The following is a 57,671-nucleotide window of genomic DNA, read 5'->3' as shown; positions in this document are numbered from 1 at the left end:
ATCCTCAAAAACTGACGCTAGAAGGTGCTGAAAAATACGAAATGTCTAATTTGCACTATACTGTCCAGTCATATAAGCGCTTTGTCGATAAGGACATTATTATTTCTGGTGGCGGTAATGCTGCAATTGACTGGGCAGTGGAGCTTAGCCCTATCGCTAAAAACGTAACTGTTGTATATCGTAAGGACACGCTCTCTGCCCATGAAGCGACGATACAGGAAGCGCTAGATGCTGGCGTTCAAATTGAATGTAACACGACAATTACAAAGTTAACGGCAAATACAGATAAAACAGCTATTGAATTTGTCACATGCGAAAATTCTCAAACAAAGCAAAGCTACACACGCCAAGTGGATGAAGTCATTGTAAGTCATGGCTATAACCGTGAAGCATCTCTTGCATTTGACGAGGCAATATCAATCCCTAAAAAAGACGACTATTATTTTGAAGGAAAAGCAACGGGTGAAACAGCCCAACCTGGTATTTTCGCAGCAGGTGATATTTTATCATTCGAAGGGAAAATTCATCTTCTATTAGGAACTTTCCAAGATGCCGCTAATGCTGTCAACTCAATCAAAACGTATCTAGAACCGACTGCTCATCGTAATGCGGTCGTATCTTCTCATAATGAAATCTTTAAAGAAAAAAATCGCTCTATAATTGAAAATAGCTTGTCGAGATAAAACAATGGTTTGGTAAAATATTGAAATCATCAAAAAGAAGCTAAAAAAAGAAAAAGTGTTAGATTGACTGCAAACAATCTAACACTTTTTTTGCCGCGAACATTAATGGGCTATTTCCGAATGTTTCAGACGATTCACAGTCTTTTACCGGCGATTGCCCCTATCTTAGCGGCGATTTGCGGGCTTCCACCGGCGATTTCCATGTTATATCCCAGCCTTTTAATTTGAGCTAAAGTTAATTCATGTTAATCATTCAAACCTTTACCATCGAGAATTTGCTGTGTATATTTTTCAATCCTAGACACACGAGTTTTGGCTTGCTTAGCCTGAGAAAAATAATAAATGTAAGCTCTTTGTCGTCCAGGCGTTAATGCTTCAAATGCTAGTTTTAAAGCAGGGAGCTCGTTGAATTTAGCTTGTAGTTCTTCTGGCATATCGAAATCGGTATTCTTTTTAAACTCTACTTCCAAACCTGCTTTTTCAACTTCTATAGCTTGTTTAATATAAGCTTTTAGGTCGCTTTCCATGTCAATGATTTGCTGGACACTCGTAAAGCGAATTTGGCGTGCCGCTTGTACATTTTCTGTTTGTTGAATAAGAATTCCTTTCGTATCCTTTAACAATGCACCTTTATGGAACAGCAGTGCACAATATTCTTTAAATCCATGTATTAATACGATGTTCTTGTTCTCTAAAGTATAACAAGGGTGCATCCACTTAAATTCTTCTGCCAGCCCACTATCTAAAACTATATTTCTCAATGCTTCATATTCTGCTTTCCACGTTTTAGCTTTACTTAAAAACTCATCAACTTTAGGATTTGTTTTCATTTTTGTCATCAACGACACCCCTCTTTAATTTTTGACCTATTACAATCAATCATTTTGTTCAATTACCAATTGATTAATAATAAGACATTCGTAGAGAACCTGTCCAGTTGAAGCGCAAAATCTTATGAAAAAAAGAGAATATACGCTGCTAAACTAAACGTCATATCCTCTTAATTTGTGTAATACATTGCAATCTGCCCTTTACTGAATCCCCATCTACATCTAACTATCTAAATAGACTTAATAATGACCCCATTTGCCTAAGCATATTAACCCCACTCGAAATAGTGTCTGCGTGGCCCTTCATTGCGCTGAAATTTTCTGATAAGTTTCCAAACCGAGAATTTCGAGGTTGTTGATTATTGAACGAGCTGGGTTGTGGACGCATACTTTGAATCATAGGATTATAACTTTGTCTATATCTTCGTGGTACTGGCCTCCTTCTAGGATTCGGCGAATAATATGGCATCAATTCACCTCCTATACAAAAACGTTTATATATTATACGTCTGGATTTTTTTTTCGTTTAGACTTTTGAAGATGTTTATAAAAATTAATAGTATAAATGAGTGCTACGTAAACATATTGAAATAACTTATTGCCACGTTATATTTTGCTTTTTATCATATATAGTCCGTCCTATGTCCTTCTAGGAACCATACTATTTTTATTTTCATATTATACAAATAAGAACAATAAAGAAGGTGTTAGAAATTCATAAATCCAAATATCTAGACTTTTTGTCCAAATTTGGTGTTGGGGGGGCACATCCTGGTGGTATGGCACTAACAAAGGAACTATTAAGGGCTGAACATATTAGAAGTACTTCTCAAATATTAGATGTTGGCTGTGGTACAGGCCAAACAGCTGCCTTTTTAGCTTCCCAATATAAAGCTGCTGTTACTGGTATTGATCGTAATTCAATCATGGTAGCTAAAGCCAAAAATCGTATGAAGAAACGTCGCCTACCAGTCACAATCATAGAAGCGTCAATTGAAGATATTCCTTTACGCAATGAGCAATTTGATTTGATTATTGCTGAATCTGTTCTTTCCTTTGTCAACAAGTCCAAAGCTCTCGATGAAATTTATCGTTTATTGAAAAACGGTGGTCGATTCATTGCAATAGAATTTACTATTAATCAATTGTTAGACGAAAAGAGTAAGAAGGAAATTGAACAATTTTATGGCTTCGATACATTATTGATGAAAAAAGATTGGGTTGCTCTATTGAACAATGCTGGATTTCAAACAATTCGTATACGCAAAAATCAATCGCTTTCTTCACCACCTGAATTTCAGCATTCACAAAAAATCGAACCTGAACTTTATGAGGTCATGGAACAACACATTGACATGAATTTAAAATATGATGGAATTTTAGATTATAGAATTTATAGTTGTACGAAATAAAGAATAGCGTATGATTTTCATAGTTAGTTGCCAGCTGTGAAAATCATACGCTTCTTTTTAATTATTGTGTAAGCAGCTATTTTGCAGTATTGCTTTTTTCATAATGTTTTGTGAGGATAACTCGAAGGTGGTTTAAACGATTATTTAATCATTGCTATAAAATGTTTTAAAATTCTAGCAGTTAAACCCCAAATGGTATATTGTTCATAATCATAAAACCATTCTTCCATTGATCGAGTTCTCCAGTTATACTGTGCTCCGTTAACAATTTTGTCAAAAGGAAAGTCTAAAGAAGGCACTGGTTCAATAGACACTAAATGCATATATGGTTCATGATGTAATAACCAATTGATTGGTACTGTAAACACTTCTTCAACTTCATCTTTGTTATAAGCATGAATAATTTGATTGAAATCAACAATTGCCACGAATGGATAAGTAACAAATGAGGAGGATGCGATATACGGACTCAATTGCCCTATAACTTGAACCGTTTTCGGATCGATTCCTAATTCCTCGTACGTTTCTCGTAAAGCGGCTGCCAATGGTGATGCATCGGTTGCGTCAATTTTGCCACCTGGAAAACTAATATCGCCGGGCTGTTTTCTCATCGTAAATGAACGCACTTCAAAAAGAATATGCCATTCGCCATTCACTTGAACTAATGGTATTAAAACGGCTGAACGAAAAGCTGTCTCCTCTCCTATAAATAAATGCTGATTTTGCTGTAATTGATGCTTCAATTTATCTAGAAACATGAGATTATCTCACCTCAATTGTTTATATTCTGTTTTATCGTATCATTATTAAGTAGTTGGATAAAGACTATTAGACTAAATCATCTGATTCAAACTAGCAATTAAAATGTTGGCACAATAAAAATGCAGAGGAGGTGCGCCATCCTCCATCTGCATTGCTTATGGTTGTAATAAAATTTTCCCGACACTTTTACGACTTTCCAACAAATCATGTGCCTTTGCTCCATCTTTCAGGGCAAAAATAGTCGGCTCGTGTATTTTTATCTTTCCATCTGTAATCCATTCAAATAGTTGTTGTGAACGTATTTTTCTTTCCTCAAAAGATGTTAAGACATTCCAAAGGTCTCCTCCGGTTAATGTTTTCGAAGTATCCATTAACATACGTGGATCCACCGCCACAGGATCTCCTCCTGACATACCAAAAAACACGACAGTTCCACCGACTTTTGTTGCTTCTAAACTATCTTGCAGTGTAGAACCTACTGATTCGTATACGACATGAACCCCTTGACCCCCAGTATTCTCCTTCACTTTTTGCACCCACTGCTCTTCATATAAAAAGACATGGTCCGCACCGATGGCCATTGCTACTTCTGCTTTTTCTTTAGAAGATGTGAGTCCGATTACGTTAGCCCCTTTTAACTTAGCCATCTGGATTAAGTTTTGACCTACACCACCTGCTGCTGCGTGAATGAGAACCGTATCACCTGGTTGAATAGCATAGCTATCTGTCACTAAATATTGCGCAGTTAAACCTTGTAATAAAATCGCAGCCGCCATCTCAAAAGAAATTTCATCTGGTAATAAAATTACCTTATCTAGTGGAACTGCCACGAACTCTGCATTCGCAAATGGAACATCCGCAAATGCGATACGGTCACCTTCTTGAATATTGTAAATATTTGAACCGACCTTTTCTACGATACCTGCACCCTCATAGCCTAAAATAAAAGGAGGCTGACCTGCTAAATGGTAATTACCTTTTCGTCGGTAAATATCAGCAAAATTTAATCCAACCGCCTTCGTTCGTACTAATATTTCGTTAGCTGTAATGACAGGATCTGCTATCTCTTTATATTGTAATACCTCTGGACCGCCAAATGTTTCAAATACTAATGCTTTCATTATCTAACCCCTTGCTAAATGTATGTAGAACTATCTTACGTTAAAGAAAAAGGTTAATACAACTCTTTAAGCTTAAAATAAACCATAAAAAATGCCAGTAGCGAAACGATTCACTACTGGCTTCTCAACTTTTACTTCGCTGTTAAAGTTACATTCTCGGCAGTTGCCCAATTGTTGATTGGTAATACTTTATAAGTACCACCTGACTTTAATGTTGCGTCTTTTACATCAAAAATACCGACAGCCCCTTTACGAGATGAATATCGATATTGAGCTTGTAATTTTGAGCCATCTTCAGCCTGTAATTCTACACTGCGACCTGCAAATAATTCCATTCCTGGGTCTTTGTCGAGCGTAACTTCGAATGAAGTTGCATCGATTGGTTCGAGCGACTGAATCGTTAAAGGTGCTATTTCAGTTGCCGAAAACGTTGGATTTTTAAGTACTGCCCAGTCAGCTGTTACCGAATATTCCATTCCCGACTTTAATGCTTTTCCTTCCGGCAAGCGAAATTTTGGTGCCTGTCTTCCATCTGCCGCTTGTGTAAATAGCACATAATTCGCCTGTAATTTCTCTCCATTCCCTGCTGTCAGTGTAACGACACGGTCACGTAAGGAGGAAATAACCTGATATTGCTTGCCTTTTTCGTCCTTATTGTCATCATTCACTTGGAATGAAAGATCACCTCTAGCCTCTTTATATGCCTCTATAATATTGGAATAATCTGTTACACCTTCATCTTTAAATGATTCAATTTCAAACGTATCACTTGTAACTTGTTTCGCTTGGCTAATATTTATTAATTCATCGCTGGCATCAAAGGCAGTCGTTTCTCCACCTTTGTATCTTAGTGTGTAGTTAGTTCCTGCCTTTTGCATAGTGACTGGCACTATATACGTACTTTTAGCCCCTATTTTTAATCGAGGAACATTGACGATACTTAATTCATGATTGAATGAAAAGTCTTTTTTTATTGCTTCTAAATTTTCTACTTTCACATCTTCTTCGGATAATGGTTCAGAAAAAGTTACTTGTAATGTCATTATGTTTAATGGCTTTATTTCTGTAATTTGAATTGCTTCTTTCGTATCTTTTTTCGTTTCTTGTTGTGTTTGCCCTTCCTTTTGTTCCGTTTGTTTATTTAAGAAATTACACCCTGATAGCGTTAATGTTACTGATAAAAGAATGGGCGCGATAATACTTAATCTTTTCGTCATTTTTTTGACTCCCCTTCAAGTGATTTTTCTCGCTCTTTGTTCTTTTGCGAAATTTGCAAACTTTATCCTTCCTCAATTACCATTCTTGCCCACGCTGCACTATTGTTATACGTGCAAACCCCTTTTCAAATATTTCATGTCATTGTGCAACCATTTCATCTTCATTTTTATTTAAAAGATAAAATGCTTAACAAATAAAAAAATAGTATGCTAGGACTAATCCAAGCATACTATCTATCATTTGATTTTTTAGTTCATATCATTTACTACTGGTTTATTTTTACGCTTTATTTTCATCACGAGTTCAAGCAATGCGACAATGATTAAAGATATGCCAAATAGCGGCATGATGATACCTAAAATAATTATAACAATGATTAATGGAATTGATATTTTCTGAGATAATTGAGGTGGTGCTGATAGTAAGCCTTTTTTCTTGCGCAGCAACCATGTTCGGAATCCCCAGAAAATAACACCTAAAAATGCTATACAAACAACTAAGTTTAATAACTTATTTGGCCAACCAAATAAGTGTCCTTCATGCAACGGAATGCCCCAAGTAAACCATTTTGCTAAAATACCATAGTCGTCATAGCTAACCTTAGAAATAAATTCCCCACTGTATTGGTCAAAGTAGATTGTCGTTTCCTCATAAGGACTAACATCGAGTCCTGTTACACCTGTATTACTTGATTTTGCTACTGTAAATACACCATCATCACTTGTCGGATAGATAATAGAATATGGCTTTGTAATACCATTTGCCTCTATTTGTTGTTGTAAACTAGCGACATTAATTTGATTTGGATTTCGACTTACATTTACTGCTCCCATCCCATGATGCGCATGTTTAGAAGAAGTTGGTGCCTCTTCCTTACGTGTCGCCCACGGAATTTCACTCACATCTGAAGTAGGCGGTTGTTGTTGTAATAATGGCGTTCCAATTGACGGATTTGCTTGTGATGCTGAATAAATAAAATTCCCCATAAATGCCGACCATGGTAAGCCTGTAAAAATAAGAACAATCATCGGAATCGTAATAATCGTTCCAATAAGAGCATGCCATCTTCTATTGTTTTGTCGTTTATTCGCCTGTTTCGCTTTCTTTAACACTTTTCCTTTAAAAGTCATATATAGACCAGATAGCAGTAAAAAGATTGCCCAACATGCAGCCAATTCTACTAAATAATTGACTATAGTTCCACCTAAAAATAAAGAGCTGTGTAAGCTTCTTAACACATTCGAAAATGTGTATGTCGGATCTTGATGACCAACGATTTGATTATTTTCATCTAAAAATAAATATCTTTGATCACCCTTGTCATTTGTCATCGTTAAACGTGTATTGTAAGGTTCTTCTAATTCAATAATTTTAGTCGTCGTATAGCTTGAAAATGCCGCTTCTGCCTGTTGAACACCTTCGTCAATTGTTAATGTTTCTGTTTTTTTACTACTGCCAAAGAAGTAATCATCATATAGGTGATTTTCTACATCGGTATAAAACAAATATCCAATGCCACTAAGTGTCAGTGTGATGAGAAGTGGTGTAATAAATAATGCAGCATAAAAATGCATTCGCCAAAAACTTGAATAAGTTGCATTTTTCATCTCTTGTTCCCCAATCTATTATAATAAAAGCAAATTTATTATATAAGATAAAAGTGAAATAAGAATGAAGTCCTAGAGAAATATTGAAAAAGTCGATACATTGCTAGCTTTAAATAGAAAAAAGGCTACTTAACATCCCTAAAATCAGGTTGCGTTAAGTAGCCATTCGTATTTTATCCGATTAATTCTTTTCTTACATTGCAATAAGCTGTATAAATGTCTGAATGGTGCGCTTCATCTTGCCCAAAAAAATATTCGACAAGCTCTACTAACGTTTTTCTAGCCCCATCAAACTGTTTTTGCATAATTTCATATTTAAAAAGATTTTCATAATACTCGATAACTTGTGGATTCATGTGGTACACTCCTTCATTTTTAGCATAAAAAAACATCTTTCCTTCTTTAGAAAGATGCCTACTATGACAAATACACGACATAATACGTCGATTGCCATGACGGAAAAAGCTTGCTATTACGCATAGAAGCTACCCTCTTGACGATCGTCGTACTATGAGCATGCAGAAGAAATTCTCTAGTCACACTCAACACCCCCTATCCTCGTAGGTTTTTTGGTTGTACTAGATAAAGGCAGGTCTCCTGGCTTATGTTCATCACACGTTTCACCTTCCCATTACAATACGTAACAGTGGTTTTTCTGAAATGTGCTCCCATTTACAGTTGCGGGACAGCGCCGGAATTTCACCGGTCTTCCCTTTTAAACAAATCGGTATTCCGATTTGTACCTCTATCTTATTATTCCGTTTTTATTATTATACCATAAAGATTTGTGTACATTGACACTATCCTAATAGATTACTAATATTTAATGTAACGGAGTTAATTTTCCAATAAATACATTTTAATCCTTTTCTACATAAAAGAGAGTGATGTCATCCTATTATTGATGGTGGGAAGACGCTAGTTTTACATTTACTGAATAAATTTGTAACAAAGCCTATTTTTTTTGCAACAAAACGAAAAATTATCGTAAGAGCTAAAAAGTGTTGCTACGATAAATACAGGAAGGAGAACACATGAAATTCAACTACATATGGAAAAACAAACAATTCATTTCTGAAATTGACATTATTAGTAATCCATCGAATAAGGAATTGCTTTTGACATTTGAACAGCATTTTTCACAACCTATTACATTAAGCGCAACAGATTTCAAATCAAATCGCCAAGTTATGATTGAACTCCATGATATCGAAGCAATGGAAGCATCCGGTCATTTTTAAAGAAAACCCTTTAATTAATGGACTATTGATTGCAACAAACAATCAAATTTTATATTTAATTATTTGTATTCTACTATTAATGAAAGCACCGATGTGGGTGTTACCTGTTTATGCAATTATATACGGTGCCCATTTGTTACCATATTCATTCTTTTATCAATCAAAAAATTATCGATATAGTTCAATTTTTATTTGTCTAGCTATTTTAATAAGTATACTTTTCTTCCATTTGAATATGATTTTTGTACCGCTCATTGTAGAAATCGGAGTGCTCTTCTTATTTTTCATGCTGCAAAAGGAAATTAAAAGCTAGTCTGAAAAAATGGACTAGCTTTTAATTCGAAGTAAACCTACAATAAATAATTAGGCAAAAAACTTATGTGCTTTGTTTAGGTTCACAAATAATTGTAATGTAACCAAGTATAGAAAACATCTTTTCTTCGTGGTTTTTTAGAAGTTGTGCTATATTCAATGTGTCAGGAGTGAGTTAATGAAAAAATTTTTAACAATTACGGCAATAATTCTTGTTTTAATCGGAGCAGCTAGCTATGCTGTATGGCATTTTGGGACAAATATCGCTTCCGAAAAAATAATTGAAAAAGTAGAATCTAATTTAGATGACAAAAATCTAGAAGAAGTTAAATCTTATATCGAGAACGATTCGAAGGTTCAAGAAATTGTGAGCGAGGCAGCAACTACAAATCCGGATACTCTTCCGTTCCAAACTAAGGAAGAAGCGACACGTGTGTTAATTAAAAAAGTGGGCGTTAATCGTTTACTTGAAATTCAGGAACAAGCGCAAAACGGTTCAATTAATAAGGATGAAGTATTATCCGAAATTGAAGGTAAACTGTCTGAAGATGAAATTTCTGCTTTAAAATACGTTTTATATAAGGAATTAAATAAATAAAACTAGTTATTTAAAAGTTTAAATTAAAATAGCAGAGAGGCTAAGATTAAGAATTTTTAACCACGCAACAGCTTCTCAATGTGTCGAGTGTATGTGGCAACACATTGGTGCTGATGGGTTTTTATTAGTATCGGCTCGATTCCTATTTAGTAGAATCGAGTCCTTTTTTCTTATCATCCTTCTACTGTGCCTTTCCTTCACTATATGAGCTACTTTTTGGGGAATAATGAATATAAAATTGAATTTTCCAATCTTTTTCCCTACTTCTTTTTTAAATTGATAAATGCTCATTTAATTCCCTCTATAGTCTAGTTGACTATCATTATAAATAATCCTTTTTCTTGTTGTTCAATAACTCTATAAATTTATACCAATTAGTTCAATTTAATCCGTAATAGGGCCCATTAATGAAATCGAGCGCTAATCCTTGTAATCGCGCTCGAATATTGAATATTAAGTTTGTGATTTCTACCTATTGCTTGCTAACCTGTCTCTATTTAAATATAAAACAACTGTTCCATGACTTAAAAGAAAACACTTAGTTACTAATTATATTAATAATTTTCTGTTGAGCATCTTTGGCTTCAGGGGTTGGCATAACAACAAACACATGAATCATTTGAGGATAAACAAAGGTATTGATTTCAATTCCTTGTTCTGTTAGTTTTTCATCAAGTTTCATGGCATCTGGATATAAAGCCTCGTGTGTTCCAATAAAATGAGTGATCTTCCCAAGTCCATTAAAGTTACCGTAAATTGGACTAATTAATGGGTCAGTTACACTTTTATCAGCTGCCCATATCTTTGTAATTACTTCCATTCCTTCACGAGCTAACAGAGGATCCTTTTCATCATATTCAGGTATAAGAGGATTGCTCAAACTCATATCAACACATGCAGATAATAAAATAATATCTTTCGGTTGAGGCAAATCTTCCATCTTTAAAAGATGGCCCAGACCAAGTGAGATATTTCCGCCAGCCGAATCTCCCATGATAGTCAATTGATTGATACTTTCCACAGTTCCAAGAATTTCTTTATATAGGTTTAGGATTTTCGAGTAGGCATCCTTATAGTTAAAATGAGGTACTTTAGGATAAATAGGAGCAATAATTTTTGCATCTAAAGATTGTGCCATATTATCCATGAACAACCAGTGTAAATTTAAAGGTTGACTCGTCCAAGCACCACCGTGTATATAAAGAATAACTTTTTGTTTCGAGGACTTTTGGTCATTTAATGTGAAGACTTGCATGCCCTCGAATGTCAGCTCCTGAATATCACTTAAAAATGTAACATCATCCCCAATAACATAGGGATTAGTATTTTCAGTCCCTCTTTGCTTAAGGAAATTTTTGGTGTTTTCAATAGTAGAAAAAGCCTTTTTATTACCTTGGGAAGTTATCCATTTTTCAAATTGAATACTTTCTTCAGAACGTGCTCCATTATAAATTTCTACACTCATTTTCATTTCTCTCCTTTAAACTTTTTTATTGTTTTCATCCTGTTTCATAACACGAAATGATTTGAGCTAACCATGTATTTCTTTATGTGCAGTCTTTGTTGGATAGAAGGTCTTGTGTAGACTGGTATTCAATTAGATGGGCCAACTAGTCATTGCAATTGTATCACACCTTTTTTACTAATTATTGGACTTTATTACAAATTATCTTACTCCATTACATATGATTAATCTTTAGTTAAAATGTACAGAAATACCTATACAAAAAAACTCCCCAATAAAAGTTTGGACGCACATGAAAAAGCCACGAATGCTGTACCATCAACGTTTCGTGGCTTTCCTTGGGAACATTATTTATACAAGTTTTTATGCACATTCTCCAAAAGTCAGTCATAGCAATGCTTTAATTGTATTTGGAAGTTGCACTATCGACGGTTATATAACCTATAATAGATTAAGTCTCTCTATGTTTTCATTTCTATTATTTTTCTGATTGTTCTTGCTTCTTTTTCAAATACTCTGCACGTATTTTTTCAATTTGCTGCTTTTTATCAAATTTGGCAGGCTTGTTTTTTTCATGAAACTTTGCCACAGCTACCTTACCTTTAGTATCCAATTGATATTTCCCCACTTTGTTCACCTACTTTTCTTATCCTTAAAGAAGAATCTATTCACCAACTATAATATACCTTATTTTACTGAAGTAAACCTTATTAGTGTACTACAAACCATTGCCGAATGGTCATTTATAATTCTTATCTTTACAACCTTGAATTTGCTGATTCATTTTAAAATTTTCAGTTAAATCTATTAAGTTTGTTTTTAATTAATTTTCTATACAAGACCGTCCTGTCCTATATACAGACAAAACCCCCTGAGAATTTTCATCTCTCAGGGGATTTATCATTTTTGAAGAGAAATCAACGTTTTCTATTCCTTTATTTTTTATATTTACAATCAATATGTGGATTGCTGAACTTGTTGACGTAATGTTTTAGCAGCAGCAACCATATGAGCGAGCGCTGCAACTGTTTCCGGTTCTTTTCTCGTTTTTAGACCACAATCTGGGTTGATCCAAAATTGATTTGTTGATAATACTTGTAGGCTATCTTGCATGATACTTAACATTTCTTGTTCGCTCGGCACACGAGGGCTATGAATATCATAAACACCTAATCCAATCCCTTTTTTATATGGGTTTATTTGCAGTGATGCAATTAGCTCTCCATGACTGCGTGACGTCTCTATAGATATAACGTCGGCATCCAATGCACTAATTGGTTCAATAAAATCATTGAACTCACAGTAACACATATGTGTATGAATTTGTGTTTCATCCTTTACAATAGCCGTAGCAAGCTTAAAAGCATTCACTGTCCAATCCAAATATGCGCCCCACTGTTCTTTACGTAAAGGCAATCCTTCACGCAATGCAGGTTCATCGACTTGAATAATAGAAATGCCAGCCGCTTCTAGTGCCTCAACCTCTTTCCTTAGTGCAAGTGCAATTTGATAGGTCACATCTTTTCGCGCAATATCATCACGTACAAATGACCAGTTTAATATCGTAACAGGACCTGTTAACATCCCTTTCACATATCGATTTGTTAAACTTTGTGCATAGGCAGTTTCTTTCACAGTCATCGGCGCTTCCCATGCAACATCACCATAAATAATCGGTGGTTTTACACAACGAGAGCCGTACGAAACGACCCAAGCTTTTTCTGTAAAAGCGAAGCCTGTTAACTTTTCACCAAAGTATTCCACCATATCTGTACGCTCGAATTCACCATGCACGAGTACATCAATATCTAAATCTTCTTGAATGGCAATCCATCGTTTCGTTTCTTGTGCGACAAAGTCAGCATATGCTTCATCTGAAAGCTGTTTTTTTCGCCATGCATTACGTGTGCGCTTTACTTCATCAGATTGAGGGAAGCTACCAATCGTAGTCGTTGGGAATAGTGGTAGCTGCAGTGACTGTTGTTGAATAATCTGACGCGCATTAAAATCATTTTGACGTTCAAAATCCTCTGTCGACACCGTTTGTACTTCTTGTTGAACAGCCTGATTATTTCGTACAGGATGTTTTTTTAATGCTTCAATTGCTTTCATGCTCTCAGAGATAGTATGATTTGACGTGTGATTTTTTTCTTTTAAATACTTAGCCACCTCTGATATTTCTACTAATTTTTCATCAGCAAATGCAAGCGCATTTTTTAAGACAGGCTCTAATTTTGTTTCAAGTGCGGTCGAAATCGGCACATGCTGTAAGCTACATGACGATTGAACCCACAGCTCTTGGGCACTAGTCAGCTGTTCAATTGCCCTAACTGTAGTACTTATCTCTGCTAAATTTGCCCTCCAAATATCTCGTCCATTAACAATTCCTACTGCCAATACTTTATCATGTGGAAAGCCAAATTGACGTAGCGCCTCCATATTTTTCGTATAGCCATGAACAAAATCTAAGCCAAATCCTTGTACAGGGAGTTCAATTAGTGTGTTATAAGCTGATAACGATTCAAAATAGGTTTGTAACATAATATTAGCCTCTGGTACAGCGGCTGCTAATTGTGTATATATTTCTTGCACAAGTTTGACCTCCGCCTCATCTAATGATGTGACTAATGCAGGCTCCTCTAATTGAATCCAATCAGCACCGGCTGTTACTAGTTCTTGAATAACCTGCGCATACAGTGGTAGTAGTGCTAAAATAAACGCAACTTGTGTTACTTTATCGTAACCTTTTGTTAGCTTGCAAAATGTATATGGCCCGATTAGCGTTGGCTTTGCAGTAATGCCATATACTTCTTTAACCTCAAGGAAATCTGCAAGTATTTTATTGTCTGTTAGTTGCAGAGCTTGACCTTCATATTCAGGGACAATGTAATGATAATTTGTATTGAACCATTTTGTCATTTCACTCGCAACAGCTTCTTTATTTCCACGTGCTACCGCGTAATACGTTTGTAAGTTAACCTTTCCACCCTGCCAGCCGAAGCGCTTTGGCACTAAGCCAAACATAACCGCTGTATCAAGCATTCTGTCATACAGTGTGAAATCCCCAACTGTGACAATATCTATACCGCTACGAAGCTGCTTGTCGATGCGTGCAAGACGGATTTCTTTAATTTTTTGTAAGAAATCTTCTTCTGTAAGTTCATTTCTCCAAAATGCCTCTAATGCCTTTTTCCATTCACGGTCTTCCCCTATGTATGGGTAGCCTATTACAGTCGTTGTATACGTCATATTCCTTCTCTCCTCTGGTTTAAAATAAAAAAACCATCTTCCTTTTTAGGAAAATGGTAGTTATTGTATATCTAAATTAGCTATGACGAGGCGATACGATAATATATTAATTATCGTATATATTCGTTAGTCGCACAGTGCCGATTCGGTCACATCTCACCACCTATTTCCACGTAGGTTATTTGGTGTGTACTAGACATTGGCAGGTCTCCTGGCTTCTCATCAACACGCCTCACAGCCTTCCCAGTTCCCCAGTGGCATATGTGATTTGCTCCGATTTACAGTTGCGGGACAGCGTCGGATTTACACCGACTTCCCTTTTAAGCCAAACTTTCATTTGGCACCAACTCTTACACAATATTCAATTATGTTTCCTACTATAACATATATTTTTCTGAAAAGTATAACTTTTATGAAGATATATGTATTATTTCTGTACAGAGTTACACTTTGAGTAATTTTTAAATGGACTAATTGACGACATAATAATAAAACAATCTACTAATCCGAAAAGGTATTTTAAGTAATTTGTAGAAATATATAGTTATAGAAAGAACGTGCGAGGAGGATTACTATGATTGTCGGATTACATCACATACAATTAACGATTCCAAAAGGTACCGAGGAGCAAGGGAAAGCTTTTTATTGCCGTTTGTTAGGCCTCAAAGAAATAGAGAAACCAGAATCTCTTAAAGGGCGTGGTGGATTTTGGCTACGAGTTGGTCAGCACGAAGTACATGTTGGCACAGAAGAAGGCTTTGATCGACTAACAACGAAAGCCCATATTGCCTATCAAGTAGAGGATGTAGCATATTGGAAAAAAGTATTAACAGCGCATCATATCGAAATCCTTGATTCTGTTCCAATTCCTAATTATGAGCGCTTTGAATTTAGAGACCCTTTTGGTAATCGAGTAGAAATTATTCAGCCTATTTAAATTTTTAAAAAGCAGCCATCAATGGCTGCTTCAGACTATAGACAAACGCGAAGATTTTCGAGTTTGTCTATAGTTCTTTATTATTTAAAATTAATATAAAAGTGATGACTACTACCGTTGATTTCCTGTATGGGCTGTCGATTTCCGCGGATACACACGTAAGCCGCAACCCCCACTATCGCGCTGTCTGGTGCGTCTCACGTTCTGTGCGTTCCCACAGGAGTTGTCCGTCCTCTACTCCAATCACCCATGACTCAAACTATGTATTTCATACTTAATGATAAACAAAAAAATTCCTATACTACGTGCTTTTATAAATACTATTTGACTCATATAGTTATTTTTATATCATTCCTTACCCTTATTTTGATTTCCCTATTAGCACATTACCTAGCATTGTTTCTATGTGTGATAATCCATAGTTGCTAGCGTTTTTTGTATGCACTATTTATCAAACTGAAACATTTGTAATGAAACTGTAAATTCAAGCGATAAAGCCTTATATATCAAGGTTTTTACATAAAGCGATGCTCCCTGTGGAAACATTTACCTCGCAGAACCCCTACTTTTTCATGCTACGATTATTGCAACAGCAAGCAAACAGATATGAATTTACTGCTCGCTTACAGGAGGTAAAAACAGCATGAAAAAACAATTTTTAAAAACTACACTAGCATTATCGATTGGATTTAGCTCATTCGGAATCGTTCAAGCATCCGTTGAACCAATCAAAGTAGAAGCTGCAACAACAAATGCACAACAAAATGACCAAGCTGTCGCAGCGAAGGCTGAGCAACTTATTCAAACAGGAAAAAGTTTAATTGGGAAGGCTACATATAGTAATTCAGTTTACAAGTCTACATATCCTTACAAGTTTTCTTGTGCTTCATTCATTATGTATATTTTTGAACAGAATGGAGTAGACATTGGTACTTATAATGAAAATTATATGATCCAGCAAGGGACATTTGTTCCTAAAAGCCAATTGCAAAAAGGCGACTTAGTATTCTTTAAAAGTAAAAAAACGGGCACAGATCCCGATCATGTAGGCATGTACATTGGAAATAACAAAATAATTCATATGGCTGATTCCAAGCAAAATATCGTCATTTCAGATATGGGTAGCAAACCTTATTACACTGACAACTATGTATCTGCACGCAGAGTATTACCAACATTACTATCGGCTAACCCTGCAACGAAAGGCGATAAAATTGTTGAAAATGCAATAACTTATAAAAATAAAGTAACAATAAGCTCATTAAATAAAGAGCAAAGCTTACAATTTACAGCCCCTGGTTTCGTAGAATATGTCTATCGTAAGAGCGGTGTAAACCTTGGTACAACAACTCTAAAAGAACAAATGGCTAAAGGAACTACGGTATCACGTGCCAATTTAAAAAAGGGCGACTTAGTGTTCTTTAATAGTGTGAAAGGGTCAAATAACCCTTCTCTTGTAGGTATCTACGCTGGAGATCAACGTATCATCATTCCAATTTCAAGTGGTGTTACAACTAGAGTACTCTTTGTGGATTATTATAAAGAGCATTATATAACAGCAAAACGTGTATTTTAAGAAAATCAGCTGCTATTTGACAGCACGACGCGTTATCTTTACGCTATAAAAATAATAAAACATAGCATACAAGCGTGTAATTACAACGCTTTGTATGCTATGTTTTTGATATAATCAGCGGTACCTTACATTATCGTAAAGTGGATTTTATCTAAGCATAAAAAGGATTCTTTCGCATAAAGGTAGCTACTGATGAGTAGTCGCTAGGAGTGCCTTGCCAAAAGGCTATTTTTCCTTTAATTGATTAGCGAATTCAATCATGGATCGACTAGACATAGGGCCCTTTATTAATACAATAGTATCTTTATCAAGTTTTGGTTTAAGTATTTCTAGTACACCTGTGACATCTTTAAATATATGAACCTCCGCAGTTGTTCCATCTTTTTTTGCTTGAGCTGCTATATCTTCAGCTCTTTTTCCAATCGTAATAAGCATTTGAATATCTCGCTGTGCCACCATAGAACCGATCTCACGATGATACTTTTCTTCGAAAAGACCCAATCGCTTTATATCACCTAATATAAGGATTATTTTTTTATCTTTTCCTATCGTATCTAAAACCTTTAAAGCAGCTTCAACTGATGTTGGGTTATTCGTCCATGTATCATCTATAATGGTACTTTCACCGATACCAGTTGAAAATTCCAGGTGCCTTGCCATCGGTTTAAATGTTTTTAAACGCGAGATTGCTGTTTGGATAGACACTCCCATCTCCTTTATAGCTGCGATAGCCGCTAGCGCATTATACACTTGATGTTCTCCGTAACCAGGTACAAAGATAGTATACTTTTCATTAGATACTTGCAGGATAAATTTCATGCCGTTGTTCGTAAATTCAATGTTAGAAGCTTTGTAATCTGCATGCTGCTGAACGCCAATAGTGATAATTTTCCCTTTAAACTTATGCAAGGGTACTTTTTTTGTGTTTTCATCATCACCATTGATGATTAACGTGCCATCCTCCGACAGCCCTTCTAAAATTTCAGATTTTGCTTTTATATAGCCCTCAAGATTTTTACATCCATCTAAATGATGGACACCAATATTAGTAATAATACCAATTGTTGGTTTGTAGATCATACATTGATGTTTAATGTTCCCTGTATTCCCCAGACCTAGCTCAAAAACAGCTGCTTTCGTTGTTTTATCAATGCCCGTTAAATAGGGTAATGATTGACGAGGCTCATTTTTACTACTAATTGATGCCTGCACATTCCAATCTTTACTTGCAATATGTTTAATCATTTCTTTTGTTGTTGTTTTCCCACATGTTCCGGTTAATGCGACAACTGGTATATCAAAAAGACCTCTATAGTATTCAATAAACTTCCAGTATGCCTGCAAAGTACTTTTTACTTGAATAACGGTTGTATTATCGAGTGCATTTTTAAGTTCACTTAAAGGTTTATCTGAAATGACGAGGGATGGCCCCTTTTGATCGATTTCTTTCCAGTTAATAGACTCGCTTTTATTGATGAACATTAGCGAATTTTTCTGCGTCAAATCATGACGGTTATAATAAATAGCCTGTTTGACAAGCCATTGCTCAGAACCGCTTACTAAAACCCCTTGTAATAACTTTCTAATCACAGTCACACTTATATTTTGCACGTTAACTCCGTCCCCCCTCTCATTATAGTATGAAAAATGATAGCTAGAAGTTTGGGTAAAGGAGCGTATCCTTCCCTTTTTCTAGCAACGACTATTATTTGTTGATTTACTTTATCTTTTATTCAGAGCGCTCCTTTCTAGTAGATTACTATACAATATTATTAAATGACCTCATGTGACACAGTATTTATCCTGTTGTCATTGCATCCATCATTACCTTGTATCTCTAAATGATTTTTTTATTTTTAAATCTGCTGCCAAATCGGAAATTTGTTTACTATACATATCTCCTTTTATCAGGACAATTGTATTTTCATCTACTATTTCATGTAATAACTTATAGACGAGTGTACTATTTTTAAAAGTATAAACAGGGTCACTAAATCCTAGTTTCACTGCATGATCAGCCATAATTCGGGCGTGCTCTCCTATTGTAATAAGCACATCTACACCAATACGATTGATTAACTCTCCAGCTTGCTCATGGATGATATAACCCCACGATCCTAAATCGGTAATTGTTCCAATAACGGCTATCTTTTTCCTGCCCTCTCCTATTGAATTTAAGACCTTTAAGGCTGCTTCTAATGAAGTCGTTGTTAAACTCCAAGTATCGTCTATTAACAGTGAATTATTAATACCTTCAAACAGTTGTAGCTGCTTTTTCATTTTCTTGAATGACGCTAATTGTTTAATTGCTAACGAAATCGGTACATTTAATTCATTAATAGCAGCAATTGCGGCTAATGCATTGTATACTTGATGCTCTCCAAATCCAGGGACGAAAACGTCATATTTTTTCATTTTGTGATGCATTGTAAACTGCATGCCATTTTCAACATACCGAATATGACTTGCTTTAAAATCACATGATGTATGCTGCCCGATTTTAATAATATTTCCCTCGAATTTCGACAAATCGATTTTTTTTATATTAGCATCTTCCGCATTGATAATTAATGACCCTGCTGGATTTACAATTTCAACCATTTCACCTTTTGCCTGTATATAACCATCTAACGTTTTACAATAGTTTAAATGGTGGGCTCCAATATTAGTAATAATGCCGATAGTCGGCTTGAAATACTTCCCTGCATTCCTTACATCCCCAGGTGATCCAACCGCTGTTTCAAAAACTGCAACTTCTGTTTCATCATCGATGCTAAGTAAATATTGCAAAGAAGCCGTTCTAGAATTACTGCTTAAAGTAGTTGCAGCAACTTCTTTTTCAGCAGAAAGAATATGCTTAATCATCTCCTTCGTTGTTGTTTTTCCAGAGGTACCGGTAATTGCAATAACAGGGATTTCAAATTGACTACGATAATAATGTACAAACTTCCAGTAGGCCTCATCTGCATTCTCTACTTGGATGATGATTACTTTTTGAGGAATTTCATGCTGACTATACAAACGATCTGTTACAAGTACTAGTGGGGAAAGCGACTCTAGACTTTTCCAGTTGATAATGCGTTTGTTTGTAAAAAGTGCAGTATACGGTTTTTTAACTTGTTTTAGTCGATATGCGCCATACTGGATCAGCACCTCATCCGACCCTTGCAACAATTTACCTGCAGTAATCGCTGTTAAATTCTTCACCGATAGAGGCTTCATATCAATTCACACTCCTTTCATTTCTATTATATGAATGGTCACAAAAGTTGCTTGGATGTAAACATGATACATAACTAGAAGAAAACTATTTCACAGCATATATATAAAATGTATATTAATAATCCAAGTGCCAACTGAAGGAGTGATTATACTGAAGGCAATTATATTTATAGGTACAAACAAATCTGGATCTAGTCGTGAAGCGATAAAAGCAGCAGAAAAGTTGGGTTACTTTACGGTACTCTTCACAAACAATACAAAACAATTAGAACAGAGAAAAGCCTACCCAGACATTCATAAAATGGTTCTTATCGACACCTCTAATATAGAAGATATGATAGAAGAAATTCACAATTTGTTTGATACCGGATTAGAGATAAAATCAATTGTTAGTTTTGTAGACCCATTTGTTCATATTGCCTCTATTTTATGTGACGAATTTTGCCAAAACTATACGTCTTCATCTGCTATTGAAATGATGGAGGACAAAGAAAAAACAAGGAATATTTTAAAGGATCAACCTTATTCCCCTAAGTTTGTTCTAAAAAAACCACATGAATCATTTACAAATAATATGGTATTCCCACTAATCGTTAAATCACCTAAATCAACAGGTTCTAAAGACGTACTGTTCGCGACAAATAAAGACCAACTCGATATACACCTTACATTTCTCCAAAACAAAAATCCTGGGGAAACCATCATGATTGAAGAATATATTGATGGCCCTCAATATTTAGTTGAAGCTCTCGTTTATAAGAGCCAAGTTCATACGATTGGCATTATTGAACAAGAGATTACACAAGGAAAGCGATTTATTATTACAGGCTATGGTGTACTCGCAGAAGTACCTCCCCATATTCAAAAAGGAATTGAAGAGGTGCTCCATTCGATCGTTGATGTATTTGATATTGAAAATGGAACATTGCATTTAGAACTTCGTTTAACTGAAAACGGTTGGAAGCTCATTGAAATAAACCCTAGAATTTCAGGGGGCGCTATGAATAACATGCTACATGCTGCATTCGGATTTAGTTATGTGGAAGAAACACTTAAGTTATTTTTAGGTGAACAACCTAATGTAAACCCTCGTCATAATAAGTTTATTTTCACAAAATACGTGATTGTAGAAAGTAAAGGTGTGTTAGAAAGAGTAATTGGAAGAACAAAGGCTTCAAAATCAACAGGTGTTGTAGATGTCTATGTAAAACCTAGAAAAGGAACAATTTTAACCCCGCCATTATCTATGGGGCATCGCTATGCCTACGTCATTGCTGAGGGCAAATCGTTAGCTCAAGCTAAAAATAATGCCATAACAGCCGCTAAGGAAATCAAATTTCTATTAAAAGCCTTATAAATTTTTCAATACACTTGTTAGGATTACAAATGAATCAGTTTTTGCGGATGTAGCTTCGTCCTGCTACGTCCGCTCTAAAATTACACATCCAAGTATTAGTACATATCGTTTACAATACAACACAAACATAAACAACCCGAGTAGTTGACCTATCAAATTGGCAACTGCTCGGGTTATGTTATTTATGCTTTAAATGTTTTATCTAAAAATTTAACCGTTTCAAACATATTAGTTTTACTTGCGCCCTTTACGAGAATCGTATCATCAGGCTTAATCAGTTCCTCCAGCAAGGCATGCAATTGATCTTTGTTTGTGTAATGATATATGTTCTCTTGTTTCATTCCTTTAGCCTTTGCTGCTGCACCAATTTCTTCGGTCCTAAACCCGTAAGTAATTAAAAGATCAATACTTTGGTCAGCAATATATTCACCCAATTTACGATATTCTTCTTCTCTTAAATCTCCTAATTCCCGCATCTGACCAATAATTGCAATCCGCCTCTTCTTACCGACATTTGTCAGTACTTCAAGAGCAGCCCTTACACCTTGAGGATGGGAATGCACAGTGTCATCTATAACCGTTATATTTTCACGACAGTTATAGACCGTCAGCCTTCTTGGAGGTTTTTTGAAATGTAAACCGGCTTTTATTTCTTGTGGCGTAAACCCTAAATAATCGGCAACCGCGATTGCATTTAGCGCATTATATACATGATGTTCGCCTAATATTGGAATAAATAATTGGATTTCCTGCCCTTGGAGTTTCATTTTAAAGGACATGCCATTTTCTTTATATTGAATATCGTAAGCTCGATAGTCTGCTTCCGTCTTCACTCCAGTTGTCAGTATTTTCCCTTTAAATTGATCAGTCAATAAATATTTCGAGTTTTCATCATCTTTATTTAAGATAAGTAACCCTTGTTGGTCCATACCTTGAATCAATTCTGATTTAGCTTTTGCAACTAGTCTCACATCACCATCAAAGTTACCAACATGTGCAAGACCGATATTCGTTACGATACTAATATTCGGTTGAATAATGCTACAGTGATTCGTAATAATCCCTGGATAGGCCATTCCGTATTCAAGAACGACGGCTTGGTGGGATTCATTAATTTCTTCAGCATGTTTTTTAGTATGCTCAGTCGTATTCCAATAATCTTTAGATTCGAATACATTCCATTTTTTAGATAAGATAGATCCTAAAAATGCCTTCGTTGTTGTCTTCCCTGCGCTTCCAGTAATTGCTATAATTGGTTTGTCTGTTTTTGCATCTACATAATTCGGCTTAGGGTGAGGCTTTGGCTCTACCGGCTGAGGCTTTGACTCGACAACCTTAGGCTTTTGCTCTATTGGTTTAGGTTTAGAATCTACGAGATTTGGTTTTTGTTTGACCCTCGCTTTTTTTACATGTTGGTAGTTTTCTGCTAAGTATTTTGCATAGCGAATGGAATGGATTACGACATCTAATTCTAAATAAAATGCTGGTGGACAGCCTGGACGCCAGTTTACTTCATAAACCCAAATTCTTTGTTGCGCATCTAGCCCAACATCGATCCCAATTTCATCAATGACTTCTCCAAACTTCGTCATCTGAATATCATCTAAATGGCGTGCCAAAGATAATGAAAAATGCTCTAACATTCTTCGTATATTAAAAGCTTCTTCCTGAAATTCCTGCTCCAAAAATGGGTCTAAATAATTTGTATATCCCCCGTTATTTATATTTGGAATAATCGAGCCATGTGGCGCTATTCGCGGATATACAGTCGTCACAACCCATTTTCCCTCACCATTTTTTTGCACGTGTAAACGAAAGTCATATACTTGACCCGATTTCATTTTCGATTGAATATAAGGTTGCATAATAAATGTTCCTGTAGCAAGAAGTTCATTTACTAATGCATTTAACTGGGGTTTTGAATACATACGGTTATCGCTATTTTGCCTTACCTCGAAAGTATCCCCTATTTTTATAATGAAATAAATTCCTTTACCTTTACGACCATCAACCGGTTTAAATACTATTTTTTTATGATGGGCAATATAGCTATGAAATACATCGATGTTTTTTACTATTTCTGTAGGAATAATATATTTTTCAAATTCTTTAGCTTCTTTTAATCGCTCCATGACATTCCATTTATTCCCTATAGAATGTGTAGTAAACGGTATTTCCTTTTTCAATCTCTCTATAATATCTTTTGACACCGATAATTTTTCTGGACTTCCAGCATTATAAATGACATCTGGAAAGGGCATCACTCTTTCATGCCATTGCCCATCTTCTAATACCTTCCCATCGATAGTACGGTTGTCAAAGTTTACCTTTCTAGGAGTAAAGTAAAAAAAATCTACCCCTTCTGCTTTTGCAACTGCTGCATATGCATATGACTTGAGAACAGTTTTAGGATCTAGACGATGATGCAACATCCCTATAATTGTCATGCGTTAATCTTCCTTTCTATAGATTCTTTCTAATAAATTCAGATTACGCAGCTTGCATATGGACAGATGCTCTAGTTTTTCAATTATTTTAGTAGTTTTACCATAGAACGTTTCTTACCACTTAGGCTCAATGATGAATTTCTTTTTTAATAAATCAGGATTTAATAGCTGAATAGCTGAAATACTGCCTAACTCAATAGACTTTTCTGTAGTTGTTCTTTCTAGTCGTACAACATCAGCAATCGAGTTCGTTTCATTGCCTTCATAATCATAAGCTCGTAACAGTGAAATGGTTCCTCGACAACGCTCCTTATCAATTTCTTCTATACGGAAATACTCTGTTTCAAATTGTTTGACAGTATCTATTAATCGTAAATGTGCTCCATTGTGCGTTATTAAAAAAAAGGGAATGGTATCACTACCAACTATTTTTACAAGAAGCTGACCATAATATTTCGAATGAAAATCTGTGATTATATCCTGAAGTGCTTTTATATCGTATAGCGCTTCACTTACAAAGTGGTTTCTTCCTTTTTCAACACCCAATTTCCCCAGCCCCTTCCTATTCCATTTTCGCAATGTATCATTACTCGAACAGTAGCAAAAAATTTATTTGTCCTTTCTCGTTATAATATGTACGTCATCGAAATATGACGACATAATTTATAAGGTGACACTAAAAAATAACGGTGTTTTACATAAAAAAAGAATGCTAGGCGTTTACCTAGCATCCTTCACAATATCGATGTAAAATTTCCGCGCAGTATTGCATTAATTCCGCGGTTCAGAGCGGTTTTTCCGCGATTCTATGCTTTAATTCCGCGATTCGCAACGGGTTTCCCGCGATACAATGCTTTATTTCCGCGATTCGCAACGGGTTTTTCACAAAACTAATGTGCATGATGTTGATTCCCTTGATTGAGCAGAATTACACCACCGATGATTAATGAAATGCCAATTGCTGTATAGAGATTAAAAATCTCTCCCCAAATGACAATGCCTAGAACGACTGTTAGGGCTGTCCCAACCCCTGACCAAATCGCATAGGCTAAACTTAATGGTAAAGTTTTCAAACATAAAGATAAGCAGTAAAAAGAAATGCCATAACCAAATGCAACTGCGATTGATGGACCAAGTACTGTAAATCCTTCAGATAACTTGAGCATAGTTGTCGCAAACACTTCACAGACAATAGATATCGTTAAATATATATAACCTTTCATTCTTAAATCCCCCTAATGGCTTCCGCCGGCGAGGTTTAAAATTACCACACCGATTATAATCAATAAAATGCCCGCCAGCTTTTTGACATTAAAATATTCTTTATAAAAAACAACGCCCACAACAGCCGTTAATGCTGTGCCTAATCCTGCCCATACTGCGTAGGCAGTGCCAATCGGTAAAGATTGCAATGTTAATGATAAAAAATAAAAGGCTGCGCCATACCCTATGACAACTCCTAGTGAAGGTAACAACCGCTTAAATCCTGCAGTTAGTTTCAACATTGAGCTGGCAAAAACCTCCGCAACTATTGCAATCAATAAAAAACCTAATGCACTCATGTTTGATCGTCCTTTCTCGTCATTTGCAATAATTGATCAAAAACAGTTTCAGTTACTTGCTTAGATACTGGTGCAATATTTAATAACTTGGAATAATACAAACCATCAATCGTTAAGCGAATCATATGAACGATTGATGGTTCAAGGCCATCGTGTAACAGACTTTCGAGTAATTGCTCATAGGCAATGGAAATCGAGTGATTATCATTGTGAATAATTTGTATGGCTATATTAATCCAAGCTCCGTCTTCATAATCTTTTTGTGAAGCTAAGATGAACCCCCTTGTTCTTTTACCAGTACCATGCTCCAGCTTAGTTAGTGCTTCAAAAGAGTCGACAAATTCAGTCATAATAGATTGTGCAATAGCTGAATAAAGCTCATCCTTTGATTTGAAATGATACAGAAGACCACCCTTACTGATATTTGCCTTTTGGGCAATTTTGTCCAACGTTAAAGTATGTAAATCATGTTCCTTTAAAAATTGAATCGCAGTATGGATAATATGGGCACGTTTTAAATCTGCCTTAGATGACACCGTATCCCTCCTAAAGAATTTATAATAAAAACCGTCTGGACGGTCTTTTTATTGTATAACGCCTCATGAGTATCGTCAACAAAGGAAGTCCCAAATAGTATGCACTATTTGGGACTTCCTCTACACGTTCAGATTTATAGCAATCCTGCCTTTTCTAAAAATGTCCGTGCTACATCTTCTATATTTTTCCCCTCAACGTTTACTTGATAATTCATTTCACGCATTTCGTCATCCGTTATTTGATTGGCAAGCTTGCCTAATACCTTTTCAAGCTCAGGATACTTTTCGAGTGTTTCCTTTCTTAACAATGGCGCTCCTTGGTATGGTGGGAATAGCTGTTGATCATCTAATAAAACAGTCAAATCATATTGTCGCAACTCACTGTCAGTTGAATATGCATCTAATAAATCGATATTGCCTGATTGAATAGCTTGATATCGAAGCTTTGGTTCCATCGTTGTAATAGAAGCAATATTAATATCATAGCGCTTTTGAATGCCTAAATAGCCATCTTCCCGATCATTAAATTCTAACGTAAAGCCTGCTTTGATTGTGTCTTGAATAGCTTTAATATCGGATATCGTTTGTAATTGATAGGTTTCAGCCATTTGTTTTGAAACGGCCAATGCATACGTGTTGTTATACTGCATTGGATTAAGCATAACCATATCGAATTTTTCCAGCATGCCATCTTTTGCTTGCTTATAAACATCCTCTTGGTTATTACTTACCGCTTGCTCTTTTAAAAACTCTGCAATTGCTGTACCTGTAAATTCAGGATAAATATCGATGCTTCCTGATTTAAGTGCATTAAAAACAAAGGAAGTTTTACCAAGTCCAGGTTTTAATTGCACATGTAAATCTGTGTCATTTTCAATTAATAATTTGTACATATTAATTAGTATTTCTGGCTCCGATCCAAGTTTCCCCGCAATCACAATATCCTCTTTGTCGTTAAAGTTTAAAAATGGCAACACAATTAACACGATTGCCGCCACACAAATCGCGCTTAATGCCGTAACTGTTCTTTTAAACGACAGTGATTCTAGCTTTTTCAATAGATAATCAAATACTAATGCTAAAATAGCGGCTGGTACAGCACCTAAAATAATGAGCGATGTATTATTGCGGTCAATACCAAGTAAAATAATATCTCCTAACCCACCGGCACCAATTAATGCTGCTAGTGTGGCTGTTCCGACTATTAAGACCATCGCTGTCCGTATGCCCGCCATTATTACAGGCATCGCAAGTGGCAGTTCTACCTTCACTAGTCTTCTAGTTGTATTCATCCCCATCGCCATTGCAGCTTCCTTTAAAGACGGGTCTACTTCATTTATACCTGTAAATGTATTGCGTAAAATGGGAAGCAGCGCATAGACAACAAGGGCAATAATAGCAGGCGTTTTCCCAATACCAAGCAACGGAATTAACAAACCTAATAGAGCTAATGAAGGAATTGTTTGTAAAGCTGCACTAATACCGATAACACTTTCTGCTATTTTCTTTTTATTCGTTAAATAGATTCCAAGAGGTATAGCAATAATTACTGCAAAAAATAGGGCAATGAAAGAAATTTGGACATGTTCTATTAATGAAGCAATTAGCTGACCTTTACGTTCATTCAAAACGTCAAAAAAATTAGTCATTTGCATCACCTCGTTCTGAGGCTAAAAAATGTAACATGGATTGCCTTGTAATGATTCCAATTATTTCAGTATCATTTTTCACTACAACACATTCTTGTTGAGCCAATTGCTGTAGAATGTGCTGTAAGGAATCGTCTACGGCAACACTAGAATGAACATAATTTTGATGTTCCTTTTCAGCAAATGGTTCCATTACTTGTTGAATGGTAAATACACTGAACGGATCATCCTTTATCCCAATAAATTTTTGTACAAAATCATTTACTGGATTTTGTATAATGTCTTGTGGCGTACCGATTTGGACAATTTCCCCATCCTTCATCACACATATTCGATCCCCTAGCTTTAATGCTTCTTGCATATCATGGGAAACAAATACGATTGTTTTTTGTATCGCTCGTTGAAGTTCTAGAAGATCATCTTGTAATTTTGTACGACTTATTGGATCTAGTGCACTAAATGGCTCATCCATTAATATAATTTCAGGATCTGCGGCCAATGCACGAATAACACCAACCCGTTGCTGTTCACCACCTGAAAGCTCCTTCGGCTTGCGCTCACTATATTTGTCTGGTTCAAGCCCTACCATTTCTAATAATTCACGAACTCGTTGCTGAATTTCTGTCGTACTCCATTTTTTCATTTCAGGGACAACAGCAATATTCTGTTGTATGGTCATATGCGGAAAAAGAGCAATTTGTTGAAGCACATAACCAATATTCCATCGTAGTTCATGAATGTTATAATCGCTAATTCTTTTACCGTTAATTCGTATTGTTCCTTCAGTCAAATGAATTAATCGATTGATCATTTTTAGTAGTGTCGTTTTTCCACAACCACTAGGGCCTATTATGACAAAAAATTCTCCTTTTTGTATTTCAAGATTGATGGAATTCACTGCAACTTGGTTGTTTTCATATGTTTTCGTAACATTCTCAAATGCGATCATACTCTAAGCTCCTTGTTAATGAAAAGTTCTCACTTTTTTTGATAAATTGGCTAGCTCCGCTCGTCTCTCCAGTATATCTTTCCACATTCTCAAGAAGATAAACTGCAAAAAGCTGCCGTACTTATACCGTCCATCATAACGACTCCATTCTCACTACTTTATTTTACATAATTTTATAATAATACCACAAAAGAGTATTTAAACTTTTTGTTTTATAACGATATTGCAATAACCTACTTTCATACACTTCTTAGAGACAAACGCTAACAACGAAACTTTTTCTTGTTAAAGTTCGTTCTATTAATTATGAATTCTAATGAAAAAACGATGCTTTTTATTATCTAATTGTTTTACAATAATAAGAGAGTAATCTATTTTTTGAAAAGAAAGGAGGAAGGTGTTGCAAATATTCAACATCTATAAACTACATGAGATTATTAAAAAAACTATTAATCGGAATGGTTGTCATAGCGTCCGTAATCAGTATTTCCACTTATATGATGATCCAGCTATTCAAGTCTACCAATAATCCCGTACAAGAATATGTTGATGAAGGTCCGAGTGTTGAAGAATTCATTGGCTCCATTGCAGAAACTGCAAGACAGCTTGGAGCAGAAAATGACCTTTATGCATCTGTGATGATTGCACAAGCCATTTTAGAGAGCAAGCAAGGGGAAAGTGGTCTAGGTTCAGCTCCTAATAACAATCTATTTGGCATGAAAGGCAAATATCAAAACGATTCGGTGACACTTGAAACATTTGAGGATGATGGCTCTGGTAATCTAACAACTGTGATGGCTGAATTCCGCAAATATCCTTCCTATGAAGAATCCATGAAGGATTATGTCCATTTACTTCGCAACGGTGTATCCTGGAACAAAAATTTTTATACTGGTGTCTTTAAAAGTAATACAAAGTCCTATACAGATGCGACAAAATTTTTAACCGGCTCCTACGCAACGGATTCAACATACAACGAAAAGCTAAATAACATAATTGCCAAGTACGACTTACAACAATATGACAGCCCCGTAAAAATTAAAAAAACCATTACAGTCGCGGATGGTGACTCTCTGATGCATATTGCACAGGCTCATAATGTTAAGGTCACATCTATTAAGCAATGGAACCAGCTTCGCACAGATACTATTGAAGCTGGGCAACAATTAAATATTTATCAATATTGAGAAACAAATGCTACTTAAAAATAGCAATCTACGAGGTATTCAATGTCCCGACCGTTGAATACCTCTTTTTTTCCAAGACTCATCGTTCTTTATAAAATAAGCTCCCAACTGCTGTAATGGTCGTTGCTAAATCTTTACGATATAACGCATGCTGTTCATCTAGACTATTAATATTAACCTCATTGCCACCGAGCGATGAATGTACATAAAGTGTCTGACCAATATACATTGCAACATGACCAGGGAAAAATAATAAGTCTCCTTTTTGCATGTGTTCAAATGTTATTTCTTTAATTGGAAAACCTTCAATGATATTAGCATCACGGAAAATCGTTACGCCATTTAGCATATAAGCTATTGAACACAGTCCTGAGCAATCAATGCCAAGCGGTGACTTTCCACCCCAGCGATACGGAGTTGCTAAATAGCTAAGTGCCGTTTGCACGACATTTTCTCGGAACTCATGCTCGGTAAGGCTATTTTCTGCAACTTTTTGGTGCAGCCATTGTTGACGTAAATAACCTATATCTCCTGTCGCTAATTGAATAGCTGCCCATTCCTTATTTAAAGTCTCATCAGAAACGACATGCACAATTGACCCTTTTACGAATGTCATTATTATCGAGCTTTGGATTTTCGGTGCTTGTAAAACATCTGCAAAACGCTGGTTAATTACATGTTGGGCTTTTAGAAGCCATGTACTTGTTTTCTTATCATCTATGAGTAAATCCCTTTTCTCACAATAGCCTTCGTAGCGGTAGGCAGTTTGAATACGGACCCAATCGTTCTCTAGCTCCTCTATAACTTGAACAGGCATACCATAAAGGATTTCATCAATCAGCTCCGAAGCACTATCTGGTTTAGCATGTAAATTTGCAATCATAGCAATGACAATTGCATTCATGTCGCCTCTCCCTTCAGTCCAATCAGATTATCATAAACGGCCTTTGAAAGATGACCTATTATTTGCCGAGCGATATCATTTTCAGTAACTTCTGTAATAAATACGCCAATACAATAATCTTGAACGTTACTGTAAACAATTCCTACATCGTGGTCAACGCTATCAAGACCACCAGTTTTATGGGCTATTTCCACATCATCGGCTATATACCGTCTTAAAGATTCATGAAAACGCTGGCGGCACAAAATATCAATTACAAGCTGACTAAACATAGGATTTAGAAGATTTTTTGTATAAATTTTGCTAAAAAGATGTGCCATATCACGCGCAGAGGTAATATTGTCAACGCCTTTTACAAGTCGCTCGAAGTCCATCATTTTTCGTTGCACTTGTGTATGCGATAAACCAATTTTACGAAAGAACTTATTAAGTGCATCCATCCCGATAAAATCAATTAATACATTTGTCGCAGTATTGTCACTTGTCGTAATCATCCATACTAACAGTTCGTCGATCGTACTTGTCGTTAATTTTTGTTCGCTAATGACACTATAATCGACCCAGTCCTCGCGACTTATCGTCATAACTTGATTTAATGGCACATTGTGGTTTTCTAAATAATCCAATACGGCAATGAGTATTGGCACTTTAATTAAGCTTGCACTAGAGAATGGTTCATCTATGCGTTCTTTAATAATGAACTGATTCGTCTTAAACTCTTTCACAAACATATGCACTTTGTACGGAGCATCATCTAGTATATGTTGAATCGTCTGTTGCATAGTTCACCTATCCTATAACTTTAATTTTTTGCGTGTCTGCATGTACTGTAATAATTCGACCTAAAGGAAGTGACATCGTCGGTAAACAGTGACCACAGGCAAGGTCCATTAAAATTGGTTTCTTTAACGGTTTTAAAATCTCCTCAAAAATAGTGTTTAGTGATAAGCTTCGTTCAGGGTGCTTCGGATTTTCAGGTCCACAATTCGTCCAAGCACCTAGTAACAACCCTTGTGCTTCATCGAGCTTACCAGCTAATTTTAACTGTGTAAGCATACGATCTACACGTTGCTCGCTCTCATCTATATCTTCCAAAAATAAAATCTTACCCTTTGTATCAATTTCATACGGCGTGCCTAGCGATGCCGTTATCAATGTTAAATTGCCACCAACAAGTTGCCCTGTCGCTTTACCCGTAACGAGTGTTGTCATTGGTTGTTGTGGAGGATTTAGCAGCAAGCAGTTGTTATCTGTTGCCACCACTTGCTTCAAAAATGAATCCCATGTAAATTGGTCCATGTTTTGAGCAATAAATTCCGTCGATGGCATTGGCGTATGATAAGTAACAAAACCACATTTTTGATTAAAGGCGATATGTAATGCAGTCACATCGCTATAACCAGCAAACACCTTTGGATTTTCTTTAATCATCTCGAAATCAAGCCTAGGTAAAATCTTCGTTGCCCCGTACCCTCCTCGTATACAGAAAATTCCATCCACATGGGGATTACGGAACATTTCATTTACATCATTCGCACGAAGTTCATCTGAACCAGCTAAATAACCATGTCTTGCTCGACATGTTTCCCCCACTATTACGTTAAAACCGAGTTTTTCAATACTGTCGATTGCGGGGTATAGCTTTTCTGGTGGCGTAGCGCCTGAAGCACTAATAAGTCCGATTGTATCCCCTTTTGTCAAAGCTTTAGGTCGAATCATTCGCTTACCTCCACTTTTTTTGATGTACGGTAATTTTCGATTTCCTCTTCGTTTGCTAAAACAAAATGCCCTTGCTCAATTTCCACAAATGAAGGTGGCGCCATATCATATCGATGCTGTAATGGATTATAAACTTCTACTACTTTCGCCCGCTCCTTATATGGATTTGGCTCAGGTACTGCTGATAGCAACGCGCGCGTATATGGATGAATTGGGTTTGTAAATAGCTTTTCTGTCTCTGCTAGCTCGACAATATTCCCTTTGTAAATAACGGCAGTACGATCCGTAATAAATCGTACGATTGATAGATCGTGGGCAATGAATAAGTATGTTAAGTTATTTTTTTCTTGTATGTTCGATAGCAAATTAAGCACTTGCGCTCGAATAGACACGTCTAGTGCGGAAATTGGCTCATCCGCAATAATAAATTCAGGCTCCATCACTAAGGCACGTGCAATCCCAATGCGTTGACGCTGACCGCCAGAAAATTCATGTGGAAAACGACTAGCGAATTCAGGCAATAGGCCAACATTTAATAGAGCATTTTGTACTTTTTGCTGACGGTCAGACTCATCTTTAAAATTTTTCGTATTGATGAGACCTTCTGAAATAATATAGTCGACCTTTGCCCGTTCATTGAGCGATGCCATCGGGTCTTGAAAAATCATTTGAATTTTTTGCGTAATATCACGGTCCCAATCTTTTGTGATTTTGCCGTTTATTTTCTTACCATGATACAAAATTTGTCCACCGGTTACTTCATTGATTCGCATAATGGCACGGCCAATGGTCGTTTTCCCTGAGCCCGATTCACCTACTAAGCCGAATGTTTCGCCTTTATAAATATCAAAACTAACATTGTCAATTGCCACGAACTTATTTTTCCCTTTACCAAAAACAACGTTTAAGTTTTTCACTTCCACTAATACTTCTTTACCGCTCATTGGCATACATTCTCCCTTCTTCAAAAAATGCTTGTAGTGCTGCGGGAGGCTCTACTTTTGGTGCACGAGGATCTAATAGCCATGTACGTGCATAATGTGTCTCACTTACTTGAAAAAATGGCGGACGTATTTCGTAATCAATCTTTAAGGCAAATTGATTGCGCGGGGCAAAAGCATCTCCTTTAATTTCTTTAAAAAGGTTTGGAGGGGTCCCCTTAATGGCGTAGAGCTGTTCCCCTTTCGACCCCAGCTGAGGTAAAGAAGAAATAAGCGCCCATGTATATGGATGCTTCCCATTGAAAAATACTTCATGTGTGCCACCAACTTCGATCACATCCCCTGCGTACATCACGGCGACACGATCTGCGACTTTTGCTACAACGCCTAAGTCATGTGTAATAAAAACAGTTGTCAGTCCGTATTTTTGCTGAAGATTTTTTAGAAGCTGTAAAATTTGTGCTTGAATGGTTACGTCCAATGCTGTTGTTGGCTCATCACATATTAAAATTTTCGGCTTGCATGCGAGTGCAATGGCAATAACAATACGTTGGCGCATTCCTCCTGAAAATTCGTGAGGGTATTGCTTATAGCGTTTCTCTACATCATAAATACCGACGTCCGTTAATAATTGGAGTGTTTCTGCATATGCGCTTTTGCCTTTTAGCCCTTGGTGTAACACAACACATTCCTCTATTTGCTTGCCGATTGTTTTTAATGGATTCAAAGATGTCATAGGGTCCTGTGTAACAATTGCTATTTCTTTACCTCGGATATTCAACCACTGTTGTTCTGTTTTAAACTGCGCTAAATCCATATCGTTGTATAAAATTTGCCCTTGCTCGATAGTACCGTTTTTATCGAGTAAACCCATAATTGATTTCATGAGTACTGATTTACCTGAACCTGATTCTCCAACAATGGCAAGGCTTTCACCTTTATATAGATCAAGGGAAATATCTCGAATTGCTGTGAGAACTTGACCACGAAGTGTAAATTTAATGACTAAGTTTTGAATCGTTAAAATACGGGATTTTGTTTGCTCCACTACCATTTCAATCCCCCCTATACATGATTTTTCGGATCTGCTGCATCTGCAAATGAATTACCAATAATATAAAATGCTATTGTAATAATACTTAGTACAATACTTGGGAAAATTAACTGATACCTCAAATCTGGTGACATCATAAGAACACGACCTTCGTTAATTAAATTCCCTAAAGAAGGTTCACTAATCGGTAAGCCTAAGCCTATATACGTTAAAAATACTTCTGCCCCAATTGCAAATGGAATCGCCAAACTCATCCGCAGCATAATGACAGATATTAAATACGGTAGGAGATTTTTAATAATAATTCGATAGTCTGGTGTCCCCAAACATTTTGATGCTAAATTATATTCTCGATCTCGTAAAATAACAATCTGATTACGGATAAAGCGTGCCATTTCCACCCAACCGGTAATGCACATTGCAATAATAATGGTCGAAATGCTAGGCCGTAATATATAGGACATTAAAATAAGGACAATTGTTGTTGGGATATTATCTACTACGTTATAAAGCTGAGTAATTGGCATTTCTAATTTACGAGAGAAGCCCCATAGTGTGCCGATTGTAATTCCCACAACCGCTTCAACTAATGCGACAACACAGCCAATCATTAACGATGTCCTTGTCCCAGCCCAAATACGAGACCATAAATCTTGCCCAATCGAGTTAGTGCCAAACCAAAATTCAGCGTTCGGTGCAATATTACGTGCCTGTAATCCCGTTTGTTCATCGAGATATATTTCAGTCGGTGATTTTTGTGCGGGTAAATATGGCTGAAAAATAGTGAAAGCTACAATGATACAAACAATTACTAATAAAAAGACAGCCATGCGGTTTTTCAAAAAGGATTGCCAAGTAGAACGCCAATAGGAATAATTGGAGTAGGCTATTTCTTCCGCCTGACGATCACTAGCTTCAAAAAACTCAAATAGTTCTGCACGAGATTTGTCTGATATATTATCTATCTCTTCTGTATAAATGCTCATTAGCGCACACTCTCCCCTTTCCCTAATTTAATGCGTGGATCAACGAGTGCCATGGCAATATCACCTAAAATCAAACCGATAATACCAAGTGATGAAAAAACAAGCACTAAGCCTTGTACAATCGTATTATCCTGCCGTTGAATAGCATCAACTAGTAATCCTCCCATTCCTGGAATAGAGTACAATGATTCTATATAAATAGAGCCAGTGATTGTAAAAAGGATTGTTGCTGGCAAATATTGCGCCATCGGGATAAATGCATTGCGCAGTACATGACTAAACATCAATGTACGCTCTTTCACTCCTTTTGCACGTGCTAGCTTAATATAATCTTTGTTTAGTTCATCGACCATGTAACGGCGCATCCACATCGCGTAGGAAGCAGTCGGTGCTAACGCCATTGACGTAAGCGGTAATAACCAAGTAATGGGCCTATATTCATCAAAAAGCATCGGCAAATGAAAAATGTCCGTAATATACATTTGAATAACTAAGTAATACACTGCAGCTGGTACAGCTACGACAAAAACAATGTAGCCAGTCCCTAGTCGATCCAACCAACGTCCCTTCATTTGAGCCATCAAAATGCCGAGTGGCATACCGATAAGAAGCGATAAAGCTACAGCTCCTAATCCAAATAACAATGAATACGTTATTTTATCTGAAATAATTGTGACTACAGGAACATCTGTACGATATGTAACAGATTTGCCTAAATCACCTTGAAATAAATCCGCATAAAAATTCCCCAATTGCACAGGCAAAGGATCACGTAAGCCTAAACTTGTTAAATAAGTTTCCTTTTGAGCCGGTGACATTTTCTCTGCCGCTGCCCCTAAATATCCTTCTTCGGGCATTAATCGTAATAACGAGAACACAATCGTGATAATAATAAACAGCGTAATAACGGATTGTAACAAACGCTTTCCTACATACCACAACATACAAAGCCCTCCCCTCCATAAATAGTTTTACAAAGCATGAAGGAGATGCCGAATCAGCATTTTCGGTCATCTCCTCTGTATTGAAAAATCACCACTTATCGCTCTATGATTGAATCTTGGTAATGATTAATCCACTCTGTTATTTTGTTGCATTCGTTAATGCATTCGCACGTTCCTGCTCCCACTGTGTCAAAGCTGCCTTAAACTCATCATTACTCATTGGTTTTTCTAACACTTTTTGCCCTTTAAACTTCTCTGCTGTCACACCAAATGGTGAGTATTGGGCTTCAAATGGATTTAATTTTGAAGCAACATACCCGCTCCCACCAACTGCGTATGGAATTACAAATGCCTCTTCAATTAGGAATGCTTCCGCTTTGGCAAATAGGTTATAGCGTTCTTCCGTCTCAATTGTTGCCTTCGCTTTATCCAATAAATTCAAGTAAATTGTTTGACCATTTGCTTCTGTATACCCTTCCGCTAATTCCGGCTTATTGTAAGTACCGTCTACACTAAATGGTTCTGTATACGTTGACGGATCCGCATAATCTGGACCCCAGTTTGCTTCGATTAATGCAAATTTACCTGGACGTCGAACTTCTGATAAGAAGCCTGTCGATGGACCCGCTTCTACGATAATATCAACATAGTCCACACCTAATAATTTTTCGATTTGTTGTTCAATAACTTGTGTACGATTTGCCCAATCTGGCATCCCTGAATTGTATGGCATTAATACTTTTACAGGGAATGTCGCTTTCCCTTCAAGCGCAGCCATTGCTTTTTCCTTAAACTCTAATGCTAAATCTTTGTTAAAGGAATCATTGCTTGTTATCGCAGCTAATGGTTCAAGTTGTGTATAGTCAACCCCTTCAACATCGACAAAATTTTTCGGTGTGATTGTATTGCTTAGTAAATCTTGAGGATTAAACGGTTCGACTGTTAGCATCGCTGATACACGATCAAATGCATGGAATAAAGACTTTCTGAAATCTTTATTATTAACAGCGACCTTCCAGTTATCAGGCTCATATTCCGCATCGAATTGCGGATTAAAGTTTAAAGCATAGAAATACGAATAAAAATTATTTTGCGTTTGACGTACTTGCGATTTTTTCTTGTCATCATTGAACCATTCATCAATAATGGATGTTGGAATATCTGCTGAATCGATTTCGCCACGTAAAAATAGCTCTGGAGCAACTGTTGCCGCTTCTTTATTATACTTATAGCGAATTCGATCAATTAGAACATTATCCTTATCCCAATACGTGTCATTTTTCACAAGGACACGCTCATTTTGAGGTTCAAATTTATCTAATATATATGCACCGTTATAAAGGAAGTTTTCACGTGTAGTACCAAACTTATCACCTTTTTCAGTTAAAAACTTTCCATTTACAGGGAAGAAGCATACATAGTTCAACATCGAAAGGAAATAAGGTGTCGGTGCCTCTAAAGTATATTCGAGCGTCGATTTATCGATAGCCTTGATCCCTACCTTCGAAAAATCAGTTAGCTCACCGTTATAGAACGCTTCACCATTTTTGACAACGGTTGCACTCCATACAGTAGAAGATTCATTTTTTGCATCTAGCACATAGTGGAGGCCATCTACAAAGTCTTGGGCCACTACATCGGCAAACTCCTTACCTTCATGCGAAACCCATTTCACATCATCACGTAGCTTAAATGTCCAAACAGTTGCATCTTCGTTTGATGACCATTCTTTCGCTATGCCTGGTTGAACGACACCGTACTTATCGTATTCAATGAGCCCGTCAACTAAATTTGCAGCGACAGCAAATTCATTTGTTTCAGATGTTTTTAAATAGTTTAATGTTTTAATCTCTCCTGAATAAACGACCCGGTACTCAGATTTTTTCTCGTCTGAAGAATCATCGCTACAGGCAGCACAAAGTAAGGCGACTAGACATACTAAAAGAAACCATTTCCTTTTCATCATAAGCATCCCCTAAGCTTTTTTTATCATGAAAATCCTATTCCAATTGACTCCGTCATCGTTATTCGATCATTGTTAAAAATGGGACCACCTGCAATAGGATCTTTCACACATAAACTCGGTCCGTCTAAATCTACCATTGTAATATTTTTCTGTGAGGCGGCGAAATGCGCTGCCGCACTGACACTTATTTTGGTTTCAAGCATGCAACCAATCATACAAGGAATGCCATTGGCTTCTGCTATGTTGCATATCTTTTGCGCCTGAAAAATGCCACCTGTTTTCATAAGTTTAATATTAATTAAATCGGCAGCACGTCGTTCGATGATCGTCAAGGCATCCTTTGCTGTAAATACACTTTCATCAGCCAAAATATTAGTGATTGTATTGGCTGTCACGTATTGCATGCCTACAAGGTCATCATAGTGAACAGGTTGCTCGACTAATTCGATATTGGCGTCCGCATCTTCAAGTGCATTTATAATTCGCACTGCTTGCTTCGGCGTCCATCCTTGATTTGCATCAACTCGTAATGTTATCGCATGGCCTACAGCATCCCGTATTGCCAGCACCCGCTTAGCATCTGTCGTGGGATCCTTTCCAACCTTAATCTTTAGTATTTGAAAGCCACGCTCTACTGCAGCAAGGCTATCTTTTATCATTTCTTCAGTATTATTCACACTGATTGTAATATCCGTTATTAACTCCTTTCGATAGCCCCCTAGTAATTTATACAACGGGCTTTTGTAGTACTGTGCATGTAAATCATAAAGTGCCATATCAACCGCTGCCTTAGCACTCGTATTTAAATAAATACTTTTATCTAAACGCTCCATAATGGATGCCATTTCTTCTATATCCATCCCTAAAATTGCTGGTTTAATATAGTGTTCGATTGCATGTGTGATAGAACCAATTGTTTCACCTGTAATGACTGCAGTTGGTGCTGCTTCACCTATGCCAATTTGGCCATCCTCTGAATGGACATAAACAGCAATATTTTGAATGCTATGAACGGTTCGTAATGCCGTTTTAAATGGCACAATGAGCGGAGCTTCGACCTTCCTTACAACTATATTTTTAATTTTCATTTATTCACCTACAGTCTATTCTTATGTTAAAAACTGTAATATTCGAAGCACTTCAAAATAATCATCTGTTACATATTCGACTGTGTTATGCGGCTTAAACGTTGCGTTCGGATAAAATGAGTTTCGGTAGGCACGTGTATGGTCACGATAAATAATTTCCACTACAAATCGGTCGGGCAATGTCACCTGTAAGTCATTCCGTGATACTTTCATTGATGCTTCTACAAGCCGTTTTGTTTCAGCGATTGCCAATTGGGGACTAACACTTATTGTTGCATTGCCTACCCCCTCTTTAGTGGCGAATGTTACGATGTTGCTATTGAATGATTGAATTTCTTCCGTAAGCCCAACATCCCCACTAACAAAAGATACTGGAACGCCATGTAGAGAGGCAGCGTACGTATTAATGAGAAATTCACTTGCATATTCGCCATTTATTTTAATATCTGCAAATACACAAAGCGTGTGTGCTAATGGATTGCGTTCGCTTCCTCCTTTACTGTGATACCCGATGAAAATAGCACGGTCAAAGCTACTATCAAGTCCTGCTACCATACACATCGGGTCATATGTCCAGCCACGAATGACTTTACAATTGATGGGCAAGTTTGCAATATCAAGATTTCGAGCTGAGTCATGGGCATCCTTCAATAAAATTTCCGTTGCACCACCAACTAGCGCACCTTCAATTGCTGCCTCAACTTCCTTCGTCATCTGTTTCTGAAAAAAATGATAATCTGGTCCATTCAGTTCTGTCTCGCTCCACGAGGTTGTTCCTGTAATGCCTTCAATATCTGCACTTATATAAACTTTCATAAATATCGATACTCCTTTATTAAATAATTTTCAATCTTTGCCTCAATAGCACCATAGTTGGCTTCTTTAGCATTTATCCTTCTCGCCCAAGCAATATTGTGAAAGTCATAATGCCACCATTCCTCAGCATAATTCGTAAATCCTACCGCCGTCATACAGTTATATAGAAGACGGCGATGAACACACGCTTCCTTATTTTCATCAGAATGCAGTTCAAAATAGCGCGTTGCTGATTTTTCACTAATTTCATCAAATGCTGTACCAAGATCTAACGCATTGCCCTTATTATCTCCTAGTGTTAAATCAATCGCCCCACCTGTTACATGCGGAACAAAATGCTCTTGACCTTCGCTTGGAAAAGCTACATATTTTAACGTCTCTTTAAAAATAGCTTCTTTTGTGAAGTTTGGATGTTGATGTTGGATTCGTTCTGAAAAATGTGAAAATAAAAATTGTTGTACCTGAAATGGACGGTATCCGTCATATAAAATAAAGCTATAGTTTTCAGGCAATAGCACTAAAGCTTGCTGTAGTCGCTCAAAAGCTTCTTTACGCAAATAAATGGTTTGTAAACTGTTTGCAATTTGTTGTAGGTAATAAACAGGCTGAGTAAAAATTCTAGATTGTTGTTTGTCAATTTTAATCAATGGCTCGAAGCTTTTTTGAATGATAGGAGTTGGTTGTTGATTCTTCGGAGTATAATTCACTTCAATCGGCTGATAAATCTTTTCTTGCATCATACCCACCTCTTTGTAGGAAACAAGTTAAATTATCGGATAATTCAGTATTTTCATTGAATATTAACATACCATATAATTGTTGACTAGATAAAAAAAGTATAATGTCAAAATATTAGCTATTCTCTACTGATTACACAAATTATGCTACAAAGAGAGAAAAAATTAATGTAAAGGCCGAAATTTTAGCTATTTTATAAGTATTTAGCGAATTTTTATATTGAAGGTTGTATAATAATGCCGAAATAAATCAAATAATGGCATCGTGATCATTTTGCCTAAAATTGTAGTTTTAAAAGGAGTTTACTATGGAAATAAAAATGATGGCAGAGGTGTATCGATTAGGAATCACAATAGGATATTTTACAATAAAAGACGTTATTGATTGGGCAGACGCTATTATCGAAAAACTTGAACATCCACCAGTTGAATTAATTGATATTTCTTTATCATCAAAAGCAAAACCGAACGATATCTGTTCATTATTACATTCCTTTTATGGAAGCCCTTATAACGATTCTCCTTTACAAATTCTGCTTGGCATGCTCAGTTGTGAATATACATACTCAAAGAATCTAGGTGAAGTGGCGTCAATGCTATTTAGACTAATTGACTATATTCAGTTAGAGGAACGTGCTGAATGGATATTAAAAGAAATACTGCATTTATCCGATACTTATTTTTTAGCCGAGCAAAAAATATACGGTGATTTACAAGCAGTAGAAAACGACATAAAGAAATTTTTACAGTTATTTTAAAATAAAGAAGCTATTGAAACACCTTAGTGCTCAATAGCTTTTCGTTTAATTTTTAAATTTATAAGCTTCTACTACATGACCGTTTCGACCAGTAGTTGTTTGCGCCTGTGAAAGTGAATTTAAAATGGCTTCCTCTGTTACTTCTGCTGCGGCTGTAAATAACTGATTCATAATCGGGTGATCTTCGCGTAGCTGCTGTCGTGTCTCCAAAAATTGATCTGTACTATGTGAAATAAGTCTTGCCGTCGTAAAGCCAATCACTATATCGCCACTTCCATGAGAATAATGACTGCCTGTACGTCCAAGTCCGATTCCACAGCGTTTAATAACACGAGTTAGTTGGCGGCTACTAAGGGGTGCATCCGTCGCTAATACAATGATAATCGAGCCATCCGTTGGTGATAATACAGTGTTGCTTTGAGCAGGCACGTTGTAGTGTTCAGTTAAAAACTCTGAGCTATGGCCAAAATTACTTAAAACCATACAACCAACTGTGTAGTTGATTTTTTCTTCATTTTCTATTGTCACAATGCGCGATGATGATCCTATTCCCCCCTTATAGCCGAAACAAATCATCCCTTTTCCCGCGCCAACAGCGCCTTCTTCTGCTACATCTTCAGATGCGTTATGAATCGCTTCTACTGCGTGATTTGGTGTAACTGGACAAGCCCGAATAGAATTTAAATAACTATCATTACATTCCCCCACTACAAGATTAATAGTCCCTGTGCTATCGCCAATTTCCTTATTCGTCTCTAACATATATTGCAACGTTCCTTGTGTTACAGCTGGCACACCAAAAGTATTTGTCAGCATAATTGGCGATTCAATCACACCTAGTTCATTTACTTGAACGAGTCCTGTTGTCTTGCCAAAACCATTTAACACATAACTTGCACCTGTAACTTTTTGTTGGAATAAATTTCCTCCATGCGGTAAAATGGCCGTTACACCTGTACAGGCGTATGTCCCGTCTTCGTTTAAGCTTTCATCAAGTGTGACATGCCCTACTTGCACCCCTTGTACATCAGTAATACAATTTTTTTTACCCACTGGTAACATGCCTATTGTAATTCCCATTTCCCGCACTTTTTTTGTCATTTTATCGCTCCTTATCAAAAAGCTCTTCTCTATTCTAGTGCCTTATCTACAGCCGCTAGCGCATGAATAATGGTCGTGTCGAAAACAGGGACTGAAACATCTTCTTGCTGAATTAACAATCCGATCTCAGTACAGCCTAGAATAATTCCTTGTGCGCCAGATTTCACAAGATTTGCAATAACCTGTAAATAGGTTTCTTTTGAAGTTGCATCAATTTTTCCTAAACATAATTCTTCATAAATAATTCGATTAATGACCGTTCGTTCTTCATCGTTTGGCACTATTACGTTAATGCCAAACTGTTCGATTCTCGTTTTATAAAACGCTTGCTCCATCGTATATTTTGTACCAAGCAGTGCAATTGTTTGTAAACGAGCCTGTTGAATTTGACTAGCTGTTGCATCAGCAATATGTAAAATTGGAATTGTAATATTCTTCTCAATAACATCCATTACCTTATGCATTGTGTTTGTACAAATAACAATAAAATCGGCACCTGCTTTTTCTAATGATAATGCCGCTTCCCCTAATATTTCCCCCGCATTTTGCCATTGTCCGTTCGCTTGATAATGCTCAATTTCTTGAAAATCAACACTATATAAAATACATTTTGCTGAATGTAAGCCACCCAACTGCTGCTGTACCTTCTCATTAAGTAGACGGTAATACATAGCCGAAGACTCCCAACTCATACCACCAATTAATCCAATCGTCTTCAAATCATCAACTCCTAATCTATAAAATCCTCTTTCGCCATCTAACGTGATTTCATCGTAATTCTTTATTAAAATAGAAGGAAAAAAACTACTTTCTTTGCCAATAACAGCGTTTTCCGTAAAACTTTATACTAAAAATAGTCATTTCATCCTTACTATATATAGGTATAAAAGAAAAACCAAGTTCAATACTAAATTGAAAACAATTCTACATTTACTGTAGTCGACACCTGCTTTCCTTTACTACCATTTTACCACCATGTAAATATTTACAAAATAACAATACTCTTCAAAAATTAAATATCATTTTATTATTATGAATTTTTAAAAATTTGATGTTTAATGAAAAAAAAGTGTAAAATAAAAACTTATTGAAAAAGGAGGAAGACAAATGGAATGGATTTCAAATATTGTAGATGGCACGAATGATATATTATGGACGTACCTCTTAATTATATTATTATTAGCAGCTGGATTATATTTTACGTTTGGCTCTAAGTTTGTACAAATACGTCTTTTCCCTGAAATGTTTCGTTTAATAACTGAGAAAAGAGATGGTGAATCTGGTGTTTCTCCGTTTCAAGCTTTTACGATTAGCGCGGCGTCGCGTGTAGGTACTGGTAATATTACAGGTGTTGCACTTGCTATCGGTGTTGGTGGCCCTGGCGCAGTATTTTGGATGTGGATTATTGCCATCCTCGGTATGGCTACAGCTTTTATTGAAAGTACACTCGCTCAAGTTTATAAAGTAAAAGACGGCGATACTTTTCGTGGTGGCCCTGCCTATTATATAGAAAAGGCATTAGGAAAACGTAAGTTAGGAATCGTTTTTAGTATTCTTTTAACGCTGAGCTTTGGCTTTATTTTTAACGCTGTACAGTCAAATACGATTGCAACTTCTGTAGGTGAAGCATTTCATATTAAACCAGTTGTTATTGGTATTCTATTAGTTGTGCTAACGGCGATGATTATTTTCGGTGGTGTACATAGAATTGTTAAATTCACACAAGTAATTGTACCTGTAATGGCCGTATTTTACTTACTCGTTGCACTTTATGTCGTTGTAACAAATTTAGGAGAAATTCCAGCAGTGTTCAAGCTCATATTCTCTCAAGCGTTTGGGCTTCAGGAAGCGGCTGGCGGGGCGATTGGTATTGCCATTATGCAAGGTGTTCGTAGAGGATTATTTTCCAATGAAGCCGGTATGGGTAGTGTGCCAAATGCAGCAGCAACAGCCAATACTTCACACCCTGCTAAACAAGGACTTGTGCAAAGTTTAGGTGTATTTTTTGATACAATTATGATTTGTTCAGCAACTGCCTTTATTATTATTTTGGCTGGCTTATACAAAACAGGTGAAAGTGATGGTATTATCCTTACACAAAACTCATTAGCTGTACATGTTGGCGATTGGGCACCTTATTTTATCGCAATTAGTATTATTTTCTTCGCATTCAGCTCCGTTATTGGTAATTATTATTATGGAGAATCAAATATTGAGTTTATCAATGCACACAAAGGCTGGATGACCCTATATCGCATTTTAGTACTAGCAATGGTAATGTTCGGTTCAGTAGCTCAAGTACAACTTGTATGGAACTTAGCTGATTTATTTATGGGGCTAATGGCGCTAATCAATATTACGGTGATTATGATCCTCGGTAAAATCGCATTCCGAGTTTTAGATGATTTCACGCAACAACGTAAAAAAGGAAAAAACCCTGTCTTTTACGCAAAATCTATCCCAGGATTGAAAAATACAGATTGCTGGGAAGATGACCGATCATAAAATAAATGCCATCCCTCCAACTAAAATTGGTGGATGGCATTTTTGTGCCATTTTATGTGCCAGGCACCCAAACAATTTTGAATATTCCCTCAACAATGCCAGGCACTTAAACAATTTTGAATTTTGCCAGTTGTGCTACCCCTTTTTTATCATAGCTTCTGTGAACGCCTGCGATTGCCCTCTTGGAATACTCAATGTTTTCCACTCATCCCCTTTTATTTGCTTACCTACATAGACAATTTGCCCGACATGCGAAGCGTAATGCGCCATCTGTCTTTCAATAGCATCTATCACTGTATGCTGCTGTCCTCTTATTGTGACGTTGGCCAACAAATCTTCTGCTGTTAAACTATGCAAAGCATTAAAAAATACTTGCCAGCCCTTTTCCCAAATAGCTATTAACTCTTCTTTAGTATCAATGCTATCAATAAATTCATCATCACGATTCCTTGTCGTTTTCTCGCCATCCGTTAATAAAAAGTCAGTCCATCTTGAAATCATGTTTCCGCTAACATGTTTGACAATGACCGCAATACTATTCGACTCCTCGTTAAAAGCCCAGTGCAATTGCTCAATGTCTAATTGTGCAATTGTTTTCTCGCCATCCGCTTTGACAGATTTAAATCTTTCTAGTACAACGTGTAAATATGTTTCACCCATGCTCATACAAAACTACCTCCCCTTATTTGAAGCCGGAACATTCATATTATAACAAGTGCCAGGCACCCAAACAATTTCGAATTTTGCCAATCTTTTTAGTGTCAGGCACCTCAACTCAGGCACCGCACCTCAAAAAAACTGTAGCAAACGTACTCGTTGCTACAGTGTCCCTTTAATGACGCGTCTGTAAATTCAAACGCTTTTCCATTCTATTGAAAATAAACGTAAATGCTAATACTAGTATTAAATAAAATGCACCTGTAACCATGTATGTTTCTAATGGACGATAGTTTGCACCCGCAATGGCTAATGTAGTACTCCATAAATCTGACATACCGATATAAGCAACAAGGGCAGATTCCTTCAATAATATAATGAATTGATTACCTAGTGGTGGAATCGCTCTACGCATAGCTTGAGGTAAAATTACTCGGCGCATCCCCAACGTCTGGGACATCCCCAACGAACGAGCTGCCTCCATTTGACCACGATCGATTGACTGAATTGCACCTCGGAAAATTTCAGAAATATACGCTCCATTATGGACAGCTAAAGCTAATACTCCCGCCCAAAAAGAAGGTAGCGTTAGGAACGAAGAAATACCAAAATATAAAATAAAAATTTGAACAATCATCGGTGTACCACGGATAATGGCTAAATACACTGCCGCAAAATATTTCAGCACTTTTATTTTTGACATATTAAAAAAGGCGATAATTAATCCGACGATACTACCTAAAACTAATGAACAAATCGTTACTGAAAGTGTTACCCATAGTGCATCAAAAAGCATTTTATAATTCGATTGAAAAATTTCTAACATCTATTCACCCACTCTGTTGTCATCATTGTTGTAGGTAACGGAGAAATGTTTTCCTCCGTTACTCATTTACTAACTCTTTCGTCCATTAAGTTAAAGCCAAACCATTTTTCACTGATCTTTGCATATGTTCCATCCTCAATTAGTTGTGCTAATGCTATATTTAACTTTTCTTTTAATTCCACATTTTTTTTATTAACTGCAATTGCTTGTTCATTTACTGCTAATAAATCCCCAACAGCTTTAACGGGTATTTTCGCTTCATCGATAGCAAGCTGTGCAAAAATATTATCTGCCACAACGGCATCTAACCGACCTGTCTTAATATCCATCAATGCTGCAACATCACCTTGCGGATAAGTTATGACATTTTCCTTAGCCGTTAATTTTAACGCATCTGTTTCATAATTAGTGGCAGGTACAGCACCAATTACTTTGCCCTGTGCATCTGCTCCTGATTTAATCGTCGTATTATTTTCAGCAACAAATAGTTGTGAGCCTGAACGATAGTAAGTATCTGTGAAGCTAACAACCTTTAAGCGCTCCTCAGTGACTGTCATACTCCCTAAAATCGCATCAAATTTATCGTCTAAAAGACCTTGAATAATAGATTCAAATGGGAAAGTCATTGGGACAGGTTTCATGCCCATTTTTTCTGCTAACGCTTCTCCAAGTTCTACATCAAACCCTACTAACTCACCATTTTCCTTATAGTTAAATGGCTTATAAATTCCACTCATTGCATAAACAAATTCCTCTTGCCCATTGCCTGAAGATGCTGCTTTTTTTGGTTCTTCATTTGAACTACAGCCTACTAAAAGTCCTACCCCTAATGTTAAAGTTGCTAATAATGCTTTAAGCTTGAACCGTTTCATGTTTACTACCCCCTATATGTAAAATTCTATTTAAAAATTGCTTCGTTCGTTCATTTTTTGGATTATCAAAGAAAGTATCTGGATGACCTTCTTCTAAAATTTGTCCGCCCTCCAAAAAGACGATATGATTTCCTACTTCACGTGCAAAGCCCATTTCATGCGTTACAATAACCATCGTCATACCATCATTAGCAAGCTGCTTCATAACTTGTAGTACTTCTCCAACTAACTCTGGATCTAATGCAGAGGTTGGTTCATCAAATAACATCACTTTTGGCTCCATCGCTAAAGCACGTGCAATGGCTACACGTTGCTTTTGACCGCCCGATAAACTATCAGGGTACATTGTTGCTTTATCACGTAACCCTACTTTTTCAAGTAAATCATATGCATAAGCAGTTGCTTTTTCTTTTGACTGCTTTTTCACAAAGATTGGTGCTTCGATTATATTTTCAAGTACTGTCCGATGAGGGAAAAGATTAAAATGCTGGAACACCATACCTACCTCAGCTCGAATTTTATTTAAATCAGTTTTAGTAGCTTGTATGGCCTGTCCTTCAATACTTATTTGTCCTTCATCATATAACTCTAAAAAGTTTAAACAACGTAACAATGTGCTTTTTCCTGAACCACTCGCTCCAATTAATACAACAACATCCCCTTGCTGTACTTGTAAATCTACCCCCTTTAAAACTTGTAAGGGGCCAAAGGATTTTTTTAAATTGTTGACTTGAATCATTGCTGTCACCCTTCCTGCAAACACTTCGGTCTCATTCATAATTTCACTGTTTTTAATTGGTGTTACTCGACTTTTTATCTACCATTCTATATATTGTTATTTTTCTACTAAGTTAAAGACTCCCCCTCGTTCATAATCCCCTTGCACATTTGTTAAATATATCAATTATCTGAAATTACTAAATTGCCAAATAATTAATATACTTTTAATTAAACCGTAATAATATTGTTGAAAAAAGGGCTTTTATTAGACAAAATAGTATCTTTTTTTAATATGTTAGTCCCTTACACTTACTTAAAGTATCAATTTTCAACATTTAGGATTCATAAACTTTATAAATAGAGTATGATAAAAAGTAATTATTTTAATATTTCCAATTATTTAAAAGGTGATGATTTGCGATGTATAAACTATTAATTGCTGACGATGAGTTTGAAATTCGTAATGGCTTAAGCAGTTATTTTCCATGGGAAGAAATTGGTTTTGAAATAGTTGGTGCTGTTGAAAATGGTATAGAGGCTTTAGCTTTTATTAATAACCATCATGTCGACGTGTTACTCACAGATATAAGGATGTCAGAGCTAACAGGAATCGAAATTGCTAAACAGCTCGATGAACAAAAATCACCGATCCATGTCGTGTTTTTAAGTGGGTATAAAGATTTTGATTATGCACAGCAAGCTATCCAATATGGTGTAAAAAACTATATAACCAAACCAACAAAATACAGTGAACTTGTCACAGTTTTTACAAAGATTAAAGCACAGCTCGACGAAAAATATGTAACTTTTAAAACGGACTTTAATCATGATAAGGTCATTGAAACGATATTAAATTATGTTAACGAGCATTACCAACATGCTTCTCTTGAAGGTGCGTCACAGCTTGTGCATTTAAATCCAGTCTACATCAGTAAATATTTCAAGGAAAAAACGGGTCGCAACTTCTCTGATTTTGTCGTAGAAGTAAAAATGGAAAAGGCAGCGATTTTTCTAAAAAACCCTGACTATAAAATTTACGAAATTAGTGAATTAACGGGATATAGCAACGCTAAAAATTTCACCCGGACATTCCGTAAATATTATGGTAAAACACCTCGTGAATTTCGAAACGAGGAGTGTGGTCTTCACATTGACTAACCATTACATACGCACCTATTTTTTAAAAAACTTAATTAGCTTATTAATACCAATGCTTATTCCACTCATTGTATTAGGGGCATTATCCATTTTTCTAATTCAACAATATGTATTACAGGATATTATTGATCGCAACACAGATCTTTTAACGCAAACAAAGGAAAATATCGAGCTAATTTTTTATGAGCTCGATTCGTTAAATAGCTATATTATTTCTAGTACAAATCAATTTGACAACCTGCAGCAACTTATGGATAAGCCAACACTTACTCACCAGGACTATAAGGACCTTGTCACATTAAAAAATTTTATTGATGCACCAAAAGAAGCTAGAGAATATATCCACTCGATATACATCTATGTAAAAAACGATTCTGGAAAGTATTTATCGACGACAACAACTGGTTTAGTCGAATTAAGAAATACACTCGATTTTAATTGGTATCATAGCTTTGTGACCCATCTCGGCTATGAGGAAACGTGGGCTGAATCAAGGACCATTAAACGTATGACGAATAACCAAATGGATACACCTTTAAATATTATTACGATGTATCGGACCATTCCTAAAAATAATGGCGTGCTTGTCTTAAATATTAAAGCAGACTATTTACAGCAACAGCTCGCGTCACTGTCAACGACAGTTGGACGCAATTTAGTCATCGTGGACAATAAAAATAATATTATTTTTAACGAACAAAATTATGAGCTAGGTAACCGAATCATACAAAGGCTAACATCTAATCCTAATACATTTTTTGATATGACGATTGATGGCAAGCCATACGTTATTTCTAAAATGGAGTCATCAAAATATGACTGGACATTTTTATCAATCAATCCTAAAACGAGTCTTTACCAAGTACCAAAGAAACTGTTGAAGCTTGTATTATTTCTTTCAGCGATTTGCATCATGGGCAGTGTCATCTATGCCTACTGGGTAACAAGAAAAGCTACTGTTCATATGCGAAAGATATTAGCTATTTTCCAATCTGCTGAACAAGGCGGTGCATTACCTGACATTTCAATCCCTGTTAATGATGTGTATAGTCTAATTACACATAAAGTTTTATTGAATTTTACGGAGCAAAATACTTTGAAAAGAAAGCTAGCTGAGAAAAAATACAAGGAGCAAACGTTAGAACTAGCCGCCCTACAATCCCAATTAAACCCTCATTTTTTATTTAACACACTGGAAACATTGAACTGGCGCGCGATATCATTAACAGGGAAACCGAATGAATTAAATGACATGATTGATAATTTAGCGACGATTCTCCGCTACTCACTAGATGATGAATCAAGTATGGTACCAATAATGGAGGAAATTAAATACACGAGGCACTATATTGATATTTTGAAAGCGCGTCATCAAAATCAATTTCACGTTCTATGGGAATATGATGATGATATTATGCCATTCAAAGTGAAAAAGTTGACGATTCAGCCATTAATTGAAAATGCCATCGAGCATGGGAAACCAAAAAAGCAGCTTTGTCATATTAAAATTAAAATGACCGTTCAAGGCGATTTGATGACTTTAGTCGTTATCGATAATGGAAAAGGCATGAACCGAAGTCAGCTACAAATCGTGCGTGAGCGTCTTCAGCAAAATGAACAATACAGCCATATCGGGTTAAGTAATACACACAAGCGACTCCTCGTCGCCTTTGGTGAGCATGGAGGGCTTACGATCTTAAGCAAAAAAGGCTGGGGAACGGTCGTTAAGATGAAGATTCCGTTGAAAATATAAGCGATTGCGCAAAAAAGCTAGTGCTATATCCATTTAGCACTAGCTTTCATTTTATAAGTTTTCGTCTATATATGTTTCTAAATCGCCCACGATCGTATCGATCGGTACATCTGCTGCGTCCTTCGCATAGCCGTCATATTGTTTTACAAGGATACCATCTTTATCGACTAAGAAAAATTGGATACCATGGATAACTTGATCTGAATTCGGGTCATCTTTTACTAGTGATTTTGTGGATTTCACTGCAAATTGCTCAATATATGACTGAGAATATCCCGTAAGGAGATTCCATTTTGATTCATCAGGCACTGTATATCTCGCTAAATAGTCAGCTAGCACTTCAGGTGTATCAACTTCAGGATCTACTGAAAAAGCAACAAGATTGTAATCCTCTATTCCTTTTTTCATGAGCTTTTCTTGTATTTGCGTCATGTTAAACGTCATTGGTGGACAAACTGAATTACAATTCGTGAAAATATACATGCCTAACCAAGGTTTGCCTTTTAAACTTTCAAGTGAAACATTTTCTCCACGTTGATTGACATGGTCAAAATCTTGTATTTCATAACTATAATCAGCTTTAAATTTCACATTTCCACATGCACTAAGTACTGAAACTAACGCTAATAGTAACACGAATCCTATTACCTTATTTTTCATCTTCACACACTCCCTACCAACATTACCCTCATCTTATCGAATGGTGTAAGCGTTGACAACTACCTGTAGTGACAGCTTTCTTACATCTTTGTGAAATCACCTATCCTTAATCGAAACAAGCACATCATGTATTGCATCTAGCTTTACTTCTACTCGGTACAAAACAAAATAACAGTAGAATGCTGCCACCTCCCAATTCAATCCAGTACATCAAAATAATTAGACATGTTGTGTTGAAATTTAACAAAATAGTCTATCGAATTTTAGTAAAATCTCAATGAATATACTGAAAAGCTTGATAGATTGACTCAATTTGCTATGATTTATTTAAAGGATTGCACACCGTCTATGCTTAATATATATAGTTGTATTTAAATAAGGCGGTGAGTTTAGTGTGTGATAAGGAGGAAAAAAAGATATGACAACAACTGAAACTATAAAAAAAGTCTCAAATAAATCCATTCCCTCTACTAGAAATCATCAAATATCAAATGCAATTCAAGAAGTTGATTTAATTGAACAAAGCTTACTACCTAAAAAATCAGCACGTTCTTTTTTAAAAGATTTACGTGAAGAGAAATAGTAATGAAGTATAGAGTTAACACAACTCCTACATTTGAAAAGGAGTTTAAGCGATTACTAAAGCGCTATCCAAAGATAGTTGATGATTTTGAAGCATTAATTGATGAAATCGAAGTAGGTGCTGAATTAGGCGAACCTATCCAGGGTGTAGGTGTAAAATTCGAAAATAGTAAAAAAAGGTTTAAAATTTTCAAAAAAAAGAATGGCAAACACCAGTGCGAAGCAAGGTAAGTCTGGTGGATTTCGAGTTATTATTTATTTGATTACGAGTAATAATTTAGTATATTTATTGGATATATACTCGAAAAACGAGCAGGAAAATATTTCTACAAAAGATATTATAAACTTAATTAAAAAGAATGAACTACAACTTAAATAATGTTAAGTTTAAAAAAGAAAACTGCTACGTTTCTAGATTAACGTGACCCTTACAATAAGTGTCCACCATAGCGACACCAAGTTTCACAGAAAAAGTGTTAGATATCAATTAATCTAACACTTTTTCTCTTTGTGTTTCAGACTCTATATTGTCAATTTAAATGAGGAATGTCGTCGTAGCATTCACTATTTTATGAAAATGTTAGCATATCACTTTAGCTAATAATGCTTCTTTGTGAAATCATCTATCCTTAATCGAAACAAGCACATCATGTATTGCATCTAGCTTTACTTCTACGCGATGTAATAAATAAAACGACATGAGGATCGGAAAGCCAATATTGGATACCATATTCAGCCACTGTTCCATACTGCCCCCTCCTTTCGACATTTTGCTGACGTCTTAAAAATGGTCTTTGCAGCTTAGTGCAAAGACCATTTCAATCAATTCATACCTAGTTCAAATTCTGAAACTTGACGATCAATTATTCGCGCACCCTTAATCCCAACAAAAGCACCAGCTTGTCCACCAAATACACTGTTCATAATAATCGTTTGCATTACTTGTTGTATTTCAGCAGGTGTAACGTTTGGCTTCGGTGCATCAATCGCAATCGTTGCCGTCTTCCCCATCTCTGTTTCAAACTGTAACTCTAATACTTTTGCCATTATAATCACTCCTTGCTTTTACTGACTTTACGATAATTCTGTTGTTTCTTGCTTCATAATACTGTCGAGTGGCTGAGATGAAAGACTTGCAATCGCTTTAGCTACCGCTACTAATGCTGTTGTTGTATGCGTATCATTTAAATGACGGTATGTTTTGATTGCAAACTTCGGCTCATTTTTTTCATTGTGCCCTGCCAAATACTTTAAGCGAAGCGTTGCACCTAAAAATTGTGTTTTTGCCATCCGTAACACCCCCTTTCTGCACACTATATACGTCTATTTCTTGTGCAAAGGGACATTAATTTGAAATTTTATTTTGAAACAAGCAGCTGTTTACCACAACAAAATAAACTAGCGTGAAAAATACATCAATAAAAAAGCCGTCCGACTATCCGAACGACTTTAAAATATTTTATTTGTTTCTTTAGTGTAAGAAGGTTCCTAACTCAAGTAGCCATTCAAAGCAAATCGAATAATCCGTCGGGAACTAAAATTAATTTATTATTTGTAAAATCACTAATTGCCTTCCATAGCAACTTGAACGTTGCACCATTATCTTCTTTTCCAAGAAAAGAAGGGTTTGCATAAAAGGACTTGTCTACAAATTCAGCATCATATACAAATACTACTTCGTGTCCAAGGTCACCGTTATATGTAAATATGTTTTCAATTGTTCCTATATAGGATAAATTATGTATACTTGCCTCTATTTCTTCAAGTACTTCTCTCTGTATTGCTTGCGCACTTGTCTCTCCGAATTCAATTTTCCCACCAATTGGCCGATAGTAAAATTCTCCTTTTACTTCATCAAAACCTTCGGCGACAAGTATTAAATCGTCATATCTAAATAAACAAATTACTTTTGCTATAATTTGCTCAGCCCTCATTCTATACCTCCAAACGCCACCCATCAGTGAAAACTTCTTTTTTATACCAATTAGGTACTGCTCATCACGGAGTGGCCTTATTTATTTTCTCAGATATGATATGGCAAATCATAATCGTACCTGTAAATATAAATGTATGCATTAATGCTTCAAGAAAAGGATATTTTCGGTTAAATAGTTGAACAACTAGCATTAAAATAAAAGCTAAACTATAAAAGCCATAAAAAATTATATTTTTTAAGATAAATGTTGCACTTCCTTTATCCTTCATTTTAACGAAAGAGATTCACTGACTCCTCCCTCTTTAATTTTTATCAAACAATTACCCTTTTTAATCAGAAAAATCTCCATCAGATTTTGTAGATTACCTTATCATTATTGATTCTGAATCTCTTTTATTTCTGCACTGTATTTTTCAAAAATAGTTTCTATAATTTCGTGATGTATTATTAAATCTTCATTTCTTTCTCTCTCTTCCCATGATGATAGAGCCTTTGATGTGTTCAATTCATTAGTATTATTTAAATTGTAACGTCCATTGTTCATGTTGATGATACCATAATCACCATATGTATTCTTTTTTAAGAAAAGGATATAATCATCCCTACCTATTTCTTTATAATTACTAATTGTTTTTACCTTCTTTACTTTGCCTACATCCTCAAAAATAGTGATAGGTTCAATTACGCTTATTATTTCCTCTTCATTATAATGCTCATTTTCAGGTTGTTTTAGGATTTTTTTAATATTCACATCAGTTTTTGTAATGCCTTCAATTAAAAATTCAGGTTGATATTTATCTTTAGGCGTCTCATAAAACGTATTAATATGTTCGCGATCTTCAAAGTTCTGAGTTGCTTGTGCAATAATAATAAGTTCTGAATTTTGCTCTAATGTTTCAAGATTAGCGTAACTTATATAGTTTCCATTTGTATTAACATTAGGAATCTCATCTATTGTTTCTTTATTTGGGAGTTTATCTTTTTTACTTTCCTCCTGGTTCTTTGGTAGATTAAGAATAGTAGTAACTATTATTAAAACTATAAATGCACTTACAACTGTTAAAAATAATTTCTTACTTTTCATAGTACCTCCTGCTCTTAACCGAATCATACATTTCAGTAAGAACCTAAATAATTTGTTTCAAGTTCAGTCTCTATAATTTCCATATCATAATAAACTTTATAGGCCTTAGCGTTAGGTCTTGAACTGACAATATGGCTGATTTCTTGGTCTATGAAATGAATAGCAACACCATCATCAGCTGCATATCCAGGTTTAATGCTATTAGAAGCAATAAGCTTTTGATACGAAGGCCTTCTATCGGCTTCTCCATCGTAGTGAGGACAATTACTACCTTTTAGAAACCCTAAACACTCTAATGGCTCAAGTCCATCTCCATAAGAATCTGTAATCCCTTCTTCGAACCAACAAATGGAACCTGCACTAATACCAGCTAGTACAATGCCTCGTTCCCAAGCTTTTTTCAAAATGGCGTCCAGCCCCCACTCTTTCCATAAAACTAATAAATTTTTTGTATTACCACCACCAACATAAATAATGTCTTTCTCCAGTAAAAAACTTTCTAAATCTCTTGTAGGTGGGTTAAATAGTGATAAATGTGATGGTTGACATTCCTGTTTTTTAAAGAAATGATAAAATCGAGAAATATAATTATCTGAATCCCCACTTGCTGTTGCAATAAAACAGATTTTCGGATTTGATTTATTAGATTGCTTAAGAATATATTGATCTAATAAAGGATTTTCTGGCTCCATTGAAAAGCCACCTCCGCCAAGTGCAATAATTTGCTTCATTATTCTCCATCCTTTCAACTTTGTTCTTTATGGATTATAATACCTCATACGACAATAATTTGGATGATTTTCACCATTTCCATTTTAGAAAATGTCCAATACATTTATACGAAAAATGAATAAGTTCCTTATGGTTATTTTATACACTTTATACAAAAATATTTAAAATGGAAATAAAATAGAGTTAACACATGCTCTTTGGCGGGCAAAATTATTAAACTATATTTAAGGAGCGCAGCATTTGAAAAAATTCGTAATGGTAGTGACGCTTGTTAATTGTTTAATTATCTTTTCCCTTATAGGATGTTTTGGCTATGTAAAATATAAACTTTACGCTATAAAAAAAGAGACTTACGAATTTTTAATAGATGTTAAGAAGTATGATAAGGAACAAATATATTCACTCGACTCAAAGCTAGGTGTCGGCATCATATTTCAGGCATCTGTTGTTTTTGAAGATGAACAAAATATCGTATACGACTATGCGAAAATCCAAGGGCAAATTAAGCAAATATACCCTAGCGAAGCTGATACTGATGACAATTATAAACATAAAGAACAATAATATAACGTAAAATAAGCACCTCGCTTTTTACATCCTATATCCCATCGATCAATATTAATTGATTAACGAGGCTGTTTTCGAATTTTGCTCTCTTACACCTCCCATTGAGTAAAACAGGATACAATTCCCATATTAAGGACTTGACTCTAAAATTGAATAATAATTATAATTCAACTATTCAACAAATGACTTGAATAGTTAAAAGAATGGCCTTGCCTCTATAACCTTCTCTCAATGAATAATAGTCTTAGACCTGTTAAAAAGTAAAATAAAATTTTAATAATTTAGTCAAATAGCTAGAAAGATGGTGTTTCATACAATTGGAGACTGCGAATAATTCAATCGGGCATGTAAATTCCCCCGAAAAACTAAAAATAATGTATAAAAGAGTTTTACTTGTAGTAAGTTTATCCCAAGTTTTTGGAGGAGCCGGTCTTGCAGCTGGTATTACTGTAGGTGCTCTGTTAGCGCAGCAAATGCTTGGGACGGACGCAGTTGCTGGATTACCCTCTGCCCTATTCACATTAGGTTCTGCAATTGCAGCATTTCTAGTTGGAAAGCTCTCTCAACGCTACGGTCGTCGTATAGGTCTAACTATAGGTTTTATTACAGGTGGACTTGGAGCGATAGGCGTCGTCATTGCAGCTTTACTCAATAGTGTTTTCTTATTGTTTGCTTCCCTACTTGT

General features: G+C 36.0%; 60 protein-coding genes and 2 riboswitches (2 of these 62 running past the window's edge). Of the genes, 18 read left to right on the top strand and 42 right to left on the bottom strand.

The window, feature by feature from the left end:
- Positions 1-683, top strand: the 3' portion of a protein-coding gene (locus tag ACQKNX_RS03890; protein WP_427427656.1) for an NAD(P)/FAD-dependent oxidoreductase. Its footprint begins 361 nt before the window's first position; 683 of the gene's 1,044 nt are visible here — the last part of the coding sequence; the start codon falls outside the window, past its left edge; its stop codon occupies positions 681-683.
- 245 nt (positions 684-928) lie between these two features.
- Here ACQKNX_RS03890 and ACQKNX_RS03885 read toward each other — a convergent pair whose 3' ends face one another.
- Positions 929-1,522: a YdeI/OmpD-associated family protein gene (locus tag ACQKNX_RS03885; protein WP_427427655.1), complete on the bottom strand. Its 594-nt coding sequence runs from the start codon at positions 1,520-1,522 to the stop codon at positions 929-931.
- Between the two features lie 770 nt (positions 1,523-2,292).
- On the opposite strand from ACQKNX_RS03885, the gene ACQKNX_RS03880 reads away from it, so the two are divergent.
- On the top strand, positions 2,293-2,925 hold the full coding sequence (locus ACQKNX_RS03880) for a class I SAM-dependent methyltransferase (RefSeq protein WP_427427654.1): 633 nt from the start codon (positions 2,293-2,295) through the stop codon (positions 2,923-2,925).
- A 140-nt stretch (positions 2,926-3,065) separates the two neighbouring features.
- On the opposite strand, the gene ACQKNX_RS03875 is transcribed toward ACQKNX_RS03880, so the two are convergent.
- The 5 genes from ACQKNX_RS03875 to ACQKNX_RS03855 form a co-directional block, all read right to left on the bottom strand.
- Positions 3,066-3,683 carry an NUDIX hydrolase gene (locus ACQKNX_RS03875; RefSeq protein WP_427427653.1) on the bottom strand — a complete coding sequence of 206 codons (618 nt, stop codon included), beginning with the start codon at positions 3,681-3,683 and terminating at the stop codon, positions 3,066-3,068.
- Between the two features lie 159 nt (positions 3,684-3,842).
- Positions 3,843-4,808 carry a quinone oxidoreductase family protein gene (locus ACQKNX_RS03870; RefSeq protein ID WP_427427652.1) on the bottom strand — a complete coding sequence of 322 codons (966 nt, stop codon included), beginning with the start codon at positions 4,806-4,808 and terminating at the stop codon, positions 3,843-3,845.
- Positions 4,809-4,939: 131 nt separating this feature from the next.
- Positions 4,940-6,025 carry a hypothetical protein gene (locus ACQKNX_RS03865; protein ID WP_427427651.1) on the bottom strand — a complete coding sequence of 362 codons (1,086 nt, stop codon included), beginning with the start codon at positions 6,023-6,025 and terminating at the stop codon, positions 4,940-4,942.
- 249 nt (positions 6,026-6,274) lie between these two features.
- Positions 6,275-7,633 (bottom strand): PepSY-associated TM helix domain-containing protein, encoded by a 1,359-nt coding sequence (locus ACQKNX_RS03860; protein WP_427427650.1) that lies wholly within the window; start codon positions 7,631-7,633, stop codon positions 6,275-6,277.
- Positions 7,634-7,806: 173 nt separating this feature from the next.
- Complete coding sequence (locus tag ACQKNX_RS03855) at positions 7,807-7,989, bottom strand: hypothetical protein (RefSeq protein WP_401007587.1); 183 nt, start codon at positions 7,987-7,989, stop codon at positions 7,807-7,809.
- A gap of 214 nt (positions 7,990-8,203) precedes the next feature.
- Positions 8,204-8,395, bottom strand: a riboswitch (cobalamin riboswitch).
- Between the two features lie 272 nt (positions 8,396-8,667).
- On the opposite strand from ACQKNX_RS03855, the gene ACQKNX_RS03850 reads away from it, so the two are divergent.
- The 3 genes from ACQKNX_RS03850 (at position 8,668) to ACQKNX_RS03840 (ending at position 9,784) form a co-directional block, all read left to right on the top strand.
- Complete coding sequence (locus ACQKNX_RS03850) at positions 8,668-8,874, top strand: hypothetical protein (RefSeq protein ID WP_427427649.1); 207 nt, start codon at positions 8,668-8,670, stop codon at positions 8,872-8,874.
- Positions 8,837-9,187, top strand: coding sequence for a DUF7010 family protein (locus ACQKNX_RS03845; RefSeq protein WP_427427648.1), 351 nt, complete (start codon positions 8,837-8,839; stop codon positions 9,185-9,187). Before ACQKNX_RS03850 ends, ACQKNX_RS03845 begins: the two co-directional genes overlap by 38 nt.
- A 177-nt stretch (positions 9,188-9,364) precedes the next feature.
- A complete protein-coding gene (locus ACQKNX_RS03840) occupies positions 9,365-9,784 on the top strand; it encodes a hypothetical protein (RefSeq protein WP_427427647.1) in 420 nt (139 codons plus the stop codon).
- A 538-nt stretch (positions 9,785-10,322) separates the two neighbouring features.
- Here ACQKNX_RS03840 and ACQKNX_RS03835 read toward each other — a convergent pair.
- From ACQKNX_RS03835 to metE, 3 genes are all read right to left on the bottom strand, one after another.
- Positions 10,323-11,249, bottom strand: a complete 927-nt coding sequence (locus ACQKNX_RS03835; protein WP_427427646.1) for an alpha/beta hydrolase fold domain-containing protein — start codon at positions 11,247-11,249, stop codon at positions 10,323-10,325.
- 478 nt (positions 11,250-11,727) lie between these two features.
- Positions 11,728-11,877, bottom strand: a complete 150-nt coding sequence (locus ACQKNX_RS03830) for a hypothetical protein (protein WP_427427645.1) — start codon at positions 11,875-11,877, stop codon at positions 11,728-11,730.
- A 326-nt stretch (positions 11,878-12,203) separates the two neighbouring features.
- Complete coding sequence (metE, locus tag ACQKNX_RS03825; protein ID WP_427427644.1) at positions 12,204-14,498, bottom strand: 5-methyltetrahydropteroyltriglutamate--homocysteine S-methyltransferase; 2,295 nt, start codon at positions 14,496-14,498, stop codon at positions 12,204-12,206.
- A gap of 184 nt (positions 14,499-14,682) precedes the next feature.
- Positions 14,683-14,861, bottom strand: a riboswitch (cobalamin riboswitch).
- A gap of 211 nt (positions 14,862-15,072) precedes the next feature.
- On the opposite strand from metE, the gene ACQKNX_RS03820 reads away from it, so the two are divergent.
- Positions 15,073-15,435 (top strand): VOC family protein, encoded by a 363-nt coding sequence (locus ACQKNX_RS03820; RefSeq protein ID WP_427427643.1) that lies wholly within the window; start codon positions 15,073-15,075, stop codon positions 15,433-15,435.
- Between the two features lie 643 nt (positions 15,436-16,078).
- Positions 16,079-17,011 carry a C40 family peptidase gene (locus ACQKNX_RS03815; RefSeq protein ID WP_427427642.1) on the top strand — a complete coding sequence of 311 codons (933 nt, stop codon included), beginning with the start codon at positions 16,079-16,081 and terminating at the stop codon, positions 17,009-17,011.
- Positions 17,012-17,236: 225 nt separating this feature from the next.
- Here the strand turns inward: ACQKNX_RS03815 and ACQKNX_RS03810 are convergent, their stop codons facing one another.
- Entirely contained in the window at positions 17,237-18,622 is a 1,386-nt protein-coding gene (locus ACQKNX_RS03810) for a UDP-N-acetylmuramoyl-tripeptide--D-alanyl-D-alanine ligase (RefSeq protein ID WP_427427641.1), read from the bottom strand.
- Between the two features lie 213 nt (positions 18,623-18,835).
- Entirely contained in the window at positions 18,836-20,233 is a 1,398-nt protein-coding gene (locus ACQKNX_RS03805; protein WP_427427640.1) for a Mur ligase family protein, read from the bottom strand.
- Positions 20,234-20,384: 151 nt separating this feature from the next.
- Between ACQKNX_RS03805 and ACQKNX_RS03800 the strand changes: the two genes are divergently transcribed.
- The gene (locus ACQKNX_RS03800; protein ID WP_427428260.1) at positions 20,385-21,590 is read left to right on the top strand and encodes an ATP-grasp domain-containing protein; all 1,206 of its coding nucleotides are present in this window, start codon (positions 20,385-20,387) and stop codon (positions 21,588-21,590) included.
- Positions 21,591-21,772: 182 nt separating this feature from the next.
- On the opposite strand, the gene ACQKNX_RS03795 is transcribed toward ACQKNX_RS03800, so the two are convergent.
- The 7 genes from ACQKNX_RS03795 to ACQKNX_RS03765 form a co-directional block, all read right to left on the bottom strand.
- Positions 21,773-24,037, bottom strand: coding sequence for a YheC/YheD family protein (locus tag ACQKNX_RS03795; protein ID WP_427427639.1), 2,265 nt, complete (start codon positions 24,035-24,037; stop codon positions 21,773-21,775).
- Between the two features lie 114 nt (positions 24,038-24,151).
- Entirely contained in the window at positions 24,152-24,583 is a 432-nt protein-coding gene (locus ACQKNX_RS03790) for a hypothetical protein (RefSeq protein WP_340824698.1), read from the bottom strand.
- Between the two features lie 344 nt (positions 24,584-24,927).
- A complete protein-coding gene (locus ACQKNX_RS03785; protein WP_340824700.1) occupies positions 24,928-25,260 on the bottom strand; it encodes a DMT family transporter in 333 nt (110 codons plus the stop codon).
- A gap of 12 nt (positions 25,261-25,272) precedes the next feature.
- Complete coding sequence (locus ACQKNX_RS03780; protein ID WP_427427638.1) at positions 25,273-25,599, bottom strand: DMT family transporter; 327 nt, start codon at positions 25,597-25,599, stop codon at positions 25,273-25,275.
- Positions 25,596-26,135 (bottom strand): TetR/AcrR family transcriptional regulator, encoded by a 540-nt coding sequence (locus ACQKNX_RS03775; RefSeq protein WP_427427637.1) that lies wholly within the window; start codon positions 26,133-26,135, stop codon positions 25,596-25,598. The genes ACQKNX_RS03780 and ACQKNX_RS03775 overlap by 4 nt, the downstream gene beginning before the upstream one ends.
- Positions 26,136-26,269: 134 nt before the next feature.
- Positions 26,270-27,784, bottom strand: coding sequence for an osmoprotectant update ABC transporter permease/substrate-binding subunit OpuFB (opuFB, locus tag ACQKNX_RS03770; protein ID WP_427427636.1), 1,515 nt, complete (start codon positions 27,782-27,784; stop codon positions 26,270-26,272).
- On the bottom strand, positions 27,777-28,733 hold the full coding sequence (locus tag ACQKNX_RS03765) for an ABC transporter ATP-binding protein (protein WP_427427635.1): 957 nt from the start codon (positions 28,731-28,733) through the stop codon (positions 27,777-27,779). Before ACQKNX_RS03765 ends, opuFB begins: the two co-directional genes overlap by 8 nt.
- Before the next feature lie 428 nt (positions 28,734-29,161).
- On the opposite strand from ACQKNX_RS03765, the gene ACQKNX_RS03760 reads away from it, so the two are divergent.
- A complete protein-coding gene (locus tag ACQKNX_RS03760; RefSeq protein WP_427427634.1) occupies positions 29,162-29,920 on the top strand; it encodes a glucosaminidase domain-containing protein in 759 nt (252 codons plus the stop codon).
- A 79-nt stretch (positions 29,921-29,999) separates the two neighbouring features.
- On the opposite strand, the gene ACQKNX_RS03755 is transcribed toward ACQKNX_RS03760, so the two are convergent.
- From ACQKNX_RS03755 to ACQKNX_RS03705, 11 genes are all read right to left on the bottom strand, one after another.
- Positions 30,000-30,824 (bottom strand): C40 family peptidase, encoded by an 825-nt coding sequence (locus ACQKNX_RS03755; RefSeq protein WP_427427633.1) that lies wholly within the window; start codon positions 30,822-30,824, stop codon positions 30,000-30,002.
- Positions 30,821-31,606, bottom strand: coding sequence for a serine hydrolase (locus ACQKNX_RS03750; protein ID WP_427427632.1), 786 nt, complete (start codon positions 31,604-31,606; stop codon positions 30,821-30,823). The genes ACQKNX_RS03755 and ACQKNX_RS03750 overlap by 4 nt, the downstream gene beginning before the upstream one ends.
- Before the next feature lie 7 nt (positions 31,607-31,613).
- Complete coding sequence (locus tag ACQKNX_RS03745; RefSeq protein WP_427427631.1) at positions 31,614-32,543, bottom strand: S66 peptidase family protein; 930 nt, start codon at positions 32,541-32,543, stop codon at positions 31,614-31,616.
- Positions 32,540-33,487, bottom strand: coding sequence for an ATP-binding cassette domain-containing protein (locus ACQKNX_RS03740; protein WP_427427630.1), 948 nt, complete (start codon positions 33,485-33,487; stop codon positions 32,540-32,542). Before ACQKNX_RS03740 ends, ACQKNX_RS03745 begins: the two co-directional genes overlap by 4 nt.
- A complete protein-coding gene (locus tag ACQKNX_RS03735) occupies positions 33,477-34,538 on the bottom strand; it encodes an ABC transporter ATP-binding protein (protein ID WP_427427629.1) in 1,062 nt (353 codons plus the stop codon). The genes ACQKNX_RS03740 and ACQKNX_RS03735 overlap by 11 nt, the downstream gene beginning before the upstream one ends.
- Positions 34,539-34,549: 11 nt before the next feature.
- Entirely contained in the window at positions 34,550-35,524 is a 975-nt protein-coding gene (locus ACQKNX_RS03730; RefSeq protein ID WP_427427628.1) for an ABC transporter permease, read from the bottom strand.
- Positions 35,524-36,468 carry an ABC transporter permease gene (locus tag ACQKNX_RS03725; protein WP_340824715.1) on the bottom strand — a complete coding sequence of 315 codons (945 nt, stop codon included), beginning with the start codon at positions 36,466-36,468 and terminating at the stop codon, positions 35,524-35,526. The genes ACQKNX_RS03730 and ACQKNX_RS03725 overlap by 1 nt, the downstream gene beginning before the upstream one ends.
- Before the next feature lie 139 nt (positions 36,469-36,607).
- Entirely contained in the window at positions 36,608-38,434 is a 1,827-nt protein-coding gene (locus ACQKNX_RS03720; RefSeq protein WP_427427627.1) for a peptide ABC transporter substrate-binding protein, read from the bottom strand.
- 23 nt (positions 38,435-38,457) lie between these two features.
- Entirely contained in the window at positions 38,458-39,522 is a 1,065-nt protein-coding gene (locus ACQKNX_RS03715; RefSeq protein WP_427427626.1) for a dipeptide epimerase, read from the bottom strand.
- Positions 39,523-39,543: 21 nt separating this feature from the next.
- Positions 39,544-40,338: a M55 family metallopeptidase gene (locus ACQKNX_RS03710; protein ID WP_427427625.1), complete on the bottom strand. Its 795-nt coding sequence runs from the start codon at positions 40,336-40,338 to the stop codon at positions 39,544-39,546.
- Positions 40,335-41,078: a M15 family metallopeptidase gene (locus tag ACQKNX_RS03705; RefSeq protein WP_427427624.1), complete on the bottom strand. Its 744-nt coding sequence runs from the start codon at positions 41,076-41,078 to the stop codon at positions 40,335-40,337. Before ACQKNX_RS03705 ends, ACQKNX_RS03710 begins: the two co-directional genes overlap by 4 nt.
- Before the next feature lie 305 nt (positions 41,079-41,383).
- On the opposite strand from ACQKNX_RS03705, the gene ACQKNX_RS03700 reads away from it, so the two are divergent.
- Positions 41,384-41,833 (top strand): hypothetical protein, encoded by a 450-nt coding sequence (locus ACQKNX_RS03700; protein ID WP_427427623.1) that lies wholly within the window; start codon positions 41,384-41,386, stop codon positions 41,831-41,833.
- Positions 41,834-41,878: 45 nt separating this feature from the next.
- Here the strand turns inward: ACQKNX_RS03700 and ACQKNX_RS03695 are convergent, their stop codons facing one another.
- Both ACQKNX_RS03695 and ACQKNX_RS03690 read right to left on the bottom strand, forming a co-directional pair.
- A complete protein-coding gene (locus ACQKNX_RS03695) occupies positions 41,879-42,934 on the bottom strand; it encodes a P1 family peptidase (protein ID WP_427427622.1) in 1,056 nt (351 codons plus the stop codon).
- Positions 42,935-42,963: 29 nt separating this feature from the next.
- Positions 42,964-43,653 carry an aspartate/glutamate racemase family protein gene (locus ACQKNX_RS03690; RefSeq protein ID WP_427427621.1) on the bottom strand — a complete coding sequence of 230 codons (690 nt, stop codon included), beginning with the start codon at positions 43,651-43,653 and terminating at the stop codon, positions 42,964-42,966.
- Between the two features lie 388 nt (positions 43,654-44,041).
- Here ACQKNX_RS03690 and ACQKNX_RS03685 point away from each other — a divergent pair, with 388 nt between their 5' ends.
- Complete coding sequence (locus ACQKNX_RS03685) at positions 44,042-45,439, top strand: alanine/glycine:cation symporter family protein (RefSeq protein ID WP_427427620.1); 1,398 nt, start codon at positions 44,042-44,044, stop codon at positions 45,437-45,439.
- A gap of 135 nt (positions 45,440-45,574) precedes the next feature.
- Here ACQKNX_RS03685 and ACQKNX_RS03680 read toward each other — a convergent pair whose 3' ends face one another.
- The 4 genes from ACQKNX_RS03680 to ACQKNX_RS03665 all read right to left on the bottom strand — a co-directional run bounded on the left by ACQKNX_RS03680 (position 45,575) and on the right by ACQKNX_RS03665 (position 48,533).
- Complete coding sequence (locus ACQKNX_RS03680; RefSeq protein WP_427427619.1) at positions 45,575-46,105, bottom strand: DUF1572 family protein; 531 nt, start codon at positions 46,103-46,105, stop codon at positions 45,575-45,577.
- A 166-nt stretch (positions 46,106-46,271) separates the two neighbouring features.
- On the bottom strand, positions 46,272-46,922 hold the full coding sequence (locus tag ACQKNX_RS03675; RefSeq protein WP_340824729.1) for an amino acid ABC transporter permease: 651 nt from the start codon (positions 46,920-46,922) through the stop codon (positions 46,272-46,274).
- A gap of 62 nt (positions 46,923-46,984) precedes the next feature.
- Positions 46,985-47,794, bottom strand: coding sequence for a transporter substrate-binding domain-containing protein (locus ACQKNX_RS03670; protein WP_427427618.1), 810 nt, complete (start codon positions 47,792-47,794; stop codon positions 46,985-46,987).
- Complete coding sequence (locus ACQKNX_RS03665; RefSeq protein ID WP_427427617.1) at positions 47,775-48,533, bottom strand: amino acid ABC transporter ATP-binding protein; 759 nt, start codon at positions 48,531-48,533, stop codon at positions 47,775-47,777. Before ACQKNX_RS03665 ends, ACQKNX_RS03670 begins: the two co-directional genes overlap by 20 nt.
- A 401-nt stretch (positions 48,534-48,934) precedes the next feature.
- Here ACQKNX_RS03665 and ACQKNX_RS03660 point away from each other — a divergent pair, with 401 nt between their 5' ends.
- Entirely contained in the window at positions 48,935-49,672 is a 738-nt protein-coding gene (locus tag ACQKNX_RS03660) for a response regulator transcription factor (protein WP_427427616.1), read from the top strand.
- Entirely contained in the window at positions 49,665-51,425 is a 1,761-nt protein-coding gene (locus ACQKNX_RS03655) for a cache domain-containing sensor histidine kinase (RefSeq protein ID WP_427427615.1), read from the top strand. The genes ACQKNX_RS03660 and ACQKNX_RS03655 overlap by 8 nt, the downstream gene beginning before the upstream one ends.
- Positions 51,426-51,476: 51 nt before the next feature.
- Here ACQKNX_RS03655 and ACQKNX_RS03650 read toward each other — a convergent pair whose 3' ends face one another.
- Entirely contained in the window at positions 51,477-52,085 is a 609-nt protein-coding gene (locus ACQKNX_RS03650; RefSeq protein WP_427427614.1) for an SCO family protein, read from the bottom strand.
- A gap of 418 nt (positions 52,086-52,503) precedes the next feature.
- On the opposite strand from ACQKNX_RS03650, the gene ACQKNX_RS03645 reads away from it, so the two are divergent.
- The 3 genes from ACQKNX_RS03645 to ACQKNX_RS03635 are packed head-to-tail and all read left to right on the top strand — an operon-like array spanning position 52,504 to position 53,046.
- Positions 52,504-52,668, top strand: a complete 165-nt coding sequence (locus tag ACQKNX_RS03645; protein ID WP_340824738.1) for a hypothetical protein — start codon at positions 52,504-52,506, stop codon at positions 52,666-52,668.
- A gap of 2 nt (positions 52,669-52,670) precedes the next feature.
- Positions 52,671-52,898 carry a hypothetical protein gene (locus tag ACQKNX_RS03640; protein WP_427427613.1) on the top strand — a complete coding sequence of 76 codons (228 nt, stop codon included), beginning with the start codon at positions 52,671-52,673 and terminating at the stop codon, positions 52,896-52,898.
- Positions 52,870-53,046, top strand: a complete 177-nt coding sequence (locus ACQKNX_RS03635) for a type II toxin-antitoxin system RelE/ParE family toxin (RefSeq protein ID WP_427427612.1) — start codon at positions 52,870-52,872, stop codon at positions 53,044-53,046. Before ACQKNX_RS03640 ends, ACQKNX_RS03635 begins: the two co-directional genes overlap by 29 nt.
- Before the next feature lie 240 nt (positions 53,047-53,286).
- Here ACQKNX_RS03635 and ACQKNX_RS03630 read toward each other — a convergent pair whose 3' ends face one another.
- The 6 genes from ACQKNX_RS03630 to ACQKNX_RS03605 form a co-directional block, all read right to left on the bottom strand.
- Entirely contained in the window at positions 53,287-53,415 is a 129-nt protein-coding gene (locus ACQKNX_RS03630; RefSeq protein ID WP_340824740.1) for a YvrJ family protein, read from the bottom strand.
- 74 nt (positions 53,416-53,489) lie between these two features.
- Positions 53,490-53,714 (bottom strand): DUF2922 domain-containing protein, encoded by a 225-nt coding sequence (locus ACQKNX_RS03625; RefSeq protein WP_427427611.1) that lies wholly within the window; start codon positions 53,712-53,714, stop codon positions 53,490-53,492.
- 27 nt (positions 53,715-53,741) lie between these two features.
- Positions 53,742-53,957: a DUF1659 domain-containing protein gene (locus ACQKNX_RS03620; protein WP_427427610.1), complete on the bottom strand. Its 216-nt coding sequence runs from the start codon at positions 53,955-53,957 to the stop codon at positions 53,742-53,744.
- A 215-nt stretch (positions 53,958-54,172) separates the two neighbouring features.
- Positions 54,173-54,601, bottom strand: a complete 429-nt coding sequence (locus ACQKNX_RS03615; protein ID WP_427427609.1) for an NUDIX hydrolase — start codon at positions 54,599-54,601, stop codon at positions 54,173-54,175.
- Between the two features lie 375 nt (positions 54,602-54,976).
- The gene (locus tag ACQKNX_RS03610) at positions 54,977-55,687 is read right to left on the bottom strand and encodes a hypothetical protein (protein ID WP_427427608.1); all 711 of its coding nucleotides are present in this window, start codon (positions 55,685-55,687) and stop codon (positions 54,977-54,979) included.
- 32 nt (positions 55,688-55,719) lie between these two features.
- A complete protein-coding gene (locus ACQKNX_RS03605) occupies positions 55,720-56,418 on the bottom strand; it encodes a Type 1 glutamine amidotransferase-like domain-containing protein (protein WP_427427607.1) in 699 nt (232 codons plus the stop codon).
- A gap of 241 nt (positions 56,419-56,659) precedes the next feature.
- On the opposite strand from ACQKNX_RS03605, the gene ACQKNX_RS03600 reads away from it, so the two are divergent.
- Entirely contained in the window at positions 56,660-56,983 is a 324-nt protein-coding gene (locus ACQKNX_RS03600; protein WP_427427606.1) for a hypothetical protein, read from the top strand.
- Positions 56,984-57,360: 377 nt separating this feature from the next.
- Positions 57,361-57,671, top strand: the start of a protein-coding gene (locus tag ACQKNX_RS03595; protein ID WP_427428259.1) for an MFS transporter. It continues 892 nt past the right edge of the window; the window shows 311 of its 1,203 coding nt (coding positions 1-311); it begins with the start codon at positions 57,361-57,363; its stop codon lies off the right edge, out of view.

This window comes from Lysinibacillus sp. NPDC093712 (assembly GCF_050280025.1).
Lineage (GTDB): Bacteria > Bacillota > Bacilli > Bacillales_A > Planococcaceae > Lysinibacillus.
Note: the sequence above shows the minus strand (reverse complement) of the source record. Positions and strands in the feature narration are given on the sequence as shown.

Coding starts and splice junctions, on each gene's coding strand:
- ACQKNX_RS03885 (WP_427427655.1), bottom strand. CDS start 1,522: ATGACAAAAATGAAAACAAATCCTAAAGTTGATGAGTTTTTAAGTAAA.
- ACQKNX_RS03880 (WP_427427654.1), top strand. CDS start 2,293: ATGGCACTAACAAAGGAACTATTAAGGGCTGAACATATTAGAAGTACT.
- ACQKNX_RS03875 (WP_427427653.1), bottom strand. CDS start 3,683: ATGTTTCTAGATAAATTGAAGCATCAATTACAGCAAAATCAGCATTTA.
- ACQKNX_RS03870 (WP_427427652.1), bottom strand. CDS start 4,808: ATGAAAGCATTAGTATTTGAAACATTTGGCGGTCCAGAGGTATTACAA.
- ACQKNX_RS03865 (WP_427427651.1), bottom strand. CDS start 6,025: ATGACGAAAAGATTAAGTATTATCGCGCCCATTCTTTTATCAGTAACA.
- ACQKNX_RS03860 (WP_427427650.1), bottom strand. CDS start 7,633: ATGAAAAATGCAACTTATTCAAGTTTTTGGCGAATGCATTTTTATGCT.
- ACQKNX_RS03855 (WP_401007587.1), bottom strand. CDS start 7,989: ATGAATCCACAAGTTATCGAGTATTATGAAAATCTTTTTAAATATGAA.
- ACQKNX_RS03850 (WP_427427649.1), top strand. CDS start 8,668: ATGAAATTCAACTACATATGGAAAAACAAACAATTCATTTCTGAAATT.
- ACQKNX_RS03845 (WP_427427648.1), top strand. CDS start 8,837: ATGATATCGAAGCAATGGAAGCATCCGGTCATTTTTAAAGAAAACCCT.
- ACQKNX_RS03840 (WP_427427647.1), top strand. CDS start 9,365: ATGAAAAAATTTTTAACAATTACGGCAATAATTCTTGTTTTAATCGGA.
- ACQKNX_RS03835 (WP_427427646.1), bottom strand. CDS start 11,249: ATGAGTGTAGAAATTTATAATGGAGCACGTTCTGAAGAAAGTATTCAA.
- metE (WP_427427644.1), bottom strand. CDS start 14,498: ATGACGTATACAACGACTGTAATAGGCTACCCATACATAGGGGAAGAC.
- ACQKNX_RS03820 (WP_427427643.1), top strand. CDS start 15,073: ATGATTGTCGGATTACATCACATACAATTAACGATTCCAAAAGGTACC.
- ACQKNX_RS03815 (WP_427427642.1), top strand. CDS start 16,079: ATGAAAAAACAATTTTTAAAAACTACACTAGCATTATCGATTGGATTT.
- ACQKNX_RS03805 (WP_427427640.1), bottom strand. CDS start 20,233: ATGAAGCCTCTATCGGTGAAGAATTTAACAGCGATTACTGCAGGTAAA.
- ACQKNX_RS03795 (WP_427427639.1), bottom strand. CDS start 24,037: ATGACAATTATAGGGATGTTGCATCATCGTCTAGATCCTAAAACTGTT.
- ACQKNX_RS03785 (WP_340824700.1), bottom strand. CDS start 25,260: ATGAAAGGTTATATATATTTAACGATATCTATTGTCTGTGAAGTGTTT.
- ACQKNX_RS03780 (WP_427427638.1), bottom strand. CDS start 25,599: ATGAGTGCATTAGGTTTTTTATTGATTGCAATAGTTGCGGAGGTTTTT.
- opuFB (WP_427427636.1), bottom strand. CDS start 27,784: ATGACTAATTTTTTTGACGTTTTGAATGAACGTAAAGGTCAGCTAATT.
- ACQKNX_RS03765 (WP_427427635.1), bottom strand. CDS start 28,733: ATGATCGCATTTGAGAATGTTACGAAAACATATGAAAACAACCAAGTT.
- ACQKNX_RS03760 (WP_427427634.1), top strand. CDS start 29,162: ATGAGATTATTAAAAAAACTATTAATCGGAATGGTTGTCATAGCGTCC.
- ACQKNX_RS03755 (WP_427427633.1), bottom strand. CDS start 30,824: ATGAATGCAATTGTCATTGCTATGATTGCAAATTTACATGCTAAACCA.
- ACQKNX_RS03750 (WP_427427632.1), bottom strand. CDS start 31,606: ATGCAACAGACGATTCAACATATACTAGATGATGCTCCGTACAAAGTG.
- ACQKNX_RS03745 (WP_427427631.1), bottom strand. CDS start 32,543: ATGATTCGACCTAAAGCTTTGACAAAAGGGGATACAATCGGACTTATT.
- ACQKNX_RS03740 (WP_427427630.1), bottom strand. CDS start 33,487: ATGAGCGGTAAAGAAGTATTAGTGGAAGTGAAAAACTTAAACGTTGTT.
- ACQKNX_RS03735 (WP_427427629.1), bottom strand. CDS start 34,538: ATGGTAGTGGAGCAAACAAAATCCCGTATTTTAACGATTCAAAACTTA.
- ACQKNX_RS03730 (WP_427427628.1), bottom strand. CDS start 35,524: ATGAGCATTTATACAGAAGAGATAGATAATATATCAGACAAATCTCGT.
- ACQKNX_RS03725 (WP_340824715.1), bottom strand. CDS start 36,468: ATGTTGTGGTATGTAGGAAAGCGTTTGTTACAATCCGTTATTACGCTG.
- ACQKNX_RS03720 (WP_427427627.1), bottom strand. CDS start 38,434: ATGATGAAAAGGAAATGGTTTCTTTTAGTATGTCTAGTCGCCTTACTT.
- ACQKNX_RS03715 (WP_427427626.1), bottom strand. CDS start 39,522: ATGAAAATTAAAAATATAGTTGTAAGGAAGGTCGAAGCTCCGCTCATT.
- ACQKNX_RS03710 (WP_427427625.1), bottom strand. CDS start 40,338: ATGAAAGTTTATATAAGTGCAGATATTGAAGGCATTACAGGAACAACC.
- ACQKNX_RS03705 (WP_427427624.1), bottom strand. CDS start 41,078: ATGATGCAAGAAAAGATTTATCAGCCGATTGAAGTGAATTATACTCCG.
- ACQKNX_RS03700 (WP_427427623.1), top strand. CDS start 41,384: ATGGAAATAAAAATGATGGCAGAGGTGTATCGATTAGGAATCACAATA.
- ACQKNX_RS03695 (WP_427427622.1), bottom strand. CDS start 42,934: ATGACAAAAAAAGTGCGGGAAATGGGAATTACAATAGGCATGTTACCA.
- ACQKNX_RS03685 (WP_427427620.1), top strand. CDS start 44,042: ATGGAATGGATTTCAAATATTGTAGATGGCACGAATGATATATTATGG.
- ACQKNX_RS03680 (WP_427427619.1), bottom strand. CDS start 46,105: ATGAGCATGGGTGAAACATATTTACACGTTGTACTAGAAAGATTTAAA.
- ACQKNX_RS03675 (WP_340824729.1), bottom strand. CDS start 46,922: ATGTTAGAAATTTTTCAATCGAATTATAAAATGCTTTTTGATGCACTA.
- ACQKNX_RS03670 (WP_427427618.1), bottom strand. CDS start 47,794: ATGAAACGGTTCAAGCTTAAAGCATTATTAGCAACTTTAACATTAGGG.
- ACQKNX_RS03665 (WP_427427617.1), bottom strand. CDS start 48,533: ATGATTCAAGTCAACAATTTAAAAAAATCCTTTGGCCCCTTACAAGTT.
- ACQKNX_RS03660 (WP_427427616.1), top strand. CDS start 48,935: ATGTATAAACTATTAATTGCTGACGATGAGTTTGAAATTCGTAATGGC.
- ACQKNX_RS03650 (WP_427427614.1), bottom strand. CDS start 52,085: ATGAAAAATAAGGTAATAGGATTCGTGTTACTATTAGCGTTAGTTTCA.
- ACQKNX_RS03645 (WP_340824738.1), top strand. CDS start 52,504: ATGACAACAACTGAAACTATAAAAAAAGTCTCAAATAAATCCATTCCC.
- ACQKNX_RS03640 (WP_427427613.1), top strand. CDS start 52,671: ATGAAGTATAGAGTTAACACAACTCCTACATTTGAAAAGGAGTTTAAG.
- ACQKNX_RS03635 (WP_427427612.1), top strand. CDS start 52,870: ATGGCAAACACCAGTGCGAAGCAAGGTAAGTCTGGTGGATTTCGAGTT.
- ACQKNX_RS03630 (WP_340824740.1), bottom strand. CDS start 53,415: ATGGAACAGTGGCTGAATATGGTATCCAATATTGGCTTTCCGATCCTC.
- ACQKNX_RS03625 (WP_427427611.1), bottom strand. CDS start 53,714: ATGGCAAAAGTATTAGAGTTACAGTTTGAAACAGAGATGGGGAAGACG.
- ACQKNX_RS03620 (WP_427427610.1), bottom strand. CDS start 53,957: ATGGCAAAAACACAATTTTTAGGTGCAACGCTTCGCTTAAAGTATTTG.
- ACQKNX_RS03615 (WP_427427609.1), bottom strand. CDS start 54,601: ATGAGGGCTGAGCAAATTATAGCAAAAGTAATTTGTTTATTTAGATAT.
- ACQKNX_RS03610 (WP_427427608.1), bottom strand. CDS start 55,687: ATGAAAAGTAAGAAATTATTTTTAACAGTTGTAAGTGCATTTATAGTT.
- ACQKNX_RS03605 (WP_427427607.1), bottom strand. CDS start 56,418: ATGAAGCAAATTATTGCACTTGGCGGAGGTGGCTTTTCAATGGAGCCA.